Below are 57,671 nucleotides of genomic sequence, written 5' to 3' on the forward strand. Positions count from 1 at the left end.
ACGCTGGCGATCCTGCGGGCGAGCGGTCACCGGGTGGGTGCCTCGCTCGCCGCGGACCACCGCGAGGTGGCCGGCATCAACAACCGGGTCCAGTTGGCGCAGGCGCGCCGGATGCTCAACGACCGCCTGCTGCGGGACGCGATGCTGGCCGGTACGACGGTCGTGGATCCGGCGACGACGTGGGTGGACGTGACGGTGGAGTTCGAGCCGGACACGGTGGTGCACCCGGGGACGCAGCTGCGGGGTGCGACGCGGCTGGCGGCCGGTGCGCAGGTGGGCCCGAACTCGACGCTGACGGACACCGTGGTGGGCGAGGGCGCGAAGGTGAGTTTCACGGTGGCGGAGGGCGCGTTGATCGGCCCGGAGGCCAGCGTGGGCCCGTACGCGTACCTGCGGCCGGGGACGCGGATGGCGCGCGGCTCGAAGGCGGGCACGTACGTGGAGATGAAGAACGCGTCGATCGGTGAGGGCACGAAGGTGCCGCACCTGTCGTACGTGGGTGACGCGACGATCGGTGAGCACACCAACATCGGTGCGGCGAGCGTGTTCGTGAACTACGACGGTGAGCACAAGCACCACACGACGGTGGGCAGCTACTGCAAGACGGGTGCGGACAACATGTTCGTGGCGCCTGTCACAGTCGGGGACGGTGTCTACACGGCGGCCGGTTCTGTGATCATCAAGGACGTGCCGTCGGGCGCGCTGGCGGTCGCCCGTGGCCAGCAGCGCAATATCGAAGGCTGGGTGGTCCGCAAGCGGCCGGGGAGCGGTGCCGCGAAGGCCGCGGAGCGGGCCGAAAGTGGCGAGTGACCTGGGCATGATCCGTTTCGCCCGGGTATCCGAGTGCGTCGCGCGGGGCGTACCGTGTGGGGTGCACACATTTCCGCCAGCTCGCCCATCCGCGGGTGAAGCTGCGTCGAACACCAGTCGAATCACCAAGGAGACTGTGCAGTGACCGGGATCAAGACGACCGGTGAGAAGAAGCTGATGCTCTTCTCCGGCCGCGCCCACCCCGAGCTGGCGGAGGAGGTGGCGCACAAGCTGGGTGTTCAGCTGGTGCCGACCAAGGCCTTCGACTTCGCGAACGGCGAGATCTACGTGCGGTTCGAGGAGTCGGCGCGAGGCTGTGACGCCTTCGTGATCCAGAGCCACACGGCCCCCATCAACAAGTGGATCATGGAGCAGTTGATCATGATCGACGCGTTGAAGCGTGCGTCGGCGAAGCGGATCACCGTGATCGTGCCGTTCTACGGTTACGCGCGGCAGGACAAGAAGCACCGTGGCCGTGAGCCGATCTCGGCGCGGCTGATGGCCGATCTGTTCAAGACGGCGGGTGCGGACCGGATCCTGACGGTGGACCTGCACACCGACCAGATCCAGGGTTTCTTCGACGGCCCGGTGGACCACCTGTTCGCGCTGCCGCTGCTGGCGGACTACGTGGGCACGAAGGTGGACCGCGAGAAGCTGACGATCGTGTCGCCGGACGCGGGCCGGGTGCGGGTCGCGGACCGCTGGTGCGACCGGCTGGGCGCGCCGCTGGCGATCGTGCACAAGAGGCGTGACCCGGATGTGGCGAACCAGGTCACCGTGCACGAGGTGGTCGGTGACGTGCGGGGCCGCATCTGCGTGCTGGTGGACGACATGATCGACACCGGTGGCACGATCTGCGCGGCGGCGGACGCGTTGTTCGCCAACGGTGCGGAGGACGTGATCGTGACGGCGACGCACGGTGTGCTGTCGGGTCCGGCGGCTGACCGGCTGAAGAACTCCAAGGTGAGCGAGTTCGTGTTCACCGACACCCTGCCGACGCCGGGTGAGCTGGAGCTGGACAAGATCACGGTGCTGTCGATCGCGCCGATGATCGCGAGTGCGATCCGCGAGGTGTTCGAGGACGGTTCGGTGACGAGCCTGTTCAACGACGCGCACTGACACACGTGGAACATGGTCTGCCCGAGGGGGCGGGGGCGCAGGTCGCCTCCGCCCCCTCGGCCGTGGTAACGGGCACCCTGTCGCGGCGGGTAGAATCGCGGGGTTGCTCGGCGAGGGAGACCGTGCGCGGTCTCCGTTATCGACGCGCTTTCGAGAGTGCGAGTTGCGGGTTCGGAGCAGGTCCGTCGTGGACCGAGCGGCAGATCGTTGTACATATCCGTCGTCATCCACGAGGAGTGCTGACATGGCTGAGGTCAAGATCACCGCTGGTGTGCGGTCCGAGTTCGGCAAGGGCGCCGCGCGTCGCGCCCGTCGCGAGGGCAAGGTCCCGGGCGTCGTCTACGGTCACGGCGCCGAGCCGGTCCACGTCAACCTGCCGGGTCACGAGCTGATGCTCGCGCTGAAGACCCCGAACGTCCTGATCAGCCTGGACGTGGACGGCAAGTCCGAGCTGGTCATCCCGAAGGCCGTGCAGAAGGACCCGATCAAGGGCTTCCTGGAGCACGTGGACCTGCTGCAGGTCAAGCGGGGCGAGAAGGTCTCCGTCGAGGTCCCGGTGCACGTCGAGGGCGAGCTGGCCCCGGGCGGCAACCTGATCGAGCACGTGCTGAACGCGCTGCCGGTCGAGGCCGAGGCCACCCACATCCCGGAGTCCGTCACCGTCTCGGTGGAGGGCCTGGAGGCCGGCGCGTCGATCGTGGCGAAGGACATCGAGCTGCCGAAGGGCACCTCGCTGGCCGTCGAGGACGACGCGGTCGTGCTGCAGATCGTGGCGGCGCAGGCCGAGGCTCCGGCCGAGGAGGCCGAGGCCGAGGAGGGTGCCGAGGCTCCCGCCGAGGGTGCCGAGGCCTGAGTGACGCGTGGCGTGGGGCCCTGAGGGTCGCCCCGCGCGGGGCGTGTCGCCTGTTTTCCGCGAACCGCCGTCCGGTGCTGTCCGGGCGGCGGTTCGTCGTGTCGTACGGTCCTGCGGGGCGCAAGGAGCGGGGAGGAGAAGGTGGGCGTGAGCATGAGTGGTTCTGCGGGGGCCGAGGGGCCGTGGCTGGTGGCGGGTCTCGGCAATCCCGGTCCTGAGTACGCGGGCAACCGGCACAACATCGGGTTCATGGTGGTGGATCTGCTGGCGGAGCGGATCGGTGGCCGGTTCAAGGCGCACAAGAGCCGGGCGCAGGTCGTGGAGGGCCGGATCGGCGGGCAGCGGGTGGTGCTGGCGAAGCCGATGTCGTTCATGAACGTCTCGGGTGGTCCGGTGACGGCGCTGCGGGACTTCTACAAGGTGGCGACGGAGCGGGTCGTCGCGGTCCACGACGAGTTGGACATCGACTACGCGACGCTGCGGCTGAAGAAGGGCGGCGGTGACAACGGTCACAACGGCCTGAAGTCGATCACGAAGTCGCTGGGTCCCGACTATCTGCGGGTGCGGTGCGGGATCGGGCGGCCGCCGGGGCGGATGGAGGTGGCGTCGTTCGTGCTGAAGGACTTCTCCTCGGTGGAGCGCAAGGAGCTGGAGTGGTTCGTGGACCGCGCGGCGGACGCGGTGGAGTCGCTGATCGAGGACGGCCTGGAGCGGGCGCAGAGCACGTACAACGGCTGAGGGGCCGAGGGCGGGGCGGTCGGCGGCCGGGCGTGGGCGGCTCGTCGTGCGGTGTATGAGGCTGTATGCGTCAACCGTTGTTGACCCCTGCGGTCTCGATCCCCAAGGATCGCGCGCATGCGGAAACGGAGCCTGATCCGGCGGCTGGGTGAGAGTGCCTGGGGTCTGCTGCTGCTGACGAGGGTGGTCGTGGTGGCGGCCCTCGCGGTGCTGGTGCTGGTGGCGGGGGCCTGGGTGTCGTGGAGTTCGGGCCGGGACGCGGTGGCGTCGGGCCTGGAGCGCGGCACGATGACGGTGACGTCGTGCGGGGCGTCGTCGTGTTCGGGGCCGTTCGCTCCGAGCGGGCCGCAGCCGCCGCTGGCGCGGGTGTCGGTGGACCGGTTGGTGACCCGGGGCACGGGCCAGCGGTTCCCGGTCGTGGTCGAGCCGGGCACGGTCAAGGTGGTGCGGACCGGTCCCGCCGGTGTGCTGTTCGCGTTGCGGCCGTTGGCGGGGGCGCTGCTGCTGGCGGCGCTGGTGGTGGGGGTGGGGTTGCGGATGCGGCGTACGGCGTGGTTGTCGGGTCTGGCGGGGGTGTTGCTGGTGGCGGTGCCGTTCGCGCTGGGGTGAGCCCTGGCGCGTACGGCACCGCCACCGGCGGTTGCGGCGTCAGCCGGTGTTGCGCAGGCCGGCGGCGACCCCGTTGACGGTGAGCAGCAGGGCGCGGGCCAGCGTCGGGTCGGGTTCGGCGCCTTCGGCGGCGGCCTTGCGCTGGCGGTCGAGCAGGGCGACCTGGAGGTAGGAGATCGGGTCGAGGTAGGCGTCGCGGACGTGGAAGGTCTGCTTGAGCACCGGGTTGGAGTCGAGCAGGTCGTCCTCGCCGGTGATGCGCAGCACCTCGCTGACGGTCAGGGCGTGTTCGGCCTCGATGTCGGCGAAGACGTGCTTGAGGTCGTCGGGGACGAGGGTGTCGACGTAGTGCCGGGCGATGCGCAGGTCGGTCTTGGCGAGCGTCATCTCCACGTTGGACAGGAAGTTGCGGAAGAAGTGCCAGCGTTCGTGCATCTCGTCGATGACCGCGTCGAGTCCCGCCTCGCGGGCGGCCTTCAGGCCGGAGCCGACGCCGTACCAGCCGGGCACGATCTGCCGGGACTGGGTCCAGCCGAACACCCACGGGATCGCCCGCAGCCCGTCGAGCCCGGCGCCGGAGTCGGGCCGGCGGGAGGGGCGGGAGCCGAGGTGGAGTTCGGCGAGCTGGTCGACGGGGGTGGAGGCGAAGAAGTAGGCGGGCAGGTCGGGGTCCTCCACCAGGCGCCGGTAGGCGGCGTGGGCGGCCTCGGAGACCTGTTCCATCGCGGCGTCCCAGCGGGCCAGTGCCTCGTCGGACTGGCGGGGCGCGGTGTGCAGGGCGGAGGCCTGGAGGGTGGCGGCGACGGTCAGTTCGAGGTTCTCGCGGGCGAGTGAGGGGATGAGGTACTTGTCGGAGATGACCTCGCCCTGCTCGGTGACCTTGATCTCGCCTTCGAGGGTGCCCCAGGGCTGGGAGAGGATCGCCTCGTGGGACGGGCCGCCGCCGCGGCCGACGGTGCCGCCGCGGCCGTGGAAGAGGCGCAGCCGCACCCCGTAGCGGTGGGCGACGTCGCGCAGGCGGCGCTGGGCGCGGTGGATCTCCCACTGGCTGGTGGTGATGCCGCCGAACTTGGAGGAGTCGGAGTAGCCGAGCATGACCTCCTGGACGTCGCCGCGCAGGGAGACGAGCTTGCGGTAGGAGGGGTCGGAGAGCATCTCCTCCAGCAGCTTGTCGGCGATCTTCAGCTCGTCGGTGGTCTCCAGCAGCGGCACGATGCCGATCTTGGCGATGCCGGCGTGCAGGTCGATCAGTCCGGCCTCGCGGGCGAGGACGGCAGCGGCGAAGACGTCGTCGGAGCCGAGGCACATCGAGATGATGTACGACTCGATGACCTCGGGCCCGAAGCGGTCGAATGCCTCGCGGACGGTGTGGAAGACGCCGAGGGTCTTGGCGCCGTCGGCGTCGAGCGGGGCCGGGGTGCCGGACAGCGGGCGGCGGGAGCGCAGTTCCTTGGCGAGCAGGCGGCGCCGGTAGTCGCGGGGCATGTCGGCGTAGCGCCAGGACTCCTCGCCGAGGCGGTCGAAGAGCTGGCCGAGGGCGTGGTGGTGGGCGTCGGCGTGTTCGCGTACGTCGAGGGTGGCGAGTTGTAGGCCGAAGGCGGACAGGGTGCGGATGGTCCGCTCCAGGCGGCCGTCGGCGATCAGTCCGCCGCGGTGGGCGCGCAGGGAGTCCTGGATGAGGGTGAGGTCGCGCAGCAGTCCGGCGGTGCCCAGGTAGTCGCGGCCCTCGATGTGCGGGGTGCCGTTCGCGAGCCGGTCGCGGGTGTTGACCAGCTTCTGGCGTACGCAGGTGGCCTTGAGGCGGTAGGGCTCCTCGGCGTTGAGGCGCTTGTAGCGGGGGCTGATCTCGGGGAGGTTGGACAGGTCGCTCTCCAGGGAGGCGAGGAGTTCCTCGGTGGCGCCGCAGTTGCGGATGGAGTTCGACAGGGCGCCGCGCAGGAAGTCGACGAGTTCGAGGGCGTCGGTGATGCCGTGCTCGTGCTGGAGGATCAGTACGTCCCAGGTGACCTGCGGGGTGACGTTGGGGTTGCCGTCGCGGTCGCCGCCGATCCAGGTGCCGAAGGTCAGCGGGCGGCTGCCGGGCGGCAGGGGCGCGCCGATGCGTTCCAGTTCGGCGCCGAGGTCCTCCAGGACGTCGCCGGCCGCGCCCTGGTGGAGTTCGTCGAGGTAGTAGATGGCGTTGCGGGCCTCGTCGGCGGGCTCGGGGCGGGCGACGCGCAGTTCGTCGGTCTGCCACAGCAGGTCGATGTTCTCGGCGAGCCGCAGGTCGTGGCGGCGGCGGTCGCCTTCGGCGCCGGGTTCGGTGTCGAGGAGTTCGGCGATGCGGCGCAGCTTGTTCAGCACGCTGCGGCGGGCGGCCTCGGTGGGGTGGGCGGTGAAGACGGGGCGGACGCCGAGGTGCCTGACGGTCTCGCGCAGGTGCTCGGGGTCGGCGTCCTTGAGCCGGTCGGCGGTGCGGGCCAGCAGGCCGCCCTCGACGGCGCGGCGGGCGCGCAGCTCACGGCCGCGGTGCACCTGTTCGGTGACGTTGGCGAGGTGGAAGTAGGTGGAGAACGCCCGCACCAGCTTGGTGGCGGTCGGCAGGTCGGTCTCGCGCAGCAGCGCGGCCGCGGCCTCCCCGTCGCTGCGGGTGAGCGCCCTGACCTCTTCGACCAGTTCCAGCAGTCCCCGGCCCTCCTGGCGCACCAGGGTCTCGCCGAGCAGTTCGCCCAGCCGCCGGATGTCGGCGCGCAGGGCGGCGTTGTCGGCGGTCTCGGGGGCGGCGGCTCCGGCGGGGGAACCGGTCCGGTCGTGGGTGTTGTCGGCTGTGCTCACAGGTGCGGCTCCTTGCGAGTCCTTGTGATGGACGGCTGACGTTGCGGACCGCGCTGTCCGACGGGGACAGGATATGTGCTGGACAGCACGGCGGCCGGAGCCCGGCCTGAGAGACCCGCCCACAGGGCCGCTTAGGCTGGCAGGTATGACGACGACGGGGGAAACGGTGTCGCGGGTGCCCGAGCGCACCGTCGGCACGGGGCCGTGGTGGTGGCCCAGGTGGCGCAGCCTGGTGCTGGACGCCGCCTTGGCAACGGTGTCGGCGCTGGAGTGCGCGGCCGAGGGCGCCACGTTCGCGCACGGCAACGGGCTTGCGGTGCCGCTGGGTGTGGTGCTCGGGCTGCTGGTCGGGGCGACGCTGCTGCTGCGGCGGCGCTGGCCGATAGCGGTGGTGCTGATCGCGCTGGCGGTCACGCCCGCGCAGATGGGCGTGGTGCTGGGGCTGGTGTCGCTGTACACGCTGGCGGCGTCCGACGTGCCGCGGCGGATCATCGTGTCACTGGTGGCGATGACGGTGGGCGGCACGCTGATCGTCTCGTTCGTCGAGATGAACCGCAACCTGGTGCACCGGGGCTACACCTCGCCGCTGTGGGCGTTCGCGATCGCCGTGCTGGTGGCGGTGGGCCTCACCGCGCCCCCCGTGCTGCTGGGGCTGTACGTGGGGGCGCGCCGCCGCCTGGTGGAGACGCTGCGGGAGCGGGCGGACGACCTGGAGCGGGAGCTTTCGCTGCTGGCGGAGAAGGCGGGGGAGCGGGCGGAGCGGGCCCGTATCGAGGAGCGCACCCGCATCGCCCGGGAGATGCACGACGTGGTGGCGCACCGGGTGAGCCTGATGGTGGTGCACGCCTCGGCTCTGCGCACCGTCGTACGGGAGGACCCGGACCGGGCGATCGGCAGCGCGGAGCTGCTGGGTGACATGGGACGGCAGGCGCTGAACGAGCTGCGGCAGATGCTGGGCGTGCTGCGCACCGGCACGCCGGCCCCGGCGGCGGCGCCCGCTCCCGACGTGGCCCCGGCGGCCGCGCTGGTCCCGCGGGGCGAGGCCGGTCCGCAGGCGGTGCGGGAGGAGGGCGACGGGCCGTGCCTGGCGCAGCTCGGGGTGCTGGTGGAGCAGTCGCGGGCGGCCGGGATGGTGGTGTCGCTGTCCGAGGAGGGCGACCGGCGCCCGCTGGCGGCGCCCGTCGAGCGGACGGCGTACCGGGTGGTGCAGGAGGCGCTGACCAACGTCCACAAGCACGCCGTCGGCGCGAAGACGCTGGTGCGGGTGGCCTACCGGTCGCAGGAGGTCGCGGTGCTGGTGGAGAACGGTCCGCCGGACGGGCAGCCGTCGGCGGGCCTGCCCAGCGGCGGCAACGGGCTGGTCGGCATGAAGGAACGCGTCGCGGCGCTGGGCGGCGGCTTCGTCGCGGGCCCGAACCGGGCGGGCGGCTTCCGTGTCTCGGCGGTCATCCCGGCGGGCGGCGTGCGCTGACCCCGGCGGGGCGGACGCGCGGCGAGCCGCCGGGCTCCGGGCGGACGCGCGGCGGGCCACCGCGCTCCGAGCGGACGCGTTCCGGGGCTCGTGCTCCGGGGCGTCGTGCTCCGGGGCGGTCCGCTCGCCGGCCCGGCGTCCTCATCCCGTCGTCAGCCGCACCGGCCGCGTGCCGGTCAGCAGCGTCGTGAGGGCCTGGTCGATCGTGTCGCCCAGGTACCAGTCGCCGGTGTGGTCGATGGCGTAGACGCGGCCCTCGACGTCCACGGCGACGTGCGCGCCGTCGTCGGGTTCGGCGCCCAGCGGGCAGACCTCCGTGCCCAGGGCGCGGCCGAGGTCGCCGAAGGTGCGGGCCAGGTGCAGGCCGCGCAGCGGGTCGACGAGCAGACCGCCGGGCGCGATCTCCACGCCCTTGGCGCCTCCCGCGCCGATGGACAGCGCGCCGAACTCCGCCCACGCCTCGACGGCGGCGGGGAAGACGGCGTGCCGGTGGCCGCCGGGGGAGACGTGGGCGCGCAGGTGGTCGGCCCAGATCTCGGCCTGTTTGATGTCCCAGCGCCCGGGCCGCCACCCGGCCGCGCGCAACACGGTGTCCACCTGGGCGGGGAAGCGGGTGGCGGTCCGGCTCGCGGCCGGCAGGACGGGGCTCACCTACCGCTCCCTTCCGCCGCCGGGTCCACGGCCCGCACCCCGAAGTGGGCGAGCAGCGGACCGCACGAGCGGCACGGCGGGGCGTAGGCGCCGTGCTCGGGGTCGCCGTCCTCGCGGATGCGGCGGGCGGTGAGCTTGCCGTGCTTGAGGGCGCGCCGCGCGTCGCCCTGGCTGAGCGGCTTGCGGGCGGCGCGTCCGGTGCGCGCGGCGTCGGTGGCGGTCAGGAAGCGGGACAGCAGGACCTGTTCGGGACAGCGTCCGGTGGAGCGGGTGCGGTCGGCGACCGGCAGCCCGCGCAGGAACTCCTCGACCAGCGGATGCAGCCGCGGCGCGGTGTCGGCCTTGCTGCCGGTGCAGGTCAGCGTCTCGCCGCGGACCGAAAGGGCGGCGGCGACGGCGGGAAGGATGCCGTCGCGGCGGTGGCGCAGGACGGGCGGGACGCCGAGCGGGCGGGCCGCCGGGGCGCTGCCGCCGCTCCAGCCGATCCGCGGGTCGGCTGACGTGGCGTCACCGTCCGCCGCCGGCCCGTGACCTGACCGCGAGCCCGTTCCGGAACCAGCCGGATCGCCGGATATCCCCGCGTTGTGTGCTTTTTGTGTGGTGCGCAAGGCTGTGCTTCCCTCCCGTGCAACCCCCGTTGCGTAGCCAGACTGCCAAACGTGCTTGGTGGTACGGAAGCTGGCGCGTTTTACGGGAGATTCGTGACGGGACGGTGAGGTGTTCACCCGTTCGGGCCAACGGTGGGTCCGGGGCACGGCCGTCGTCCCACCCCATAGGCTGTGCCGAAACGCCAGATCCAGCAGGGGGCATCCGCCATGACGACAGGTCGGCCAGGGGCAACGGCCGCCGCCCCGCCGAACGCGGCCTACGCCGGGCAGGTCGTGCACTTCCCGGACCCGGTCCGGGCCGCGCGGTATCCGAACGGTGTGTGGGTGGACGAGGACGGCTACCCCGACTTCTCGCCCTACGCCCGTGCCGCCGCCGAGATCGCCGAGCCGCCCGAGGGCTTCGGCGTGGACGAACTGCGGCTGACCGACTACGTGTCGGCGAACGCGGCGCACTTCCACGCGGGCCACGAGCTGTTCGCCGGCCCGTCCCCGGTGGCCACGCCGCACGGCTGGACCTGGCACCACGTCGTCGGCGGCCGCCGCATGGAGCTGGTCCCGGTCGAGGTCAAGGCGTTGCTGCGGCACCACGGCGGTCTGGCGACGGCCGCCGCCGACCACGACAAGCGCGGCACCCGCCCGTTGCAGGAGACGCGTCCCGCGCACTTCGACGCGGGCACGGTGGGCGAGGATCCGGCCCCGGTGGTGGGCGAGCGGCGGGTGCGCGACCTGGAGGAGGACCTCGGCTACCGGCTGCCGGGCGCCTACCGCGCCTTCCTGAAGGCCTCGGGCGGCCGGGCCCCGGTCGGCCCCGCGCTCGACCCGCGGCTGGGCCTCCTGGTCGACCAGCCGTTCTTCGGCGTGCGCGACGAGGCCGCGAGCGACGACCTGCGCTACGCCAACAAGTGCCTGCGCGACCACCTGACGAAGGACTACCTCGGGGTCGGCTACCTGCAGGGCGGGCTGCTGGCGGTGAAGGTCAAGGGCGAGGCGGTCGGCACCGTGTGGTTCTGCGCGTACGACGACGCGCGGGACACCGAGGACACCTGGGCCTCGCCCGCCGAGCGGGTGGAGTCGCTGCTGCTGCCGTGCGGCGAGGACTTCGACGACTTCCTCCTGCGGCTGGCGGGCAACCCGCCGGAGCTGGAGACCGTGGCGAACCTGATGGTGGACGGCGGCTTCGCGCACGTCGTCCCGGTGGAGGAGTGAGTGGGCCAGTGGTGACTTCGGAGCAGGCGCGCGAGCGCGCCGAGACCTGGGTCAACGGCGACGTGCCCGCGTACGAGCGCCGCAGCGTCCAGGTCCGCGAGTTCGGCCTGGGCTACGTGGCGTGGGCCGAGGACCGCGAGGACGGGCCGACCTCGGACGGCGGCCGGTCGGTGCTGGTCATCGACCGGGCGGACGGCCGCGCCACGCTGTGGCCCGCGCTGGGCGTCGACGAGGTGATCCGGCGGTACGAGGAGGAGTACGGCGAGCCCGCGGCGCCTGACGAGCCGGAACCGGAACCGGAGCGTCCCCGGCGGCTCGACCTGGAGGCGACGTCGTTCCTGCTCAGTCCACCGCAGTGGCTTCAGGAGGCCGCGGACAAGATCGGCATCCCGGACCGCAGGCGGCCCCAGGGCGACGCGGGCGGGCAGCCCGCCCCGCAGGCCCCCGCCGCTCCGCTCCCGGCTCCGGGGGCCGCTGGCACGGACGGTGACGGAGCCGGGGTCACGTGGTCCGACGCCGGTGAGGGCGGCGGTTCCGGTGCCGGATCCGTTACGGCGCCCGCGACCGTCTTCGCGCCCCCGCTCGCCGGGTCCGACGAGGCCGACGCACCGCGCACCAGCCCGGACGCGAAGACCGAACTGCTCCCGCAGAGCGGCGGACTGCCCCCGACGCGGGTCGCGCCCGCTCTCGACGGCGGGGGGCGGGAGGAGCCCTCCGGGCACGGCGACGAGGACGGCCCGCTGCCCGACTGGGCGACCGCCTCGGGCACGCCCGCCTCAGGAACGCCTGCTTCGGGCACGCCCGCTTCCGGCACGCCCGCCTCCGGGGCCGCTCCCTCCGCGTCGAGCGGTGCGCCGTTGCCGCCGCCCTCCGGGCTGCCGGTGGACGCAACCCCGCCGCCGGGCTGGCCCGGGCCGCGTCCCGGCGACGACGCCCCGACCGCCGAGGCGTCCGGCGGCCCGGCCGGTCCCGTGGGCTACGTGCCGACCCAGCTCGTACGGTCACTGGACGGCCCCGGCACGCCCGCGCCCCCCGCCCCGCCCGCGCCGGGTCAGCCCACCCCGCCGCCGCCCGCGCCGCCGGCCCCGCCCGCGCCGCCCTCCGGCAACGACCCGCACGCCGCGGCCACGATGCTGGCGTCCCCCTCCGGCCAGCCGCCGTCCGGCCCCGGGATGCCCCCGCCACCCCCGCCCGCGCCGCCGGCCGCTCCCGGGCGCGCTCCCGTGCCGCCGCCTCCGCCCGCCGCGGGCGCGCCCGGCACGCCGCCCCCGCCGCCTCCCCCGGGCCGCGGCGACCCGCACGCCGCCGCCACGATGCTGGCGTCGCCGTCCGGTCCGCCGCCGGCCGGCCCCGGCATGCCTCCGCCGCCCCCGGCCGCGCCGGGCGGCGGTGGTTACGGCTACCCGCAGCCGCCGCAGGGCGTCCCGGTGGTCGGCCCCGGCTACATGGCCGTCCTGCGCTACCGCGCGAACGACGGCTCCGAGCAGCAGATCATCCGCCGCTCCGCGCCGGGCACCCCGCACCCGGAGTGGCAGATCCTGCGCGAGCTGGGCTCCCTGGGCGTCCCCGCCCAGCAGGTCCTGGAACTCCACACCGAGCTGGAGTCCTGCGACCTGCCCGGCGGCTACTGCGCCCGGATGGTCCGCGAGACCTGGCCGCAGGTCCGCGTCAGCCACACCGCGCCGTACGGCCGCGACCACGCCTCGCGCCAGCAGGGCGTGCAGCACCTGCTGACCCACCAGGGCGAGCTGGCACAGGTCGCCGACGGCCCGGCCCGCCCGCGCCCGCAGCGCGTACCGCTGCCGCACCCGCAGCAGGTGCAGCCCGCGGCGCCGATCCCGCTGGACGCCATCGGCCACGAACTCGCCCAGTCCTTCGGCCCGCAACACGTCTTCCGCTTCGACCAGCGCGCCGTGGCCCGCCAGGGCGTGCCCGACATCGTGGCGCAGACGCTGGTGTGGTCGGGGCTGCCGACCGACTTCGGGCCGTTCTTCTGGGCGCAGGCGCAGCCCGGCCGCCCGGTGCCGACGCTCGCCGAGATCGCCGCCGAGCGCGGGGTGCAGGCCGCGCCGGACGCCGCGTCGTACCTGGTCATGGGCAACGACTTCGGGCGCCAGCTGTGCGTGCAGTACGGCACGGCCTACATCATGGCGGTGCCGCTTGAGGCGGTGCCGGGCGCGCAGGCGAGCCCGACGCAGTTCGTCAACACCTCGCTGCCGCAGTTCGCCCGCTGCCTGGCGCTCCTGGGCCGGATGTGGCGGCTGCGGCTGGGGCTGACACCGGATCAGGCGGGCCGCTGGACGGTGGACTTCCAGACCCAGCTGGCCGCCCTCGACCCGGAGGCGCTGGCCTCACCGGACCACTGGTGGGCGGTGCTGCTGGAGCAGATGTGGGACGGCCTGCTGTAGGACGCCGCACGCGCGCCGCGTGAGAGCGCCACGAGGACGCCGGGTGCCGGGCGGTCGGACATCGACCGCGGGCACCCGGCGTCACGTATGTCCGCCGAATACCGGGTAGGCACTCCAGGCGGAGTGTGGCGTCGTGAACATGTGCACCAAATCGGCTAAAAAGGGGCAGCGGTCGCATCCGAGACGGCGAAGGGGCAGAGCATGGCGCAGTCGGTGACCCCCGAGGAGTTCAGCGCGGCGCGCGGTCGTGGCTACCACCCCGAGCAGGTCGAGGAGTACCTCGCCGGACTGTCCGCGGAACGCGACGCCGCCTGGGAGCGCGCCGCCCGCCTCACCGTCCTCGCCAACGACATGGACGCCGAGGCCGCCGCCCTGCGCACCGCACTCGAAGCGCTGGGCACCGCCGACTACGCGGCGCTCGGCGAGGGCGCGCAGCGGCTGCTGGCGACGGTCGAGGAGGAGGCCGCCGACGTGCGCGCCCGCGCCGAGGCCGCGGCGCGTGCCGAGTACGAGGCCGCGGACCGCGCCGCCAGGGCGCTGCGCGACCAGGCCAGGGCCGAGATGGACGAACGCCTCGCCGCGCTAGACGAGGCCGCCCGGCGCGACCGCGAGGCCGCGGAACAGCAGGCCGCCGAGATCCGCGGCGCCGCCCAGGCCGAGGCCGACCAGGTCCGCGGCGAGGCCGAACGCGCCCTGGACGGCGTGCGCCAGGACGTCGCCCGCACCCTCGCGGAGCAGGAGAAGGAGCAGCGCGAACGGCTCGACGCCCTCGAACACGAGCTGGCGGAACGCGAGGCGGGCGTCGACAGCCGCCTCGCCGACCTGACGGCCCACGCGGAACGCCTGCTCGCCGACGCCGAGCGCGAGTACGAAGCCGCCCGTGAGGACGGCCGCCGGATGCAGGGCGAGGCGGAGTCCACCGCGTCCGGACTGCTGCTGATGGCCCGGGCCACGGAGGAGCGCCTCGACCGCGACACCGAGCGTGAGCTGCGCGCCCACGAGGCCCGCCGCGACGAGATCCGCGCCCACCTGGCCAACGTCCGCACCAGCCTGGCCGCGCTGACCGGCCGCCCCGGCGTGCCGGACCCGGCGGAACCGCCGGCCGAGGAGGCCTGAGGCGGTCCCGCCGGACCCGTTCGGCAGTCGCGGGTCACAGACGGCGCAGGAACCATTCCTGGTCGCGGTCGCCGCACGGCAGCAGCAGCGCGCCGTCGCGCGGTCCGGTCAGGCAGTAGTCGGTCCGGTCGAGCCGCAGCCGCATCACGCCGTCGTCACGCTGCTCCAGCTGCCAGGCGCTCTGGTGGAAGTCGCACGGCTCGGTGGCGACGCGCGGCGGGAAGATCCGCAGGATCGACTGGTCCAGGCACGCGCCGGTCTCGGCGTGCCTGACCTCGTAGCCATAAGGGGTGTCGCGCAGGAACCACCGGGCGCCGCGCTCGTCGCACGCGCCGGTCCTGACGAGCTGGTGGGCGCCCCCTTCCCCGGTCAGGCACTGGCCGGTGCTTGCGTTGACGAGCTGGTAGGCGCCGGGCTCGACGGCGGAGGCGGGCGAGGACATCGACAGGACTGCGGACGCGGCGAGCGCGAGGGCGGGCAGAACGGCACGCAGACGCATGGAAGTGATCCCCTTCCGGATCAACGGCTCTAGGACACGCTCAGCATGGCCTGACACGACCCGGCAAATGGTGCTGAAGACGCTCAAACCATCAGTACGCGTGATCGCGCGGCACAGGGCGCGCGGGGAGTGAACCCTGAGCGGGTACGAGCCGGGGGCCGCCAACCCCTAAGGGGCCGCCGGGGTTTCCTCATACCCCCGGTTCGTCCCGCAGCAGGAGGAGTGCGCCACCCCCCGCTGCCTAGCCTGATGGCACGTGATGAAGCCGGCCGACGACGGCGGACGCGCCGGGGGTGGGGACAACCCCCGCCCCGATACGCCACTCCACCCCATCGCCCCGGCGACCCCCCGTCCAGCACGCTGAAGACCCATCCACTTCCCACCACATACCAGGAGAATCCACGTGACCACGGCTGTAACAGTTCCCCGGGCGGGCGGCAGTGGAGGGCGTACGGCCGTCGCCGCGAGGGCACGCCAGGTGACCAAGTCCTACGGCACCGGGGAGACCCGGGTCGTGGCGCTGGACGCCGTCGACGTCGACATCGCACGCGGCCAGTTCACCGCGATCATGGGTCCCTCGGGCTCCGGCAAGTCCACCCTGATGCACTGCCTGGCCGGGCTCGACTCGCTGACGTCGGGCCGCATCTGGATAGGCGAGACCGAGATCACCAAGCTCAGGGACAAGCAGCTCACCCGGCTGCGCAGGGACCAGATCGGCTTCATCTTCCAGGCGTTCAACCTGCTGCCCACGCTCAACGCGATGGAGAACATCACGTTGCCGATGGACATCGCCGGCCGCAGGGCCGACAAGGAGTGGCTGGCCCGGGTCGTCGAGACCGTCGGCCTCGCCGGACGCCTCAAGCACCGGCCGACCCAGCTGTCCGGCGGCCAGCAGCAGCGGGTCGCGGTCGCCCGCGCGCTCGCCGCCCGGCCGGAGATCATCTTCGGCGACGAGCCCACCGGCAACCTCGACAGCCGTGCGGGCGCCGAGATCCTGGGCTTCCTGCGGGCCTCGGTGGACGAACTCGGCCAGACCATCGTCATGGTCACCCACGACCCGGTCGCCGCCTCCTACGCGGACCGCGTCCTGTACCTGGCGGACGGCCGCATCGTCGACGACATGGCCTCCCCGACCGCGGAACAGGTCCTCGAGCGGATGAAGACCTTCGACGCGCGCGGGAGGACGTCGTGACCGTCCTGAAGACCTCGCTGCGCAACTTCTTCGCGCACAAGGGCCGGATGGCGCTGTCCGCCGTGGCGGTCCTGCTCTCGGTGGGCTTCGTCTGCGGCACGCTGGTGTTCACCGACACCGTCGACACCACCTTCGACAAGCTCTTCGCCGTCACCGCCGCCGACGTCACCGTGCAGCCGCACGGCGCCAACAAGGACGGCAGCTCCCCGCAGGACGGCGCCGCGCCGCTGACCCTGCCGGACTCCGCGGTGCGCACTCTGGCCGCCCAGCCGGGCGTCAAGTCGGCCTACGGGGAAGCCTCTTCGACCTCCGTCACTCTCGTCGACCCCAGGACCGACAAGAACATCGGCCCGACCTCCGGCGCCCCGACCATCGCGGGCAACTGGACCGTCGAGCCCACCGCCGCGGTGAAGATCACCTCGGGTCACGCGCCCGACACCGCGGACCAGGCCGTCGTCGACTCCGACACCGCGGCCAACGCCCACCTGCGCGTCGGCGACCAGCTGAAGGTGATGACCGGCTTCGGCACCTTCACCCACACCATCACCGGCATCGCCACCTTCCAGACCACCAACCCCGGCGCCGCCCTGGTCTTCTTCGACACCGCCACCGCCCAGCACGAACTGCTCGGCAAGACGGGCGCGTTCACCTCGATCAACGCCTACGGCGACGGCACCCGCACCGACGACCGGCTCAAGGCGGAGGCGCTGACCGCGCTCGGCCACGGCTACCAGGCGCAGACCAAGGCCCAGACGGCCGCCGCCAACAAGTCCGACGTGGCGAGCTTCCTGAACGTGATGAAGGACGCCATGCTCGGCTTCGCCGGGATCGCCCTGCTGGTCGGCGTCTTCCTGATCGTCAACACCTTCTCCATGCTGGTCGCCCAGCGCACCCGCGAGATCGGCCTGATGCGGGCGCTGGGCGCGAGCCGCAGGCAGGTCAACCGCTCGGTGATGACCGAGGCCCTGCTGCTGGGCGTCATCGGCTCCGCGCTCGGCATCGCCGGCGGCGTGGGCATCGCGGTCGGCCTGATGCGGCTGATGAACGGCATGGGCATGCACCTCAACACCGGCGACCTGACGGTGAAGTGGACCACCCCGGTCACCGGTGCGGCGGTCGGCGTGCTCGTCACCCTCTTCGCCGCCTACCTGCCCGCCCGCCGTGCCGCCAAGGTCTCGCCGATGGCGGCGCTGCGCGAGTCCACCGGCGGCTCCTCCACCGCCCGCTCCACCGTGCTGCGCTCGGTGGCCGGCCTCGTCGTCACCGCCGCGGGCGCTGCGGGCCTGGTGGCGGCCGCCGTGGCCAAGCAGGCCGGACAGGGCAGCGCCCTGCTGGGCCTGGGCGTGGTCGTCACGCTGATCGGCTTCATCATCATCGGCCCGCTGCTGGCGGCGGGCGTGGTCCGGGTGCTGGGCACCGTCACGCTGCGCCCGTTCGGCCCGGTCGGCCGCATGGCCCAGCGCAACGCCCTGCGCAACCCGCGCCGCACCGGCGCCACCGCCGCCGCCCTGATGATCGGCCTCGCGCTGGTGGCCTGCCTGTCGGTCGTCAGCTCCTCGATGGTGGCCTCCGCCAGCGACCAGATCGACAAGTCGGTCGGCGCGGACTTCATCATCCAGAACCCCGACGGCGCGCTCACCCCCGACATCGTCAAGGCGATCAAGGGCACCCCCGGGCTCGGGCACGTCACCGAGTACAAGTCCGTGCCCGCGACCCTGGCCCTGCCCGACGGCACCCGCTCCGACCAGACCCTGTCCGCGACCGACCCGACCTACGTCACCGACCTGCGGGTCGCCACGGTCTCCGGCAAGGTCCAGGACGCCTACGCGGACGGCGGCATCACCGTCGGCCAGTCCTTCGCCGACAGCCACCACCTCACCACCGGCGAGACGATCCAGGTCACCTTCCCCGGCGGCCGCGCGGCCCCCCTCCGGGTGGACGCGGTCACCTCCAGCAAGACCAGCCTCGACAACGGGGCGATGTACGTCTCGCTGGACACCGCCCGCCGCTACACCCCGGCGGACCGGATGCCGCAGGACGTGATGCTCTTCGCCACCGCCGCCGACAAGGCCGGCGTGAACAGCGCGTACAGCGCGCTGAAGTCGGCGGTCCACGCCTACCCGCAGGTGCAGGTGCGCGACCAGGCCGACTACAAGAAGGAGCTGCGCGACCAGATGGGGCAGCTGCTCAACCTGGTCTACGGACTGCTGGCGCTCGCCATCGTGGTGGCCGTCCTCGGTGTGGTGAACACCCTGGCCCTGTCGGTGGTGGAACGGACCCGGGAGATCGGCCTGATGCGGGCGATCGGCCTGTCACGGCGGCAGCTGCGACGCATGATCCGGCTCGAATCGGTGGTCATCGCCCTGTTCGGCGCGGTGATCGGCCTGGGCCTGGGCATGGCCTGGGGCGTCGCGGCGGAGAAGCTGCTCGCCCTCAAGGGCCTGGGCGACCTGTCGATCCCGTGGGCGACGGTCGGCGCGGTCTTCGTGGGCTCGGCGGTCGTGGGCCTGCTCGCGGCCCTGGCTCCCGCCCTGCGGGCCTCCCGGATGAACGTCCTGGGAGCGATCGCCACGGACTGACGGGCGCGCCCGATACGGAACGGGCCCGCCTCCGCACGCCACAGGGGAGCGTGCGGGGGCGGGCCTTCTTCGTGCGGAGGCTTGTCTGCGGAGTGTTACGACGGCGGGAGGGCGGGGGGCTGGGCGCTGCGCGCCACGCTGGATGCCGTGCGCTGCGCGCCCGGCTCGGTCTGGGCGGGGTCGCGGGTTCCTGGTCTGCGGATTAGTTGTCACCCCGTTGTCGACAGCAAGGGTTTTCGTCAATCAGACGTGCCGAAAAAGCTTGTCTCCGGCAACGGGATGCCAAGCGTTTTCCAGGACTACCTGCCGGGCGCGCAGCGCACGGCCGTCAGCGCAGCGCGCAGCGCGGAAGCCCCCGCCCTCCCGCTCCTCAAAGCCGCGCAGCGGCGCAGACGCGGCACTCCGCAAAAACAGGCCGCCGCGCGGCGGCGCAGCCCTCACGCTCCGCCGTCAAGGCCTGCGACCACACGAAGCCGACACCGTCCGTGGCGGGTCGTACCCTGGAACCTCCCCACCCGGTCCGCCCCCGCGTCCCGGGTCGTTCGCGTTGCCCACCCCGGGACGGAATGCACTGATGAGCCTGTTCGGACTGCTTGACGCCGTTGTCGAGGACCCGGCCCTCGCCGAGGCCGTCAAGGCCGCCGGTGACGGCAACCGGCCCCGGCTGGACCTGGTGGGGCCGGTCGGCGCGCAGCCGTTCGCGCTGGCCGCGCTGGCCGCCAAGGCCGGGCGCCCGGTGCTGGCCGTGACCGCCACCGGCCGGGAGGCCGAGGACCTCACCGAGGCGCTGCGCACCCTGCTGCCGCGGGACTCCGTGGTGGACTACCCCGCGTGGGAGACGCTCCCGCACGAGCGGCTCTCCCCGCGCTCCGACACCGTCGGCCGCCGCCTCGCCGTGCTGCGCAGGCTGGCCCACCCGAGCCCCGACGACCCCGCGAGCGGTCCGCTGAAGGTCGTCGTCGCGCCGGTGCGTTCCGTACTGCAACCGCAGGTCAAGGGCCTGGGCGACCTCAAGCCCGTGGCGCTGCGCACCGGCGGGCAGGCCGACCTCGGCGAGGTCGTCGACGCGCTGGCCGCCGCCGCGTACGCCCGCGTCGAGCTGGTGGAGAAGCGCGGCGAGTTCGCGGTGCGCGGCGGCATCCTGGACGTCTTCCCGCCCACCGAGGAGCACCCGCTGCGGGTGGAGTTCTGGGGCGACGACGTCGAGGAGATCCGCTACTTCAAGGTCGCCGACCAGCGCAGCCTGGAGGTCGCCGAGCACGGCCTGTGGGCGCCGCCGTGCCGCGAGCTGCTGCTCACCGACGAGGTGCGTGAGCGCGCCGCGGCCCTCGCCGAGCTCCATCCGGAGCTGGGCGAGCTGCTGGGGAAGATCGCCGAGGGGATCGCGGTGGAGGGCATGGAGTCCCTCGCCCCGGTCCTCGTCGACGACATGGAGCTGCTGCTCGACGTGATGCCGGCCGGCGGCCTGGTCGTCTCCTGCGACCCCGAGCGGGTGCGCACCCGCGCCGCGGACCTGGTGGCGACCAGCAGGGAGTTCCTGGAGGCGTCCTGGGCGGCCACCGCCGGAGGAGGAGAGGCCCCGATCGACCTGGGGGCGGCCAGCCTGCGGTCGCTGGCCGACGTGCGTGATCACGCCCGGGACATCGGCATGCCGTGGTGGTCGGTGAGCCAGTTCTCCGCCGACGAGGAGACCACCGACGACACCCTCACCCTGGGCATGAACGCCCCCGAGACCTACCGCGGCGACAGCGCCCGCGCGCTCGCCGACACCAAGGGCTGGCTCAGCGACGGCTGGCGCGTGGTCTACGTGACCGAGGGCCACGGCCCGGCCTCCCGCACCGTCGAGGTCCTGGGCAACGAGGGCATCGCCGCCCGTCTCGACACCGACCTGGCGGGCGTGCCCGAACCCTCCGTCGTGCACGTCTCCTGCGGCTGCGTCGAGCACGGCTTCGTCGCCCCCGCGCTGCGCCTGGCGGTGCTCACCGAGACCGACCTGTCCGGCCAGAAGTCCGCCAGCAAGGACCTGGGGCGGATGCCGTCGCGCCGCCGCAAGACCATCGACCCGCTCACCCTCCAGCCCGGCGACTACATCGTGCACGAGCAGCACGGCGTGGGCCGGTACGTGGAGATGGTGCAGCGCACCGTGCAGGGCGCCACGCGTGAGTACCTGCTGGTGGAGTACGCCCCCGCCAAGCGCGGCCAGCCCGGTGACCGGCTGTTCGTGCCCACCGACCAGCTGGAGCAGATCACCAAGTACGTCGGCGGTGAGGCGCCCACCCTGCACCGGCTGGGCGGCGCCGACTGGACGAAGACCAAGGCGCGGGCCAAGAAGGCCGTCAAGGAGATCGCCGCCGACCTGATCAAGCTGTACTCGGCGCGCATGGCCGCCCCCGGCCACGCCTTCGGGCCCGACACCCCGTGGCAGCGGGAGCTGGAGGACGCGTTCCCGTACGCCGAGACGCCCGACCAGCTCAGCACGATCGCCGAGGTCAAGGAGGACATGGAGAAGTCGGTCCCGATGGACCGGCTGATCTGCGGCGACGTGGGCTACGGCAAGACCGAGATCGCGGTGCGCGCGGCCTTCAAGGCGGTGCAGGACGGCAAACAGGTGGCCGTGCTGGTGCCGACCACGCTGCTGGTGCAGCAGCACTTCTCCACCTTCTCCGAGCGCTACGGGCAGTTCCCGGTCGTGGTGCGCGCGCTGTCGCGGTTTCAGAGCGACGCCGAGGCGAAGGCGGTCCTGGAGGGCCTGGCGGACGGTTCGGTGGACCTGGTGATCGGCACCCACCGGCTGTTCTCCTCCGAGACCAGGTTCAAGGACCTGGGCCTGGTCATCGTCGACGAGGAGCAGCGCTTCGGCGTCGAACACAAGGAGCAGCTGAAGAAGCTGCGGGCCAACGTGGACGTGCTGACGATGTCCGCCACCCCCATCCCGCGCACCCTGGAGATGGCCGTCACCGGCATTCGCGAGATGTCGACCATCACGACCCCGCCGGAGGAGCGGCACCCGGTGCTGACCTTCGTCGGCCCGTACGAGAACAAGCAGATCGCCGCCGCGATCCGCCGCGAGCTGCTGCGCGAGGGCCAGGTCTTCTACATCCACAACCGGGTGGAGTCGATCGACCGGGCGGCGGCGCGGCTGCGCGAGCTGGTCCCGGAGGCGCGGATCGCCACCGCGCACGGGCAGATGGGCGAGTCGCAGCTGGAACAGGTCGTCGTGGACTTCTGGGAGAAGAAGTTCGACGTGCTGGTCTCCACCACCATCGTGGAGTCCGGCATCGACATCTCCAACGCCAACACCCTCATCGTCGAGCGCGGCGACAACTTCGGCCTGTCCCAGCTGCACCAGCTGCGCGGCCGGGTCGGCCGGGGCCGCGAACGCGGCTACGCCTACTTCCTGTACCCGCCGGAGAAGCCGCTGACCGAGACCGCGCACGAGCGGCTCGCCACCATCGCCCAGCACACCGAGATGGGCGCGGGCATGTACGTGGCGATGAAGGACCTGGAGATCCGCGGCGCGGGCAACCTGCTCGGCGGCGAGCAGTCCGGCCACATCGCGGGCGTCGGCTTCGACCTGTACGTGCGGATGGTGGGCGAGGCGGTCGCCGACTACCGGGCGGCGCTGGAGTCCGGCGAGGCCCAGGAGGAGGCCCCGCTTGAGGTGAAGATCGAGCTTCCGGTCGACGCCCACGTGCCGCACGACTACGCGCCCGGCGAGCGCCTGCGCCTGCAGGCGTACCGCGCGATCGCCTCGGCCAACTCCGAGGAGGACATCACCGCGGTGCGCGAGGAGCTGACCGACCGCTACGGCAAGCTGCCGGAGCCGGTGGAGAACCTGCTGCTGGTGGCGGGCCTGCGGCTGCTGGCCCGCAAGGCCGGGGTCGCCGACATCACTCTTCAGGGCTCCAACGTGCGTTTCGGGCCGGTGGAGTTGCGCGAGTCGCAGGAGCTGCGCCTCAAGCGGCTGCACCCGCGCAGCGTCATCAAGCCCGCCGCCCGGCAGGTGCTCGTGCCGCGGCCGACCACCGGCACGATCGGCGGCAAGCCGGTGGTGGGCCGTGAACTGCTGGCGTGGACCGCGGAGTTCCTGACGTCGGTGGTGCTGTGAGCGGTGGCCCGCGCGCGGCGGTGCGCGGGCGGGCGACACCTCGGGGCGGGGGATCTCGTTGCGCGCGGTAGTGGATATCACTCGCCGACAGTCCCTATTCTCGATCAGCGCCAGGTCGTGCACCGCCGCTCGATCAACCCGCCGGGAGGCACCATGGTCCGCCGCCGTACCGCCACGCTCTCCTTGACCGCCGCCGCGCTGCTGGCCGCCACACCACTGATCACCTCCTGCGGCGCGCAGCACCCCGGCGCCGCGGCCGTGGTCGGCGGCCGCACGATCTCCGTCGCCGCGCTCCAGACGCAGGTCAAGCAGGTCCGGGCGGCGCAGAACGCCACCGGTCAGGCCGACCAGATGATCGACGCCACCAGCGACCTGAGCCGTTCCCAGCTCAACAGCATGGTCTTCGACCAGGTGCTGGACCGCGCGGCGCGCGACGCCGGGGTCAGCGTCACCACGACCGACGTGCAGCGGCTGGAGGCGTCCGCCGCGCAGCAGGTCGGCGGCGTCCGGGCGCTGCGCTCGGCCCTGCTCCAGCAGTACGCGGTCGCGCCCGGCCAGATCGACGAGTTCTACCGGGTGCAGGCCGAGGCGCAGGGGCTCGCCCGGCACCTGGGCGTCGACCTGACCACGCAGTCCGGCCAGGCCGCCGTGACGAAGGTGCTCTCTGCCGCCTCGAAGGAACTGCACGTCGACGTCAACCCGCGGTACGGCAGGTGGAACACGCAGACCCTGACGCTGGGTTCGGCGAGCCAGCCGTGGCTGCGGCAGTCCGCCGCCACGAGCGCGCCGCCCCAGCAGATCACCGGCTGATCAGGGGCTCCGCGGAGCGGCGGGGTACGTTCGAGGGGTGAGCACTCGTACCGATGACGCCGCCGCGCCGGACGCCGCACCCGGGCGCCTGATCCTCCTCACCACCAGCCACCGGGTCGCCCCCGGACTGCTGTCCTGGCCGGCCTGGCAGGCGCTGCGCTCGGCCGACCTGGTCGTCTGCCCGGACCCCGCGCACCCCCAGCTGCCGTACCTGAGGGAGGCGGGCGTCACCGTCGAGCACGCGGCGCCCTCGGGCCGCGACCTGGTCGGCCTGACCGGCGGCGGACGTACCGTCGTCGTCATCCCGCCGGGCGACGGCGATCCGGCGCTCACCGACGAACTCGCCCGGCTCGCCGGTTCCGGCCGGGTGCGGATGCCCGAACTGGAACTGCTCCCCGCCTCCTACGACCTGCCGGGCGGGCGGCTGCTCGACCTCGTCCAGGTGATGGACCGCATCCGCCGCGAGTGCCCGTGGACCAGCACCCGGGACGCCGACGGGCTGGTGAAGTACCTCATCGAGGAGGCGTACGAACTCGTCGAGGCGATCGAGGAGGGCGACCGGGGGGCCTACCGCGAGGAGCTGGGGGACGTCCTGCTCCAGGTCGTGCTGCACGCCCGGATCGCGCAGGACGACGCGGACGAGCCGTTCTCGATCGACGACGTGGCCGGCGGCCTGGTCGACAAGCTCATCCGCCGTCACCCGCACGTCTTCGGTACGGAGACCGCCGCCACACCGGAAGAGGTCCACGAGCATTGGCTGCGGACGAAGGCGCAGGAGAAGCGGCGCGAGTCGGTGACGGAGGGCGTCCCACTGAACCAGCCCGCGCTGGCGCTCGCGGCGAAGCTCGCCTCCCGTGCCCGGGGCGCGGGCCTGCCCCTGCCGAGGGAGGACGGCGACGCCGTCGGTGACCAGTTGCTGGCGCTGGCGGCGCGGGCGCAGGGCGAGGGCGTCGACCCGGAGGCGGCGCTGCGAGCGGCGGCGCGCGCGTACCGGGGTGTCCTGCGGGAGGCGGAGGGGCGGGCCTAGGCCCGAGGGCCGTTCCCCCGCCCGACGGCGACCGGCCGCTTGTGGCCGGTCGCTCGATAGGCTCGCCCCATGCAGATCACGATCCCGCACGCCTGGCCGGCGGACGCCGAGCAGGCGGTCGCGATACAGGACCTGCTGGCCGGTCGCGTCGACCGGACCGGACCCGGGCCGCGCACGCCCCGGCTGGTCGCCGGGCTTGACGTGGCCTACGCGGGCGACGGCACCGGCACCGACGGCCGGGTCGCGGGGGCGGTCGTGGTGCTGGAGGCGGCCACCGGGCGCGTGGTGGACAGCGCGACCGCCGTCGAGGCGGTGGCGTTCCCCTACGTCCCCGGGCTCTTCGCCTTCCGTGAACTGCCCGCCCTGGTCGCGGCGTTGGAGCGGCTCACCGTCACACCGGACCTGCTGCTGTGCGACGGGCACGGAATCGCGCATCCGCGGCGGTTCGGGCTCGCCTGCCATCTCGGGGTGCTCACCGGGCTGCCGACCGCGGGCGTGGCCAAGACGCCGTTCGTCGGCACCCACGGCGACCTCGGGCACGGGCGCGGCGATCGCGCCGACCTGATCGACGGCGGCGAGGTCGTCGGCCGGGCGCTGCGCACCCAGGACGGCGTCAAGCCGGTCTACGTCTCCACCGGCCACGCCATCGACCTCGACACCGCGTGCCGCCACGTCCTCGCGCTCGCCCCCGACTACCGGCTGCCGCAGACCACCCGTCTCGCCGACCGCCTGAGCCGGGACGCGCTGGCGGACGCGGCGGGCTAACGTCGAGGCGTGACCGACGCAACCGCCCCCACCCTGTTCACCTGGGAGTTCGCCTCCGACCCCTACCCGGCGTACGCCTGGCTGCGCGAGCACGCGCCGGTGCGCAGGACCACGTTGCCCAGCGGCGTGGACGCCTGGCTGGTCACCCGGTACGCGGACGCCCGCCAGGCGCTGGCCGACGCGCGGCTGAGCAAGAACCCGGTGCACCACAGCGAGGGGGCCGCGCACGCCAAGGGCAAGGTCGGCATCCCGGGCGAGCGCGGCGCGGAGCTGATGACGCATCTGCTCAACATCGACCCGCCCGACCACACCCGGCTGCGCCGGCTGGTCTCCAAGGCGTTCACCCCGCGCAGGACCGCCGCGTTCGAGCCGCGCGTCCAGGAGCTGACGCGCGGGCTGATCGACGCCTTCGCCGCGCGCGGCAGCGCCGACCTCATCCACGAGTTCGCCTTCCCGCTGCCCATCTACGCCATCTGCGACCTGCTGGGCGTGCCCGCCGAGGACCAGGACGACTTCCGCGACTGGGCGGGTGCCATGATCCGACACGGCGGCGGCCCGCGCGGTGGCGTCGCGCGGGCCGTCAAGCGGATGCGGTCGTACCTCCTCGAACTGATCCACCGCAAGCGCGCCGACCTCGGTGACGACCTCATCTCCGGTCTGATCCGCGCGAGCGACCACGGGGAGCACCTGACCGAGAACGAGGCCGCCGCGATGGCGTTCATCCTCCTGTTCGCCGGTTTCGAGACCACCGTCAACCTCATCGGCAACGGGACGTACGCACTGCTGCGCCATCCCGTTCAACGCGCCCTGCTCCAGGACGCGTTGGCGGCGGGGGACAGCGCGCTGCTGGACACCGCGATCGAGGAACTGCTGCGCTGGGACGGGCCGGTGGAGATCGCCACCTGGCGGTTCGCCACCGAGCCGCTGACCCTCGGCGGGCAGCGGGTCGGCGAGGGCGAAGCGGTGCTCGTGGTGCTGGCGGCGGCCGACCGCGACCCGGAGCGCTTCGCGGGGCCGGACACCCTCGACCTCGCCCGGCGTGACAATCCGCACCTGGGCTTCGGCCACGGCATCCACTACTGCCTGGGCGCACCGCTGGCCCGGCTGGAGGGACGCACCGCGCTCGCCCAGTTGCTCACCCGCCTTCCCGACCTGCAACTCGCCCAGGATCCGGACGACTTGCGGTGGCGCGGCGGGCTCATCATGCGGGGGCTGCGCACGCTGCCGGTGACGTTCAGTGCTGACACGCCGTCAAGTGCGTGATCTCCACGTGATCTCCGCTACATCCGGCTGTGATCCCTCACGGAACACGCGCTACGCTCTGCGCTCATCCCAGCCGTCGGAGAAAGGCAACGCGTGCCGAAGCACAGGAAGCCACGTCAGGCCCCCAAGTTCGTCGTGACGGTGGGCGCCACCGGTGCCGGGCTCGCCCTGCCGCTGTTCGCCTCGGGCTCCGCCCACGCGGCCTCGGACTCGACCTGGGACTCCGTGGCCCAGTGCGAGACCGGCGGGATGTGGAGCGCGGACAACGGTGACGGCTTCTACGGCGGTCTCCAGCTCGACCAGTCCACCTGGGACCGGTTCGGCGGCACGGCGTACGCCTCGAGACCCGATCTGGCCAGCCGCCAGGAGCAGATAGCCGTGGCGCAGACCGCGCTGGACCGCCAGGGCCCGGACTACTGGGCCGAGTGCGGTGCCGGCGCGGGGCTGACCCAGGGCGGCCCCGCGCCGCAGCCGGTCACCGGCGACCCGGGCGACTCCGCGCCGTCCTTCGGTCTCGACACCGGCCCGTCGACCTCGACGACCACCACGACGCCCACGACCGGCTCGGGGGAGACGGGCGGCACGACGACGCCCACCGGATCGCCCGCGCCGTCCACGAGCGCCACGCCCGACCCGTCCGGTTCCTCCCCCTCCTCGTCTTCGTCACCTTCACCCTCTTCGTCGTCCTCGGCCTCGGCTCCGACGGCCTCCGCGTCACCCGCGCCCTCGACGTCCGGCAAGCACCCCGCGCCGTCTTCGTCTGGTTCGTCCGGTTCCTCCGGTACGCCCAACCCCTCCGGTGCGGCGAGTGGTTCGGCGTCCGGTACGCCCGACCCGTCCGGTTCGTCCACTGCGGCACCGGCCCCGGGGGGCACCGGGACCCCGGGGTCGTCGGCTACGGACGGTGATCGAGGGGACGGTGACACCTCGCGCGACAGCGGCGACGGGCGGTCCCAACTCCCGGGCGACGGCGGCCGGGCCACGGGGCAGGGTGGCGCCTCGTACACCGTCCAGCCGGGCGACAATCTCTCTGAAATCGCCTCAGACCACTCCGTCCCCGGAGGCTGGTCCTCGCTCTACGACGCCAACAAGTCGGTCGTGGGCGGCGATCCGGACCTCATCCTGCCCGGGCAGCAGCTCACACTGGGTTGACCACCGGCGCTCCGGCCGGCCGGCGGGAGGAGCCGCCGGAGCGCCTGACGACCCGTCGGCCTGTGACAAAGCTCTCGCGCCCGGACGCGGCCGGAAGGTCAGGTTCGGCCCCTTCATCCCCCCGCGACCTGCGCGTTAGCCCGTCAACTCGACGGTGAACGGCCTGCGGTCCCCGGACGGTTGCCGGTTGTCCCGCGGCCGGGGGCTGTGCTTATGGTCGTGACCGCTCACCACCGTGAGCCCTGCCGGTCGGGAACGCCGAGTCCTGCCGCCGACCGACGGGAACAGTCGACGCGAAAGCGCCGTAGGCAGGAGCGGGGGACCCAAGGTTCTCCGCCGGGCCCGGGAGCGCGGCCGGATTCGTCAGATGGATCCGGACGCCGCGAACGGACCGGCTTGGGGTTAAGGCACCCGAGGTGCGACCCGTACGAACGCGTACGGGAACGCCACCGCGGGCGGCCCGGGCACTCACCCGCCCGAACCCGACAGCTGACCTCGCAGGCGTCGGTGAGGATGACTTCTCCATGGGTAAGCACCGTCGTGTCTCCAAGGCTGTCCGCATCACCACCCTCGCCGGTGTGGCGGGTGCCGCGATCGCCGTCCCGCTCCTGAGCGCCACCAGCGCCAGCGCCGCCACCGTCTCCCAGTGGGACGCCGTCGCCCAGTGCGAGTCCGGCGGCGACTGGTCCATCAACACCGGCAACGGCTACTACGGCGGCCTGCAGTTCTCGCAGTCCAGCTGGGACGCGGCCGGCGGCCAGCAGTACGCCCCCCGCGCCGACCTGGCCACCAAGGACCAGCAGATAGCCGTCGCCCAGAAGCTCCTCGCCCTCCAGGGCCCGGGCGCCTGGTCCTGCGCCTCGGCCGGCAACCTCACCGCCGGCGGCCCGGCCCCGCAGCTGAACACCTCCGGCTCCGCCGGCAGCGGCGCCTCCGCGCAGACCGAGTCCACCAAGGCCGACACCCAGGCCCCGGTCGAGCACCACGCCCCGGTCCAGCGCCACGAGCAGGCCGCCCCGGTCCAGCAGGGCGACGGCAACTACACCGTCAAGCAGGGCGACACGCTCTCGAAGATCGCCCGTGCCCAGCACGTCCAGGGCGGCTGGCACAAGCTGTACGACCTGAACAAGGACATCGTGAAGGACGCGAACCTGATCTTCCCGGGCCAGAAGCTGCACACCAGCTGAACCCGGTGACGTGACTCCCCGGCCGGACACGCCTTCCCCCGAGCGTGCCCGGCCGGGGCCGTCTCACCGCGCCCCCCGTCCCCGCTCCACGACCGCCCCCGCCGCCCGCGCGTCCGGGGGCGTCGCCGTTCCCGGGGCCCGCCGCGCCGCCTGCGCACCGGTCCTTTCGCGTCAGGGCGCACACCCCATTTCGTGTCCGGGCGCGCACCGCCGACCGGCTGGCGGCCGTAGGCCGGTTAGGCTCATCCCGCAAAGACGCAAAGACATCTCAGACCGCCGCCAGTCAGACTGAGCAGCTGAGCCAAGCAACACATCCTGAAGGAGATGCTCGTGCCGTCCATCGACGTCGTCGTAGCCCGGGAAATCCTCGACTCGCGAGGCAACCCCACCGTCGAGGTCGAGGTCGGCCTCGACGACGGCAGCACCGGTCGTGCCGCCGTCCCCTCCGGTGCCTCCACCGGTGCGTTCGAGGCCCTCGAACTCCGCGACGGCGACAAGTCCCGCTACGGCGGTAAGGGCGTGGAGAAGGCCGTGCTCGCCGTCATCGAGCAGATCGGCCCGGAGCTGGTCGGCTACGACGCCACCGAGCAGCGGTTGATCGACCAGGCGATGCTGGACCTGGACGCCACCCCGGACAAGTCCTCGCTGGGTGCCAACGCCATCCTCGGCGTCTCGCTGGCCGTCGCGCACGCCGCCTCCGAGGCCTCCGACCTGCCGCTGTTCCGCTACGTCGGCGGCCCCAACGCGCACGTGCTGCCGGTGCCGATGATGAACATCCTCAACGGCGGCAGCCACGCCGACTCCAACGTGGACATCCAGGAGTTCATGATCGCACCGATCGGCGCCGAGTCGTTCTCCGAGGCGCTGCGCTGGGGTGCCGAGGTCTACCACACCCTCAAGGGCGTACTGAAGGAGCGCGGCCTGTCCACCGGCCTCGGCGACGAGGGCGGCTTCGCGCCGAACCTGGACTCCAACCGCGAGGCGCTCGACCTGATCGTCGAGGCGATCAAGAAGGCCGGCTTCCAGCCCGGCCAGGACATCGCGCTCGCCCTGGACGTCGCCGCCTCCGAGTTCTACGAGGACGGCGCCTACGTCTTCGAGGGCAAGAACCGCACCGCCTCCGAGATGAGCGCCTACTACGGCGAGCTGGTGGCCGCCTACCCGCTGGTCTCCATCGAGGACCCGCTGCACGAGGAGGACTGGGACGGCTGGAAGACCATCACCGCCGAGCTCGGTGACAAGATCCAGATCGTCGGCGACGACCTGTTCGTCACCAACCCCGAGCGCCTCCAGCGCGGCATCGACAACGACACCGCCAACGCGCTGCTGGTCAAGGTGAACCAGATCGGTTCGCTCACCGAGACGCTGGACGCGGTGGAGCTGGCCCAGCGCAGCGGCTACAAGTGCATGATGTCGCACCGCTCGGGCGAGACCGAGGACGTCACCATCGCCGACCTGGCCGTCGCCACCAACTGCGGCCAGATCAAGACCGGCGCCCCGGCCCGCTCGGACCGCGTCGCCAAGTACAACCAGCTGCTGCGCATCGAGGAGATCCTCGACGACGCGGCCGTCTACGCGGGCCGCTCCGCGTTCCCGCGCTTCAAGGCGTGAGGCCCGGCTCTCCCGCGCTTGACGGCGTGAACCTCACGCCGTGATGCCGACGCGGCTGTCCCCGCACCCGGTCCCGGTACCGTGTGCGGGGACAGCCGTATGCGATGACGTGACCGACGAGGGGTGACAGACGTGGGCGCGGACCGCTTCCCGACCGCGGTGAGGCTGAAGGCCCTCGGCCAGCAGGCACAGGCCCGCGTCTACCGCGCCACCGGCCGGGCCCCCAGACGCGGCAGGCTCACCGGCCGCGCCGCCCTGCTCGCCCTCACCGTCTGCGCGCTGGTCGTGGCGCTGGCCTACCCGACCCGGCAGTACATCGCGCAGCGCTCGCAGATCGCCCAGCAGCGCAAGCAGGCCCAGCAGGCGAAGCTGCGGGTGGAACAGCTCAAGGAGCAGCAGGCCCGCTGGTCCGACCCGGACTACGTCAAGGCGCAGGCCAGGCAGCAGCTGCACTACGTCATGCCCGGCGAGACCGGGTACGTCATGCCGGGCGGCCAGGGCTCCGGCGCCTCGGGGGCCGCGTCCGGCTCCGCCGCGGGCAATCGCCCCTGGTACGAGAACCTCTGGGACGGCGTGGACTCCGCGGACTCCGGCCACTGAGCGCCACCCGCCCGCCGCCGTCGCGGGCCCGCCCCACCACCCACCGCAGAAACGAAGAGAAAGCCCACCGTGGACAACCCCCCGCCCCGCACCGAACCGACCCCACCCACCGAGGCCGACGTAGCCGCCATCGGCGAGCAGCTCGGCCGCGTGCCGCGGGGCCTGCGGGCCGTCGCGCACCGCTGCCCGTGCGGGCTGCCGGACGTCGTGGAGACCGCGCCGCGCCTGGAGGACGGCTCGCCGTTCCCGACGCTGTACTACCTGACCTGTCCGCGCGCCGCGTCCGCCATCGGCACGCTGGAGGCGGACGGTGTGATGAAGGAGATGACGGCGCGCCTCGCCGAGGACGCCGAGCTGGCCGACGCCTACCGCGGCGCCCACGAGGACTACCTCGCCCGCCGCGACGAAATCGAGGTGCTGGAGGGCTTTCCCAGCGCGGGCGGCATGCCCGACCGGGTCAAGTGCCTGCACGTCCTGGTCGGCCACTCGCTGGCGGCCGGCCCGGGGGTCAACCCGCTGGGCGACGAGGCGATCGCGATGCTGCCCGAGTGGTGGCGCAAGGGCCCGTGCGCCTGCACGGGAGCGGCGGGCACCGCCGAGGGCCCCAGGAGCACCGCTGACGCCGATGACACCGATGACGCGGAGGACACACGATGACCAGGGTCGCCGCGATCGACTGCGGCACGAACTCCATCCGCCTGCTGATCGCCGACGCCGACCCGGCGACCGGATCGCTGAAGGACATCGACCGCCGCATGCGCATCGTCCGCCTCGGGCAGGACGTCGACCGCACCGGCCGGTTCCACCCGCAGGCGCTGGAGCGCACGCTGCGCGCCTGCCGGGAGTACGGCGAGGTGATCCGGGAGCAGGGCGTGGAGCGCCTGCGGTTCGTGGCCACCTCGGCGACCCGGGACGCGGAGAACCGCGAGGAGTTCGTCAACGGCGTGGTCGACGCCCTCGGCGTGCGGCCCGAGGTGATCTCCGGCGCGCAGGAGGCCCGTTTCTCCTTCGACGGCGCCACCAAGGAACTGGCCGCCATGCCCAGCCTGGAACGCCCGTTCCTGGTGGTCGACATCGGCGGCGGCTCCACGGAGTTCGTGCTGGGCGACGACGCGGTGCGCGCCGCGGTCTCGGTGGACGTCGGGTGCGTGCGGATGACCGAACGCCACCTGACCGACGCCGACGGCCGGATCACCGACCCGCCCACCCGGCGGCAGATCGACGCCATACGGGCCGACGTGGAGGCCGCCCTCGACCTGGCCGCCGAGACCGTGCCGCTGCGCGAGGCCCGCACGATGGTGGGCCTGGCCGGTTCCGTGACCACGGTCGCCGGGCTCGCGATGGGCCTGGACGTCTACGAGTCGGCGGCCATCCACCACTCCCGCGTCACCCGCGGCCACGTCCAGCTGATCAGCGAACGGCTGCTGGCCTCCACCCACGAGGAACGCGCGAAGATGCGGGTCATCCACCCCGGCCGGGTCGACGTGATCGCCGCGGGCGCGCTCATCCTGCACACGATCATGGAGCGCACCGGAGCGCTGGAGGTCCTCGTCAGCGAGCACGACATCCTCGACGGCATCGCCTGGTCCGTGGCCTGACCGTTCCCTTCGGCGAACGCCTCCCCCTTCGGCGGACGCCTCCGGAGGGACGCCTCCGGAGCCGGGCCCTGCGGAGGCGTCGGGGAAGACCCGCCGGAAGGCGTTCGTACCGGCCGGAGCGGCACGTTCGTACGACGTCTGAGCAGGAGTTCGTTCGGCTGAGCGCCTTCGGGGCACCCGGCCCGCCCGGTCCCGGAAGAGTCTTCGTGAATTTCTTCACATGAAGTTCCCGCCCATCGGCGCACTTTCCGAGGCCACAAGGGGTCGTTCGGGCCCCAAAGCAGGGTTACGCGGCCTCAACACCCGTGTTTCAACAGGGTTGCACGGTCCCAGCGCGTCCGTCCTCTGCCCGGATCGTGGCTGCTCACGAGGGTCGTTCAACGCCCGCGCGGCCCCTGGGGTTCCTGCGCCGGGCTGTGGCCTCGATCACGAAATCGCGCAGTGTAGCAGAGCCCCTGCCGAACCTTGTGAAGGGGCTCACGAGGGTGGCCCTAGGGCGTGCTGGATACTCGAAGCCATGAGCACCACGGAGCGTCCACGGATCCTCGTAGTAGGCGGCGGTTACGTCGGCCTGTACGCGGCGCGCCGCATCCTGAAGAAGATGCGGTTCGGCGAGGCGACCGTCACGGTCGTCGACCCGCGCTCGTACATGACGTACCAGCCCTTCCTCCCCGAAGCTGCGGCCGGCAGCATCTCCCCGCGCCACGTCGTGGTCCCGCTGCGACGCGTGCTGCCCAAGGCGGAGGTCCTCACCGGCCGCGTCACCTCGGTCGACCAGGACCGCAAGGTGGCCGTGATCGAGCCGATCGTCGGCGAGGCGTACGAGCTGCCCTTCGACTACCTGGTCGTCGCCCTCGGCGCCGTCTCCCGCACCTTCCCGATCCCGGGTCTCGCCGAGAACGGCATCGGCATGAAGGGCGTCGAGGAGGCCGTCGACCTGCGCAACCACGTGCTGGAGCAGCTCGACCTGGCCGACTCCACGACCGATGAGGAGGTCCGCCGCAAGGCGCTGACCTTCGTCTTCGTCGGCGGCGGCTTCGCCGGCGCGGAGACCATCGGCGAGGTCGAGGACATGGCCCGCGACGCGTGCAAGTACTACACGAACGTCAAGCGCGAGGACATGCGGTTCATCCTCGTCGAGGCCGCCAACCGCATCCTCCCCGAGGTCGGTCCCGAGCTCGGCAAGTGGGGACTCGAGCACCTGCGCGAGCGCGGTATCGAGATCTACCTCGAGACCTCCATGACGTCGGCCGTCGACAAGCACGTGGTGCTCGCCAACGGACTCGAGGTCGACGCGTCCACCATCGTGTGGACCGCGGGCGTCAAGCCCAACCCGGCGCTGGCCAACTTCGGCCTGCCGCTCGGCCCGCGCGGCCACGTGGACACCGCGCCGACCCTCCAGGTCCAGGGCATGGACCACGTCTGGGCGGCCGGCGACAACGCCCAGGTGCCGGACCTGGCCTCGGGCGAGGGTGCCTGGTGCCCGCCGAACGCCCAGCACGCGCTGCGCCAGGCGAAGGTCCTCGGCGACAACGTGGTGTCCGGCATGCGCGGCTTCCCGCAGCACGAGTACCGCCACAAGAACATGGGCGCGGTCGCGGGCCTCGGCCTGCACAAGGGCGTCGCCCTGCTCTTCGGCAAGATCAAGCTGCGCGGCCGGCTGGCCTGGTACTGCCACCGTGGCTACCACGGCATGGCGGTCCCGACCTTCAACCGCAAGTTCCGGGTGCTCGCCGACTGGACGCTGGCGATGTTCCTCAAGCGCGACGTGGTCGCGCTGGGCGCGCTGGAGAACCCCCGCGAGGAGTTCTACGGCGCCGCCGCCCCGGTGACCGCCGCCGCGGCCGCCAAGGCGAAGGCCAAGGCCGCCGAGCAGGCCGTCGAGGTCAAGTCCGGCGAGGCGGAGAAGGCCAAGGCCTCCTGACCGCCGCAAGGGCCCGCTGAACGCGGCGGACCCGCACTACCGACGCCGAGGGCGTCCGCCATCCGTGGGGCGGGCGCCCTCGGCGTTTTCGCGGTTCTGCCATGGTGGTATGCGCTTGCCGATCCGGGACTATTGACACGCCCGAATCAGTTCACGGTACAAGGAGTTGTTCAGCTTCAGGAGTCGCACAGGACCAGCCCCATCCGCTCGGATGACGTGCCCCTCAGGAGGTTCGCACCATGGCCGACGCCGCCGGACGGCTTGCCGCCCTCGCCGAAGGAGCCCTGGGGGCTCCGCCACCCGTCCGCGTCCGGGCCTGGGACGGCAGCGAGGCGGGCCCGCCGGACGGCCCGGTCCTGGTGGTGCGCAACCGCCGCGCGCTGCGCCGAGTGCTGTGGAAGCCGGGCGAGTTGGGGCTCGCGCGGGCCTGGGTGGCCGGCGACCTGGACGTCGAGGGCGACCTGTACGAGGCGCTGTCCCGGATGGCGGGCCTGGTGTGGGAACGAGGCGAGGGCGCCGGGGAGGGCCGGGCCGTCGCCGCGCTGTTCGCGGTACGGGTCCTGCGCGATCCGGAGATCCGCAGGCTCGCCCGTGAGGCGCTGACGCTCGCCGGGCCCGGGCTGCCGCCCGCGCCGCCGCCCGAGGAGGCACCGCGCCGTGGCGGCGCCCGGCACAGCCTCAGCCGCGACCGGGACGCGATCCACCACCACTACGACGTCGGCAACGCCTTCTACGAGCACGTGCTCGGGCCCTCGATGGTCTACTCGTGCGCGTACTGGAAACCCGCCGCGGGCACGCTGGAGCAGGCGCAGGAGGCCAAACTCGACCTGGTCTGCCGCAAGTTGGCGCTCCGCGAGGGGCAGCGGCTGCTGGACGTGGGCTGCGGCTGGGGCTCGATGGTGCTGCACGCCGCGCGGCACTACGGGGTGCGGGCGGTCGGCATCACCCTGTCCTCCGAGCAGGCCGCGTACGCCCGCAAGCGGGTCGCGGAGGAAGGGCTGACCGACCGGATCGAGATCCGCGTCCAGGACTACCGCCGGGTCGCGGACGGCCCCTACGACGCGATCTCGTCCATCGGAATGGCCGAACACGTGGGCTCCGCGCGGTACCTGGAGTACGCGCGCACGCTGTACGGGCTGCTGGCGCCGGGGGGCAGGCTGCTCAACCACCAGATCGCACGGCGGCCGCTGGCACACGAGGAGGCGTACCGCGTCGACGAGTTCATCGACCGCTACGTCTTCCCCGACGGGGAACTGGCGCCGGTCGGCACGACGGTGTCGCTGCTGGAGCAGGCGGGGTTCGAGGTGCGCGACCTCGAATCGCTGCGGGAGCACTACGCGTTGACGCTGCGGCGGTGGGTGGCGAACCTGGAGGACCACTGGGACGAGGCGGTGCGCCTCACCTCCCCCGGCCGGGCCCGCGTCTGGCGCCTCTACATGGCCGCCTCCGCCCTCGCCTTCGAACGCAACCGCATCGGAGTCAACCAGGTCCTCGCCATCCGCCCGGGCCCGGACGGGGCGTCGGGGATGGGGCGAACGCGGGGGGAGTGGACGGAGTAGTCCCCGCTGCGGCGGCTCGTTCACGTGGGGACCGTTTTCCCGCCTGCCCGCGCATGGGGTGAGCGGGGCGGGCCGGCCTGGTTCGGGGTGCGCGGCTCGTTCGTGTGCGGGCCGTTTTCCCACCCACCCGCCCATGGGATGCGTGGGCGGGCGGGGCCGAGTGTGAGCGGGGCGGCTTGCCCGATTCGGGGTCTGCGGCTCGCTCGTCTGCGGACCGTTTTCCCATCCGCCCTCATTGGCCTCTGGACGAAGCGGAGTTGGGAGGCGCGGAGGCGGGTTGGTGCGGCGCGTCGGACTGGCGGGTCCTGCGCCGGGGGCTGGGGCCCGTACCCCCACCGGGGGAAAGGGCGGGTGGGTGGGGGAGAACAAGCTCAACCCCCACCCACCCCGCGTCCCCCTACTCCGTCTTGATCGACTCCAGGATGTCCATCCGCCCCGCCCGCCGTGCGGGCCAGGCCGCTGCCAGGAGGCCCACCATGGCCGCCAGGGCCAGGAAGACCGCGATCCGGGTCCAGGGGAGGACCATCGCGTAGCCGGGGACGCTGCCGGAGATGGACTCGCCGGTCGCCCAGGCCACGAACAGGCCCAGGACGATGCCCGTCGCCGCGCCGAACAGCGAGATCACGACCGCCTCCAGGCGGATCATGCCCTTCACCCGGCGCCGGTCGAGGCCGACCGCCCGCAGCATGCCGATCTCCCGCCTGCGTTCGAAGACCGACATCGCGAGGGTGTTGACGACCCCGAGGACCGCGATGACCAGCGACATGCCCAGTAGCCCGTACAGGATCGACAGCATGTCGTTGACCATGCCGCCGAACTTGTCGCGGATGCCCTGCTGGTCCATGACGGAGATCGCCGGGTTGTCGCCCAGCGCGTCGGTGATGGCCTGGCTGGTCGCCGCGCTCGCGCCGTTCGCCGTCCTGACCAGGACGACCTGGATCTCCGGCTTCGTGACGTGCGGCGCCAGCATCGACCGCGGCATGACCACGTCGGACAGCGCGAGGTTGTCGCCGTAGGTGCCGCCGACCGTGACCTCGGCGTGCGTGCCGTCCGGGTAGTCGGCCTGGACGGTGTCGCCGACCTTCCAGCCGTGCTCCTCGGCCACCTTGTCCTGGACCAGCACCTTCCCCTGCGCCAGCGCCGAGCGCGAGCCGGTCACCGTGTCGATGCGCACGGTGCGGGTGAGGCCGCCCGGGTCGGCGGCGGTCACGGCGGTGAAGTGGCCGTCGAGCGTGAAGTCCGCGTGCTGCACGGCCGTCGCGTCGGTCACGCCGGGCACCTTGGCGATCTCCCGGGCCACCGAGCCGTCCAGCGGCGTCCCGTTGGCCATCTGGACCATGTAGTCCGCGGAGAGGTTGTCCACCGTGGTCTTGTCGATCGCCCGGCCCAGCGACAGCCCGAGCACCGTCATCCCGGTGATCAGGGACAGGCCGATGGCCAGGGCGGACGCGGTGGCCGCGGTGCGGCGCGGGTTGCGGCGGGCGTTGCGCGCGGCGAGGTTGCCCGAGACCCCGAACACCCGCGCCAGCAGCGGCCGCACGGCGGCGATCACCGGCTGCGACAGCAGTGGCGTCAGCACGATCACGCCGGTCAGCAGCACGGCAGCGCCGCCGCCGACCGTCCAGCGGCCGCCCGAGCCGCCCCTGGCGCCGCCCGTCAGCACCATCGCCACGCCCACGGCGGTCAGCAGGCCGCCGAAGCTGTTGCGCAGCACCAGGGACTTGGTGGGCGCGGGCAGGTCCGCGCTGCTCATCGCGGCGACCGGCGGGATCTTCGCGGCCCGGCGGGCCGGCAGCCACGCGGCGAGGACGGTGATCAGCACGCCCACCGCGAACGCCACGACCACCGTGGACGGCGCGACGACCAGCGGTCCGCCCGGCACCTTGGCGCCGAACGAGGACATCGCGGAGCGCAGCGCCACCGCGATGCCGACGCCGGCCACGAAGCCGCCCGCCGACGCGGCGACACCGACGACCAGTGCCTCGGTCAGCACAGAGCGGGTGATCTGGCGGCGGCTCGCGCCGAGCGCCCGCATCAGGGCGAGTTCCCTGGTGCGCTGGGCGACCAGCATGGTGAAGGTGTTGGCGATCAGGAAGACGCCGACGAACAGCGCGATGCCCGCGAAGGCGAGCAGCATGGTGCTCAGCGAGCTGAACTGGTGCTCGATGTCCTTCGACTGCTGGTCGGCGAGCTGCTGACCGGTCTGCGCGACGGCGCTGGAGTCCTTCGGCAGCAGTGGGGTGATCTCGTTCAGCAGCGTGTTCTGGGAGGCGCCCGGCTTCGCGGTGACGGTGACGTCCTTGAAGTGGTCCGGTGCCAGGTAGAGGGACTGCGCGCTCGCGGTGTCGAAGAGCACCAGCGAGCCGCCCGCGCTCACCGAGCCGTCGTCGGTGGTGAACACGCCGGTGACGGTGTACGTGCGCACGGGCCCGTTGGTGGCGACGCGGGCGGTGGAGCCGACGTGGAAGCCGCCCTTGCGCGCGGTGTCCTGGTCGAGCGCGATCTGCCCGGCGCGGGTCGGCCCGGTGCCGGAGACGAAGGCGTAGCGCGGGTCCTTGCCGTCCTTGCCGGGGGCGAAGTTGGCGCCGGTGTTGGACCAGCCGTTGCCGATCAGCTTGCCCTTGGCGTCGGCGACGCCCGCGAAGCCGTCCACCCGGCCGGTGGCCGTCGCGACGCCGGGCAGCGCGGCGATGTGCTGGACGGTGGCCGCGCTGACGCCCAGGTCGCGGTGCCCGTCGCCGCCGGAGCCGTCCGGGTCGGGGTAACTGGTGATGCCGACGGCGGTGTCGGCGTAGCTGGTGGCGGCCTGGTTCTTGTAGGCGGTGCCGATGGTGTCGGTGAAGACCAGGGTGCCGGAGACGAAGGCCACGCCGAGCAGTACGGCGAGCAGGGTCATCAGCAGCCTGGCCTTGTGCGCGAAGACGTTGCGCACGGCGGTACGGAACATGTGGCGGGTCCTGGGGCTGGAAGGTGAAACGGTTCGGCGCGAGGTCGTCGCGGGGCGGGCGGCGCGTCGGGCGGCGCCGGGCGTCAGCTGGTGCGGCCCTTGGCGTCGAAGCGCTTCATCAGGTCCAGGACGGCGTCCGCGGTGGGGGAGCGCAGCTCGTCGACGAGGCGGCCGTCGGCGAGGAAGACGACGCGATCGGCGTACGAGGCGGCCACCGCGTCGTGGGTGACCATCACCACGGTCTGGCCCAGCTCGCGCACCGAGTTGCGCAGGAAGCCCAGGACTTCGGCGCCGGAGCGGGAGTCGAGGTTGCCGGTCGGTTCGTCGGCGAAGATGATCTCCGGCTGGGCGGCGAGCGCGCGGGCGACCGCGACGCGCTGCTGCTGGCCGCCGGACAACTGGGCCGGGCGGTGCTTGAGGCGCCCCGACAGGCCGACCGTCTCGATGACGTTGTCCAGCCAGGCCTTGTCGGGCCTGCGGCCCGCGATGTCCATCGGGAGGGTGATGTTCTCCAGGGCGGTCAGCGTCGGCAGCAGGTTGAACGCCTGGAAGACGAAGCCGACCTTGTCCCTGCGCAGCCGGGTGAGCTGCTTGTCCTTGAGCGACGACAGCTCGGTGTCGCCTATCCGGGCCGAGCCGGAGGAGACCGAGTCCAGTCCGGCCATGCAGTGCATCAGCGTGGACTTGCCGGAACCCGACGGACCCATGATCGCGGTGAACTCGCCCCGGCGGAACTCGGTGGAGACCCGGTCCAGGGCGACCACGCGGGTCTCGCCCTGCCCGTAGACCTTGCTGAGGTCCGTCGCGCTCGCCGCCACCGCGGCGGCACGCTGGCCGGTACGGGTGCCGGAGGGGGTGGAGGTGGTCACGGGTGGCTCTCCTGCCTGTCGGGCCGGTGGACGATGGGATCAATCCTCCCGGCCGGACGGCACCGCAGGATCAGCCCGTGTCCTGGTTCCGGCGACAGTCTCGGGAGGTACGCGTTCGCCTCGGGTCATCCTCAGGTATGACGCGGGTGCGAAGGCGTAGGACGGTGTGCGGGGGCGCGGGGAAGGTGGTGCTTCCCGGGTGTTTCGCGCGGTGCGCGCGGTCGGACCGGCGGGGGCCGCTCGGGGAGGGTCGGCGAATTCCCGTCATTCGCCCCGGGCGTGATCCCCGGTACCGACGGCGCGTGGAACACGAATGCGCGCCGGTCCGGATAAGTACCAGGGCAATCGCCCGGTTCTGACGGGGCGTCAGCTGGCCCTAAAATCAGACAACATGGGGTCGACTTTCACCTGTTCGGAGGCTGAATCCGGGCTAGGATTCCGCTGCCCCCTGTGGCCTCCCGCTGCCTTCGCGCGGGTCGCGTGGCCTGCCCGGATGGTGGAATGCAGACACGGTGAGCTTAAACCTCACTGGCCTTCGGGTCGTGCCGGTTCAAGTCCGGCTCCGGGCACTTCCCTTCGACTGCGGATGACCGCAGGAGAAGGTCGGCCGGTTTCTTGTCCATTATTCAATTAGTGGCCGCAGTGCTTTTACGCGCTTATGGCGATCGGTCCACGTCGCCTTCTCCGGCGGCCACCCCCCTCCTGCGATCGCCCGCGACACGGCGACGGGCCCCCGGGGCGGCGGCGGTTTGCCGCTCCCGAGGGCCCGTCGAAGCGGCCCGGGAGTGTGGATCACAGCAGTTTGCGGGCGGCCCGGCGCAGGTCGTACTCGTGGACGATCGCCTTGGCGTGACCGTAGGAGAGCCCTTCGTGCTCCCTGCGGAGCCAGTTCACCTTCTCGTCGAAGCGGAGGAGCGCGGGGCCCTCGTCGAGGGCGTGGAGCCAGTCGCCGACCTCGCGGCCGGTGCACTGGGGGATGCGGGAGAGCAGGTTCCGGTGGGTTTCCTCGGAGAAGGTCATTTGGGACATCGGCGCCTCCGGTGTGCGTTCCGTTACCCCACCGTGCCCTAGTGGTTGGGCGTTGGCAACCGTCCCAGGCGTGCGGCGGCCGGCATGCGCCCGTATAAGGTCGCCCCATGTCCGACCGCACGCCCCTGGACGCCGCCGTGGAGCGGCTGGCCGACCGCTTCCGTGCCCTGCCGGCCAGCCGCCTGACCCGGGTCGCGGCCGACGGCCTCACCCTGGTCCGGGAGCTGTCGACCGCCGCTCAACGGCTCGAACGCCCCGGTGCGCGGCCGTTGTTGCCGCCGGACGACGGGATGTACGTGATCGGCGACCAGCTCGCGGTCGTTGGCCACGACCTGGCCGCGGCGCTGGCCGAGGCGGGGGACGAGGGCGACGAGGTGCTCGACTGGGCGCTGCGGAAGGTGGCGGAGCTCGACCGCCGGTTGTGACCGCTCCCGGCTACCGGATCAGAGCGAGGTGACCACACGGTCGGCGAGGATGAAGACGCTCTCCTCGCCGTAGGTGAACGTCAGCGCGTAGCCGCCGGAGACGCCAGAGCCGCCCAGCAGGACCGGGGCCTGTCCGCGTTCCAGCGCGTCGACGAGTCGTTCCGCGGTCTCGCGGTGCCCGGGGGTGAGGCACAGCGTGGTGCCGTCGGCGAAGACGTACAGGTCCAGGGTGCCCAGCGGGCCGGGCCTGACGTCGGCGAGCGGCGTGGCGGCCTCCGCCAGCTCCGCCAGCCTGGCGACGGTCTGCTCCGGGTCGGCGACCGCGGGAACGGGCACGAAGTCGGGGTCGGAGGGGTGGCGGCGCGAGCGCGGCGCGGCGTCGGGGGTGTCCGTCAGGTCCGGCAGGCTCAGCGGGAAGTCCACCGGGCGCGGCAGGAACGGCATCGCCTCGTACTCGGCGAAGTCGGTGAACTCCGGGCCCACCCCGTCCAGCACCGGCGCGTCGGCGGCCTCCCTGGCCTCCTGGGCGGCCCAGAAGGCGCGGGCCTCGGCGAGTTCGCGCTCGCGCTCGTCGGCCAGCGCCTCGGCGACCGCCGTGCGTATCTCCTCGCCCTGCGGCGCGGGCCGGGCGCCCGGCACCAGCCCGGCCGACGCGGCGGTCACCAGGTCGGCGACGTCCGCGCGGTGCTCGGCCAGCTCGCCGCGCAGGGCGACGACCTGGCGGTGCAGACCGCGTACGGCGAGCAGGGCGATCGACCCCACGGCCACGGCCGCGGCCGCGACGAGCAGCGTGACGATGGTGACAGAGCTGATGGCGCTCACTGAGGCACTCCCGGGCGGTGTGGAGGGCGGCTGCTTTTCTCCCCACCACACACTCTGCCTTGAAACCCTTGGCCTTCGCAGTGCGGAATGTCACGAAAAGTACAGGTCCGGGCGGCTGGTCTGTTCCCGAGGTGGCCCGGCGCTATGGATGTGACCTGCGCAAACGCCGATCCCCCAGGCCGGGTCACAGCCTGGGGGATCTTAGGTTTCGATTCAGATCTCACTCTGTGTTCGATTTTCACGGCCGGGGGTGCGGGGGTTGACGAGCCCGCGCGGCGGCCGCCGCGGCACCCGGAAGGGCGCCAGGCCGGCTCGGCTCAGCTCAGGCGCTCGATGACCATCGCCATGCCCTGACCGCCGCCGACGCACATGGTCTCCAGGCCGAACTGCTTGTCGTGCCACTGGAGGGAGTTGATCAGCGTGGTGGTGACGCGGGCGCCGGTCATGCCGAAGGGGTGGCCGACGGCGATCGCGCCGCCGTTGACGTTGAGCTTGTCCAGGTCGATGCCGAGGTCCCGGTAGGACGGGATGACCTGGGCGGCGAACGCCTCGTTGATCTCGACCAGGTCGATGTCGCCGATGGTCAGGCCGGCCCTCTTGAGCGCCTGCTTGCTCGCCTCGACCGGGCCGTAGCCCATGATCTCGGGGGACAGGCCGGAGACGCCGGTGGAGACCACCCGGGCCAGCGGGGTCAGGCCCAGCTCGCGTGCCTTGGTGTCGGACATGACCACCAGGGCGGCGGCGCCGTCGTTGAGCGGGCAGCAGTTGCCCGCGGTCACCCGGCCGTCGGGGCGGAAGACCGGCTTGAGGCCCTGTACGCCCTCCAGCGTCACGCCCGCACGCGGTCCGTCGTCCTGCGAGACCACGGTGCCGTCGGGCAGCGTGACCGGGGTGATCTCGCGCTGCCAGAAGCCGTCCGCGATCGCCTTCTCCGCGAGGTTCTGCGACCGGACGCCGAACTCGTCCATCTCCTCGCGGGTGACGCCCTTGTAGCGGGCCAGGTTCTCCGCGGTCTGGCCCATCGCGATGTAGGCGTCCGGCACCAGGCCGTCCTCGCGCGGGTCGTGCCAGTCCTCGCCGCCCTGCTCGGCGCGGGCCGCGGTACGGGCCTCGGCGTCGGCGAACAGCGGGTTGTGGGTGTCGGGCATGCCGTCCGAGGTGCCCTTGACGCTGCGCGAGACGGTCTCGACACCGGCCGAGATGAACACGTCGCCCTCGCCCGCCTTGATCGCGTGCAGCGCCATGCGGGTGGTCTGGAGCGAGGAGGAGCAGTAACGGGTGACGGTGCAGCCCGGCAGGTGGTCCATGCCCATCTGCACGGCGACGATCCGGCCCAGGTTGTGCCCCTGCTCGCCGCCCGGCAGGCCGCAGCCCAGCATCAGGTCGTCGATCTCGCGCGGGTCGAGCTCGGGCACCTTGGCCAGCGCGGCCTGGATGATCGTGGCCGTCAGGTCGTCCGGACGCAGGTCCTTCAGCGATCCCTTGAAGGCGCGCCCGATCGGCGACCGGGCGGCAGAGACGATTACGGCTTCGGGCATCGCGTTCTCCGTTGTCCGTTGGAGCGGGTGGAATGGGTGCCGGTGGAGCGGGTGCCGGGCGGGCCCAGAGTGAAGCTACCTGCGCGTACCGCACGGGTCACGGCCTGGGCACTGTGACACCCGCCTCTTTCCTAAGCGTACGCTTAGCCCCGCGGCACCGGGAGTTCCTTCCCGCGGCGCGTGCCCCGGGATCCTCGATCCCCGTCGGCCCTCACGCGCTCCGGCCCGTAGGCACCGGTGTCGACTCCGTTTCGCCGGCACCGGCTTCGCCCCGTCCCTCAGTCCCGCCGGCCCCCCGTGCTCACCGCTCCCGTGCGGGTCGGCGTCGGAGTGGGCGGCTGGGTCGCCGCGCCCCGGCGGAGGACGGCCCACCTGGGCCTGCGGCCGGGCAGGGCCGTGGCGCCGCCCGCGGTGACCTCCGTGCCGCCCTGGGCCGCCGCCTCGGCCGCCGCCACCGCGACCGGCAGGGCCGTCGGGGTCTGGCCCTCCTCCGGCCACAGGCCGAGGGCCGAGCACAGGGTGGGCAGGACCGCCATCGCCGCCGTGGCGTAGCCCGCCGCCGACGGGTGGTAGTTGTCGGGGCCGAACATCTCGCGCGGGCTCGCCTCGAACTCCGGGCCCAGCAGCTGCCCCAGCGACACCGTGCGCCCGCCCAGCTCGACCACCGCTATCGTCTGCGCCGCCGCCAGCTGCCTGCTCAGCCGCCGCGCGACCCAGCGCAGCGGCTGGTAGACCGGCTCGATCGTGCCCAGATCGGGACAGGTGCCGACGACCACCCGGGCGCCCGCGTCGTGCAGCCGCCCCACCGCCGACGCCAGGTACCGCACCGACAGCGTCAGCGGCATCCGGCGCGTGACGTCGTTGGCGCCGATCATGATCACGCACACGTCCGGCGCCGGCGCCGGGCCGTCCAGCAGCAGGGAGACCTGCCGTTCCAGGTCGTCGGACTGCGCGCCCGGCAGCGCCACGTTCACCAGGTCCACCGGCCGCTCGGCGACCGCCGCGAGCCCCGCCGCCAGCAGCGCCCCCGGCGTCTCCCGGGCCCGCCGCACGCCCTGCCCGGCCGCCGTCGAGTCACCCAGGAAGGCCAGCCGGACCGGTGGCTCGTCCGCGCCGAACTCGGTCCCGTACCGCCCGTCGGCGACCGGGGGAAGATCCTCGCAGCCGCCGACGACCCGCCGGGCCAGCCGGACCTCCGTCAGCAGCAGCCCGACCGCCGCGCCGCCCAGCAGACCGATCCCGCCGCCCCCGTAGGCCGCCGCGGTCGCGATCCGCCGTGCCACCCTCGCCCTCGACATGGACATGGCTCCCCGTCCTTCCGGCCCTCGCGACGTCGCGCATCTACGCGCGTTCCCGCTCGGCACGAAGTCCTAACAAGCTGTTGCCCGCTATGGGCCACCGTGCAACGCGTCCCTCGAGGCCCGCTTGCGCATAGGCTTTCGACCACACACAGGGAAACATCCGGAGGACGTCGTGCAGTTCCACGACTCGATGATCAGTCTCGTCGGCAACACCCCGCTGGTGAGGCTCAACAGCGTCACGGCCGGCATCCGGGCCACGGTGCTGGTCAAGGTCGAGTACTTCAACCCCGGCGGGTCGGTCAAGGACCGCATCGCGCTGCGCATGATCGAGGCCGCCGAGCAGTCCGGCGAGCTCAAGCCCGGCGGCACCATCGTCGAGCCCACCTCGGGCAACACCGGCGTCGGCCTGGCGATCGTGGCCCAGCAGAAGGGCTACCGCTGCATCTTCGTCTGCCCGGACAAGGTCTCCACGGACAAGATCAACGTGCTGCGGGCCTACGGCGCCGAGGTCGTGGTCTGCCCCACGGCCGTCGACCCCGAGCATCCCGACTCGTACTACAACGTCTCCGACCGCCTGGTGCGCGAGACGCCGGGCGCCTGGAAGCCCGACCAGTACAGCAACCCCAACAACCCGCGCTCCCACTACGAGACCACCGGTCCCGAGCTGTGGCGGCAGACGGAGGGGAAGATCACCCACTTCGTGGCGGGCATCGGCACCGGCGGCACCATCTCCGGCACCGGCAACTACCTCAAGGAGGTCTCCGAGGGCCGGGTCAAGGTCGTCGGCGCGGACCCCGAGGGCTCGGTCTACTCCGGCGGCTCCGGCCGCCCCTACCTGGTCGAGGGCGTCGGCGAGGACTTCTGGCCGACCGCCTACGACCGCAACGTCACGGACGAGATCATCGCGGTCTCCGACAAGGACTCCTTCCAGATGACCCGCCGCCTCGCCAAGGAGGAGGGCCTGCTGGTGGGCGGCTCCTGCGGCATGGCGGTCGTGGCCGGCCTGCGGGTCGCCGAGCGGCTCGGCCCCGACGACGTGGTGGTCGTCCTGCTGCCGGACAGCGGCCGCGGCTACCTCAGCAAGATCTTCAACGACGAGTGGATGGCCGACTACGGCTTCCTCGCCGACGACAGCCAGCGCGAGACCGTCGCCGACGTGCTGCTGGAGCGCAGCGGGGGCATCCCCGAGCTGGTCCACATGCACCCGGAGGAGACCGTCGGCGAGGCGATCGAGGTGCTGCGGGAGTACGGCGTCTCGCAGATGCCGATCGTCAAGCCCGGCGCGGGCCACCCCGACGTGATGGCCGCCGAGGTCGTCGGCTCGGTGGTGGAACGCGAGCTGCTCGACGCGCTGTTCACCCAGCGCGCCCAGCTCACCGACCCGCTGGAGAAGCACATGAGCCCGTCCCTGCCGCTGGTCGGCTCGGGCGAGCCGGTCGCCGACCTGATGGCGGTCCTCAAGTCCGCCGACGCGGCGATCGTCCTGGTCGAGGGCAAGCCCAAGGGCGTCGTCAGCCGCCAGGACCTGCTGACGTTCCTGGCGAAGGACAAGTAGGGCGGCCGCCCGGCATGGGTGCTCGCGCGCGTGTCGCGGGAACGGTACGTTCGCGACACGCGCGCGCAGCACGGGCTTAACACGCCTCCGGCACAGTGGAACGCGTCGGCGAGGGCCGACTACTGGCAGCGGGGACGGACGGAGCGGCTCCCGGACCTCCCGCGACTGCCCCGGGCACGCGCCGGACCCCTGACGTCCGGCCGGTGTGCCCCGGTGGGGACCGCCGTCGTCCCGCCCCTGGCGCTGCCGGGGTGCGGCGGTCCCCGCCCACAAGCCTCAGAAGTCGGCGTGGCGCCGTTCGTCCGCCGCCTGCGCCCGGCGCTCCTGGAGCGAACTGCCCAGCGAGTGCGCCACGTTGACGCCCACGATGCCCGCCCACGTGACGAGCAGCCCGGGCAGGTGCGCGTTGACCGCGCCGATCGCGGACAGCGGGATGGCGAAGGCCATCGAGACCACCGCCAGGCCCAGCCTGCGGCGGCCCGGGTCGAGGATGCCGTCGGGGCGGGGGCGCTGGGCCGGGCCGCCGTGGGTGGCGACGCGGGCGCCCGCGGTCTGCTGCTGGGCCAGTTCACGACGGACCCGGCGCTCGACCTCGCTGTCGAGCCGCTGGGCCGCCTTGTCCAGGAACGAGTCGATCAGTTCGGACTCGTACTCCGGGCCGAGGTCCTTGCGGGCCTGGAGCGTGGCGTTGAGCTCCTTGGTGAGCTCCGGGTCTGACGCGGTCATGATGGTCACGGTAGGTCCGCGCCGGGCGTCCGCGCATTGGGGCTAACCCCCGGATCGCCCGGGGGCGGGCTCCTCCCCGAGGAGGATCGCGCCGGTTTCGCACCGACCGGGACGGAAGGGGTGTGTACGGTCGCGACCACGAGCACGAGCGCACCACGAGGGGGAGAGCGATGGAGCTGCTGACCGCCCTGTCCGCGCCGGAGCGGGACCGGAGGGACGCCGTGACGGTCGACGGGCGTTCGCTGTCGTACGAGGAACTGGTGGGCGCCGCGTCCGCCGTCGCCTCGCGCGTCGCCGGCGCCCCGGCGGTCGCCGTGCACGCCGCACCCGCGCTGGAGACGGTGATCGCGGTCGTGGGCGGGCTGATGGCGGGCGTGCGGATGGTGCCGGTGCCGCCGGACGCGGGCACGGCGGAACGCGCGCACATCCTGCGCGACTCGGGCGCCACGCTGGTCCTGCGGGCGGCGCGGGACGCCGGTACCGGGGCGTACGAGGGGATCGAGACCGTTCCCGTACGCCCGGACGACCGGGGGCGCTTCCACTCGTCGCCGGTTGACGCCGGTGCGATCGCGCTCACGCTCTACACCTCCGGCACCACCGGCGCCCCCAAGGGCGTGCAGGTCTCCCGCCGTGCCGTCGCCGCCGACCTGGACGCGCTGGCCGACGCCTGGGCGTGGAGCGCGCAGGACACGCTGGTGCACGGCCTGCCGCTGTTCCACGTGCATGGCCTCGTGCTGGGCGTGCTGGGCGCGTTGCGCACCGGCAGCCGCCTGGTGCACACCGGACGCCCGACCCCGCAGGCGTACGCGGCGGCGGGCGGGACGCTGTACTTCGGCGTGCCGACGGTCTGGTCCCGCGTGGTGCGCGAGCCGGAGGCGGCCAGGGCGCTGGCGTCGGCGCGGCTGCTGGTCTCGGGCAGCGCACCGCTGCCCGAGCCGGTCTTCCGTGATCTGACGGCCCTCACCGGCCGGTCCCCGGTGGAGCGTTACGGCATGACGGAGACCCTGATCACGGTGTCCGCCCGGGCCGACGGCGAGCGGCGTCCCGCGTGCGTGGGGCGACCGGTGGCGGGGGTGGCCACCCGGCTGGTCGCCGAGGACGGTTCGCCGGTGCCGTACGACGGGGCGACCGTGGGAGAGCTGCTGGTGGGCGGGCCCACGCTCTTCGACGGCTACCTCGGGCGGCCGGAGGCGACGCGGGCGGCGCTCACCGACGACGGCTTCTTCCGCACCGGGGACATGGCCGTCGTCGAGCCGGACGGCACCCATCGCATCGTGGGCCGCGCCTCGACCGACCTGATCAAGTCCGGCGGCTACCGCGTCGGCGCGGGCGAGGTGGAGAGCGCGCTGCTCGACCACCCGGCGGTCGCCGAGGCCGCGGTGGTCGGCGCCCCGCACCCGGACCTCGGCCAGCAGATCGTGGCGTACGTCGTCGCCGACGGGGTGACCGAGGGCGAGCTGGTCGACTTCGTGGCGGGCAGGCTGTCGGCGCACAAGCGGCCCCGGGTGGTCCGCTTCCTCGACGCCCTGCCGCGCAACGCGATGGGCAAGCCGGTCAAGAAACTGCTGCCGCCGCTCTAGTGGCGACTGCTGCCTTCGTGGTAGTCGCCGGGCCCGGATCTCGTCCCCGAGGTGGATGCCGTACGACGGCTCGATCCCGTAGAACATAAACGGCGAAATACGGCGAACGGCCGGTCTCGTCACGGGTCGCAAGCGGAGGAAACCGGACGAACGGGGGTTCGGGAAATCAACTTGCCGGTCGGCAATTAAGCTTTCTACGATGCACGCGCAAGCCCACCAGCCGGCCGGGAGCTGACCCGGCCGGCGTCGCCGATGCCCGGGTTCCCGCTCCGAGGGTGGCGGTGATTTGTCCTGCCTGGAGGCAGAACCGGAATGTTCCACCGCATAGGACGCGTCGTCGTCCGCCATCCCATATGGACCATCGTGGCGTGGGTGATAGCCGCCGTCGCGATCGTCGCCACCGCACCGAGCCTGCCGTCCAACAGCGACGAGTCGAGCTTCCTGCCCAAGAGCTACGAGTCGATCCAGGCGGCCGACCTACAGCAGAAGGCGTTCCCCAGCGCCTTCACCCCGTCCGCGATCGTCCTGTACCAGCGCACCGACGGCCAGAAGCTGACGCCCACCGACCTCAAGGACGCGGCGCGGGTCACCGAGCGCCTCGGCGGCGCGCACATCGAGCAGGTCCAGAAGGTCGTCCCCGGCCCGCCGTCCAAGGACGGCAAGTACGACCTGGGCCTGGTCCAGATGGACAGCAAGAACGCCGGGCAGCCGGTGCAGAACACCGCGGCCCAGAAACTGCGCGACGACGTCAAGAAGTTCACGGCCGGCACCCATCTGGACGCCAAGGTCGGCGGCAGCGCCGCGCAGGCGCTCGACCAGCAGGACTCCTCCAAGCGCGGCCAGGCACTGATCGGCGTCGGCACCTTCGTGATCATCCTGGTCACCCTGCTGATCATCTTCCGGGCGCCGATCCTCGCGATCCTGCCACTGATCCTCATCGGCGTGGTCGCGGGCGTCGCCAACGGGCTGATCGCCTACGCCACCAAGCTGTTCGGCCTCCAGGCCAACGAATCGGTCTCGTCGATCCTCATCGTGGTGCTCTTCGGCGTCGGAACGGACTACTTCCTGTTCCTGATGTTCCGGTACCGAGAACGGCTGCGCGCGGGTGACGAGCCCAAGGAGGCGATGGTCAACGCGGTCGGCCGGGTCGGCGAGGCGATCGCGTCGGCCGCCGGCGCCGTCATCATCGCGTTCCTCGCGCTGATCCTGTCCACCCTGGGCTTCCTCAAGCAGATGGGCCCGGCGCTCGCCATCGCGGTGGCCGCGACGCTCGTCGCGGGCCTGACGCTGATCCCCGCGGTCGTCTCGCTGATCGGCCCACGGATCTTCTGGCCGTCGAAGTCCTGGCAGAACGAGCCGGACAACGCGCGCTTCGCCGCGCTCGGCCGGACCGTCAAGCGCCGCCCGGCGCTGGCCGCCGCGGTCTCCGGCGTGGTCATGGTCGCGCTGGCGATGGGCACCCTCGGATTCAAGGCCACCTTCGACCTGGCCGCGGGCTCGATGCCCAAGACCAAGGAGTCGATGGTCGTCCAGACCGAGATGCAGAACGCCTACTCGGCGGGCGCCGCCGAGCCCACGTCCGTCTACCTCACCAGCACCGACGGCAAGCCGCTCGACAAGGCCCAACTGCCCTCGTACGCCACGAAGCTCAGCGGCGTCGACGGGGTGGCCGGCGCGAAGCTCGCGGCGCTCAACCCGGCCGGCACGACGGCCGACTTCACGGTCACGCTCAAGTACGACGCGGCCAGCGACAAGGCGCTCAGCACGGTGGGCGACGTGCGCACCGTCGCCCACGCCGACGCACCCACCGGGACCAAGGCGCTGGTCGGCGGCATGTCCGCGATCTACTCGGACATCAACAAGGCGGTCGACCACGACTACAAGACGGTCTTCCCGGTCGCCGCACTGCTGATCATGGTGATCCTGGGACTGCTGCTGCGCAGCGTGGTCGCGCCCTGGTACCTGATGGCGTCCGTGGGCCTCGGCTTCGGCGCCACCCTCGGTGCGACGGTGCTCATCTTCCAGAAGGCGCAGGGGCATTCGGGCCTGATGTTCATGCTGCCGGTGATCATGTATCTCTTCGTGGTCGCCATCGGCACGGACTACAACATCCTGATGATCGCCCGGTTGCGCGAGGAGGCCCGTGAGGGCCGCGAGCCGCGCGAGGCCGCCAGCATGGCGCTGCGGCACGCCGGTCCGACGGTGGCGGCGGCCGGGTTCATCCTGGCGGCGACCTTCGCCACCATGATGCTCGCGGGCAACTCGATGCTGACCGAGATGGGCTTCGCGGTCTCCTTCGGCATCATCGTGGCCGCGTTCGTGATGGCGATGTTCTTCACGCCGTCGCTGACCGCCCTGATCGGGCACGCCGCCTGGTGGCCGGGCCACGCCGACCGCGGCGAGCCCTCCCACGAGGTCTCCGGCGGCCGGTCGCCGCAGCGGGAGCTGAACCGGTCGGGCCGGTAGCGGCCGGGAAATAACCCTCCGCGTCCGGCAGTTGGCCGGATGGACAACGGAGGACGAGCGGTGGCCCAGGGCCGGCCGCGCGGTGCGAACCGTGCGGCCGGCCCTTCGCCGTACCGCCCGACAGGAGGATCACCATGACCGAACGCACCGGCCGGATCAACGTGGGCGTGGTGGGCGTGGGCAACTGCGTCTCGTCGCTCGTGCAGGGCGTGCGCTTCTACGCGGACGCTCCCGACGACGCCCCGGGGCTGACCCGTCCGGTGTGCGCCGGGTACGCGGTCCGGGACATCGTCTTCACCGCCGCGTTCGACGTGGACGCGGGCAAGATCGGCAAGGACCTGTCGCAGGCCCTGTGGGCGGAGCCGAACAACGCCTCACGCTTCGCCGACGTGCCGCACCTCGGCGTGCCGGTCGACGACGGTGTGCTGGCGGACGGCGTGGGGGCGGGTACCGCGCCGCACATCGCGGCGTCCGGCCGGGCCTCGGTGGACGACGTGGCGCGGCGGCTGTCCGAGACCGGCACCCGGGTGCTGGTCAACTTCCTTCCCACCGGCAGCCAGTCGGCGACCGAGGCGTACGCCGAGGCCGCGCTGCGCGCCGGGTGCGCCTTCGTCAACTGCATGCCCGCGCGCCTCGCCCGCGAGCCGCGGTGGGCGCGGGCCTTCGCGGACGCCCGGCTGCCGCTGGTCGGGGACGACCTCAAGAGCCAGTTCGGCTCGACACTCGTGCACCACGCGCTGCTGGACGCGCTCGCCGCGAACGGCGTACGGGTGCGCGACACCTATCAGTTGAACAACGGCGGCAACATGGACTTCCTCAACCTGCGCGACCCGGAGCGGATGCGGGGCAAGAAGGAGACCAAGGCGCGGGGGATGGGCGCGGGCGCCGGGGCGCCGCGGGTGCACGTCGGAGCCGAGTACGTGCCGTTCCTCGCGGACCGCAAGGTGGCCTACATCCGGGTCGAGGCCCAGGCGTTCGGCGGGACGCCGGTCGAGATCGACCTGCGGATGTGCGTCGAGGACTCGCCGAGCGCCGCGGGCAACGTCCTGGACGCCGTGCGGTACGCGCAGGCCGCGCTGGACGACGGGTACGGCGGGGTGCTGGCGGAAGCGTCGGCCGCGCTGATGAAGGCGCCGACGGACTGACGCGTCGCGGGGCGCCGCGGTCACCGGGTACGCGAGGCGCCCGGTGGCCGCCTGCCCTTTCTCCCCCGCGGACAGGGCAGGCGGCCCAGGGCTCCATCGTCGCCGTGGGGTGAAGCGTGATCAAGTGCGATCCTCTGTACGATCGGTAAGTGCCGCTTACCGAACTCGGAGAACTGGAGGCGTTCCTCGCCCTGTCCGAGGAACTCCACTTCGCCCGCGCCGCCGAGCGGCTCGGCCTCTCCCGGCCCCGGGTCAGCCAGCTCATCCAGTCGCTGGAACGCCGCGTCGGCGGGCGGCTGTTCGAGCGCACCAGCCGCCGGGTCGCGCTCACCCCCGCCGGACGGTTCCTGCTGGACCGGGTCAAACCGAGCTTCGAGGGCGTGCGCCGGGCCATCGAGGAGACCCGGGCGTACGCGCGGGAGCTGCGCATCGGGTTCCTCGGGCCGTTCCTGGGCGCGGTGGACGCGGCGGTCACCGCCTTCCGCGCGACCCATCACGGCTGGCCGGTCAGCATGACCGAGACGCGCTGGGGCGACTACTACGGTCCGCTGCGCCGCGCCGAGGTGGACCTCCTGGTGAGCATCTGGCCGGTGCGCGAGCCGGACCTGACGACCGGGCCGGTGATCGCCGAGTACCCCCGGGTGCTGGCCGTCGCCGCCGACCACCCGCTGGCGCGGCGCGAGTCGGTGGACATCGACGAGCTGCCCGCGTACACGATGGTCCAGCTGCCCCGGACGACGCCCTCCGAGGTGCGGGAGGGCTTCCTGCCGGAGACCACCCCGGACGGGCGGCCCATCGCGCGCGGAGGCGAGGTCAAGACGCAGCACGAGATGCTCAGCCGGGTCGCCACCAGCCGCGAGGTCTGCCCGACCTCCACCGCGCTGACGGAGGCCTACCGGCACCCGGGCGTACGGTTCCTGCCGCTCACCGGGCTGCCGCCCGCGCGGGCCGTGGTGAGCTGGCGCACGGCCGGGGAGAGCACGGGGATCCGGGAATTCGTCGCGTCGCTGCCGTCCCTGCCCTAGTCTCGTCAGCCCGCCGGCGGCGCCGCCCGCGCAGGCGCGTCGCGGAATCCGCGACCGGGCCGGAGTCCGCCATGCGGAAGGCCTCTGGCCTGTATGTATGGCGTCATGCACAATCGTGGGACGCTGAATGGGAACCCAGCATCAGGGCCAGGCCAGGAGGGCGCGATGGCGACGCAGGACGGTGGAGCCGCCCGCTTGATGCAGCTCTTCGACGGCCACCGGCTGACCCCGACCCAACGCCGCATCGCGCACTGCCTGGTGCGCCGGGCGGCCGACGCGCCGTTCCTGTCCAGCGTGGAGGTCGCGGAGCTGGCCGGGGTCAGCCAGCCCTCGGTGACCCGGTTCGCGGTGGCGCTGGGCTTCGACGGCTATCCGGCGCTCCGCCGCCACCTGCGTGAGGTCGCCCCGGCACCGCAGGCGCCGCGCGAGGAGACGTACAACGAGTACCAGCAGGCGGTGCACGCGGAGATCGACAACCTCCAGCAGCTCGCCGTGCTGCTCGCCGATCCCGAGCCGGTGGCGCGCGCCGGGCGGCTGCTGGCGGCCTCGCGTCCGCTGCCGGTGCTGGGGCTGCGGGCGGCCGGGCCGCAGGCGGGCGGCTTCGCGTACTTCGCCGCCAAGGTCCATCCCGACGTGCGGCTGCTGGACGAGAGCGGGTCGATGCTCGCCGACCGGCTGGACGCCGCCGCCCGGGCCGGGGCGAGCGCGCTGCTGTGCTTCGCGCTGCCCCGGCACCCGCGCGAGGTGGTCGAGGCGCTGGAGTACGCCAAAGACCTCGGCCTCACCGTCGTCACCGTCGCCGACAGCTCGTTCGCGCCGGTCGCGAAGTTCTCCGACCTGCTGATCCCGGCGGCGGTCGGCACCGGGCTGATGTTCGACACGGCGTGCGCGCCGATGATGCTGGGCCGGGTGCTGCTGGAGTCGATGTGCGACGACCTGCCCGACGCCCAGGCGCGTCTGGAGGAGTTCGACGCGCGGGCGACGGCGCGGGGGCTGTTCGTCGACTAGCCCCTCGATCCGCTAGCCCCTCGATCCGCCGAGCAGCGGGTCGACCCGCTGCTCGGCGCCCGGTTCGAGCCGCACGGTCGTGGCCGCCGGGGCGTGCCCGGCCGCGACCACGGTGTAGTCGCCCGGAGCCACGCCGGTGAACGCGTAGTGCCCGTCGCGGGCGGCCAACGCCGTGGCGACCACCTCGCCGGTGCTGTCCAGCAGCGTCAGCCGAGCCCCGGCGCACGGAGCCCCGGCCGGGGTGCGCACGGTGCCGGAGACCCGTACGCCGCGCGGGCCGTCCGCGTCCAGGCGCAGGTCGAGGTCGACCCCGGCGGCGCCCGCCCGCACGGTCCTGGCCAGCGGCGCGCGGCCGACGGCCGAACCGATCAGCAGGTACGTGCCGGGTCCCGGCACGTCCAGCGTGAAGCGGCCGTCGGAGCGGGCGATGGTACGGCCGAGCTGGTGGCCGCCCAGGTCGGTCACCGCCAGCGCGACACGCGCGAGCGGCGCGCCCGCCTCGTCCCCGACCCGCCCCCGGATCACGGCGTCCGGAGCGGCGGGCGCGGCCGCGGGAACGGCGGGGGCGAACGCGGTGGCGGACCTCGCGGTCGGCGCGGGGAGCGCGGTCACCGCGGCCGAGGGCACCGGCACCCGTGCCGCAGTGGCCGCGGGCCGGGCCGGGACGCCGGCCGGCTGCTGCGGCCGGGCGGTCAACGCGCCGGGCGCGCCCGCCAGTTCGTGGACCAGCCGGGTCAGCCGCAGCAGCGGCCGCGTCACCGGCGCGTGGCCCACCGCGTCGCAGTCCGGACCGCTGGACAGCAGCGCGGCCTCGACCGACGCCAGCAGGCGGTCGGCCTCCTCACTCGCGCGGCCGTGGCGCGGCAGCGGGCGTTCCGCGATCGCCCCGGCGGCCAGGGCCAGTTCACGGCAGACCTCGGCCCGGCCGTGCGCCGCCGCGGGGTCGGTCAGACGGCGCGGGCCCACCGTCAGGGCCCTGGTCTGCCGGGTGACGGCCGCGTAGAGGGTGAGACGGTGGCGCACGACGGCGGGGGAGTTGCCCCACAGCGGCATCGGGCGGGTCAACGGGCGGGCGACGAGGGCCAGTTGCTGGAGGCGGTGGTCCACCACCCGGGCCAGGGCGTCCAGTTCCTCGTCGCTGCGCGCGCCGTCCAGCCGTTCCGCCACCGCCCGCAACAGCTCGGCCAGCGCGGTGAAGTAGCGCCCGCGCGCGGTGGCCACGGTGTCACGGGTGCTGGTCGGCAGGACGAACAGCGCGACGGCGATGCCGATGGCGGCGCCCACCGAGGTCTCCTCCAACCGCAGCACCAGCAGCCCGGCGGAGAACTCGTGCAGGACGCTGTAGAGCTGCGACACCATGATGGTGACGAAGAAGATCATGCAGGCGTAGCTGACGTTCACCAGGTAGAAGCCGCAGGACATGCTGGCCACGATCACCACCAGCACCCACATGGTGTGCCCGGCGGTCAGATGGGCGAGCCCGATGCCCGCGCCGAGGCCGACCAGGGTGCCCACCACGCGGTTGACCGCCTTGAGGGAGGTCTCGGACCGGGTCGCGGTGCCCCCGAAGGCGATGAAGGCGGCGAGCACGGCCCAGTAGTAGCGGGTCTGCGACAGCTCGCGTCCGGCGAGGATCGCCAGCGTCCCGGCGACCACGACCTGGACCGCCTGGCGGGTCGTGAGCGACATGCGGCTCAGAGGGTTCCAGCGGCTGCCGCGCGCCGCGACGTCGCCCGCGACCGCGGCGGAGCCGGGCAGGTTGCCCATCGCGAGGGTGACGGTGGGCGCGTAGTCGTCCACCGGGTCGGTGGGCGGCGGCGTCGCGGCGCCACGGGCCAGTGCGATGAACTCCAGGGCGGAGGCGGCCAGATGACGCGCCGGCCACCGCCCGCCGTCCGCCGGGGAGTCCGCACCGCCCGCGTCGTCCGGGGCGGCCTCCAGCAGCGGGCCGGCCGCGTACTCCACCGCGCCGTACTCGCGGCGGGCCAGGTGTCCGGCCACGCGCGCGGCCGCCGGCAGCAGTTCGCCGCCCGCCCTGGTGAGCGCGTCCGCCGCGGTCGCCAGCGCGTCGACGGCCAGGTGGGCGTCGAGCAGCCGCCGCCGCAGCGCAGGACCCGACCAGCCCCCCGGCAGCGCGCCGGGCTCCGCGGACCAGCCTTCGATGATCAACGCCGCCTCGGCGAGCCGCAGTTGGCGGGCGTGCAGCCGCCGCCTGGCCCGCGCGAGGCGGCGGCGCCGCGCGGACGCGGAACCGCGCGCGTGCGCCCCGGTCTCCAGCAGGGCGGCGCAGGCGCGTGCCACCGAACGGGCCCGGGCGCCGAACGCCAGTTGGGTGCGGCGCAGCGTCCGGCGGGAGTTGACGCGCAGCACGGTCACCGACAGCAGCAGCACCCAGGCGGTCGCCACCAGGACCGCGTACAGCAGCGAGGGCAGGGCGGCCGGCGTCGCGCCGAGGAAGGCCGCGAAGAAATAGCCCATCCAGATCATGAAGCCGTAGAAGGAGAACGCCGCGCCGAACCGGCGCACGTAGACCGCGACGAACATGACCAGGACGAAGACGCCCAGCATGAGGTCGGTGTGGCCCGCGACGGCGACGCCGCAGAGCATGCCCGCGCCGATCGCCACGGGGAAGAAGGCCGCGGTGCGCACCTTCTCCAGCACTCCGGTGCCGGACAGCGCCATCGAGCCCATCATCGCCATGACGGTGCCGAGCAGCATCGCGACGATCGTGCCCTGCGGTCCGGCGTGCGTGGCCCGGGCGAACAGGTACTCGACGCCCAGGGTGGTGGCCATCGCGACCGCGGCCGACACCGCCATCCGGAACCTGTTGAGTCCGGGGTCGGAGCCGATCACCCGGTCCAGTGCCTCACGTATCCATCCCCGCGGGCTGTCGGCCACCCGGCGCTCCCCTCCGCTGGTCCTGCGTGTCGGCGGTGTCCCGAGGCGGCGGTGGCCGAT

43 protein-coding genes, 1 tRNA gene and 1 riboswitch (1 of these 45 only partly in view) are annotated in these 57,671 nt (G+C 72.9%); of the genes, 32 read left to right on the top strand and 12 right to left on the bottom strand.

Features of this window, described 5'->3' with window-relative positions:
- From glmU to CK485_RS02560, 5 genes are all read left to right on the top strand, one after another.
- A protein-coding gene (glmU, locus tag CK485_RS02540; RefSeq protein WP_109446332.1) for a bifunctional UDP-N-acetylglucosamine diphosphorylase/glucosamine-1-phosphate N-acetyltransferase GlmU crosses the window boundary here: on the top strand, positions 1–810 show its 3' portion. Its footprint begins 633 nt before the window's first position; the window shows 810 of its 1,443 coding nt (coding positions 634–1,443); the start codon falls outside the window, past its left edge; it ends in the stop codon at positions 808–810.
- 141 nt (positions 811–951) lie between these two features.
- The gene (locus tag CK485_RS02545; protein ID WP_109446334.1) at positions 952–1,929 is read left to right on the top strand and encodes a ribose-phosphate diphosphokinase; all 978 of its coding nucleotides are present in this window, start codon (positions 952–954) and stop codon (positions 1,927–1,929) included.
- 244 nt (positions 1,930–2,173) lie between these two features.
- On the top strand, positions 2,174–2,782 hold the full coding sequence (locus CK485_RS02550; protein WP_109446336.1) for a 50S ribosomal protein L25/general stress protein Ctc: 609 nt from the start codon (positions 2,174–2,176) through the stop codon (positions 2,780–2,782).
- Between the two features lie 153 nt (positions 2,783–2,935).
- A complete protein-coding gene (pth, locus tag CK485_RS02555) occupies positions 2,936–3,520 on the top strand; it encodes an aminoacyl-tRNA hydrolase (protein WP_109446596.1) in 585 nt (194 codons plus the stop codon).
- A gap of 117 nt (positions 3,521–3,637) precedes the next feature.
- A complete protein-coding gene (locus tag CK485_RS02560; RefSeq protein ID WP_241968076.1) occupies positions 3,638–4,129 on the top strand; it encodes a hypothetical protein in 492 nt (163 codons plus the stop codon).
- Between the two features lie 39 nt (positions 4,130–4,168).
- Here CK485_RS02560 and ppc read toward each other — a convergent pair whose 3' ends face one another.
- Positions 4,169–6,862, bottom strand: a complete 2,694-nt coding sequence (ppc, locus tag CK485_RS02565; protein ID WP_241968100.1) for a phosphoenolpyruvate carboxylase — start codon at positions 6,860–6,862, stop codon at positions 4,169–4,171.
- A 226-nt stretch (positions 6,863–7,088) separates the two neighbouring features.
- On the opposite strand from ppc, the gene CK485_RS02570 reads away from it, so the two are divergent.
- Positions 7,089–8,414: a histidine kinase gene (locus CK485_RS02570; RefSeq protein ID WP_109446340.1), complete on the top strand. Its 1,326-nt coding sequence runs from the start codon at positions 7,089–7,091 to the stop codon at positions 8,412–8,414.
- A gap of 141 nt (positions 8,415–8,555) precedes the next feature.
- Here the strand turns inward: CK485_RS02570 and CK485_RS02575 are convergent, their stop codons facing one another.
- Together CK485_RS02575 and CK485_RS02580 are read right to left on the bottom strand one after the other, a co-directional pair.
- Positions 8,556–9,053: an SUKH-3 domain-containing protein gene (locus CK485_RS02575; RefSeq protein WP_109446600.1), complete on the bottom strand. Its 498-nt coding sequence runs from the start codon at positions 9,051–9,053 to the stop codon at positions 8,556–8,558.
- A gap of 8 nt (positions 9,054–9,061) precedes the next feature.
- A complete protein-coding gene (locus CK485_RS02580) occupies positions 9,062–9,550 on the bottom strand; it encodes a YwqJ-related putative deaminase (RefSeq protein WP_241968101.1) in 489 nt (162 codons plus the stop codon).
- Positions 9,551–9,880: 330 nt separating this feature from the next.
- On the opposite strand from CK485_RS02580, the gene CK485_RS02585 reads away from it, so the two are divergent.
- From CK485_RS02585 to CK485_RS02595, 3 genes are all read left to right on the top strand, one after another.
- Positions 9,881–10,879 carry an SMI1/KNR4 family protein gene (locus CK485_RS02585; RefSeq protein ID WP_109446342.1) on the top strand — a complete coding sequence of 333 codons (999 nt, stop codon included), beginning with the start codon at positions 9,881–9,883 and terminating at the stop codon, positions 10,877–10,879.
- Positions 10,880–10,887: 8 nt separating this feature from the next.
- Positions 10,888–13,287 carry an SUKH-4 family immunity protein gene (locus CK485_RS02590; RefSeq protein WP_109446344.1) on the top strand — a complete coding sequence of 800 codons (2,400 nt, stop codon included), beginning with the start codon at positions 10,888–10,890 and terminating at the stop codon, positions 13,285–13,287.
- A 201-nt stretch (positions 13,288–13,488) separates the two neighbouring features.
- Positions 13,489–14,403 carry a cellulose-binding protein gene (locus CK485_RS02595; protein WP_109446346.1) on the top strand — a complete coding sequence of 305 codons (915 nt, stop codon included), beginning with the start codon at positions 13,489–13,491 and terminating at the stop codon, positions 14,401–14,403.
- A gap of 34 nt (positions 14,404–14,437) precedes the next feature.
- Here CK485_RS02595 and CK485_RS02600 read toward each other — a convergent pair whose 3' ends face one another.
- A complete protein-coding gene (locus CK485_RS02600) occupies positions 14,438–14,902 on the bottom strand; it encodes an RICIN domain-containing protein (RefSeq protein ID WP_109446348.1) in 465 nt (154 codons plus the stop codon).
- Positions 14,903–15,305: 403 nt separating this feature from the next.
- On the opposite strand from CK485_RS02600, the gene CK485_RS02605 reads away from it, so the two are divergent.
- The 15 genes from CK485_RS02605 to CK485_RS02675 all read left to right on the top strand — a co-directional run bounded on the left by CK485_RS02605 (position 15,306) and on the right by CK485_RS02675 (position 36,277).
- Complete coding sequence (locus CK485_RS02605) at positions 15,306–16,094, top strand: ABC transporter ATP-binding protein (protein WP_109446350.1); 789 nt, start codon at positions 15,306–15,308, stop codon at positions 16,092–16,094.
- Positions 16,091–18,673, top strand: a complete 2,583-nt coding sequence (locus CK485_RS02610; RefSeq protein WP_109446352.1) for an FtsX-like permease family protein — start codon at positions 16,091–16,093, stop codon at positions 18,671–18,673. The genes CK485_RS02605 and CK485_RS02610 overlap by 4 nt, the downstream gene beginning before the upstream one ends.
- A 574-nt stretch (positions 18,674–19,247) precedes the next feature.
- A complete protein-coding gene (gene mfd, locus CK485_RS02615) occupies positions 19,248–22,781 on the top strand; it encodes a transcription-repair coupling factor (protein WP_109446354.1) in 3,534 nt (1,177 codons plus the stop codon).
- Between the two features lie 153 nt (positions 22,782–22,934).
- A complete protein-coding gene (locus tag CK485_RS02620) occupies positions 22,935–23,591 on the top strand; it encodes a SurA N-terminal domain-containing protein (protein WP_109446604.1) in 657 nt (218 codons plus the stop codon).
- Between the two features lie 37 nt (positions 23,592–23,628).
- Positions 23,629–24,618, top strand: a complete 990-nt coding sequence (locus CK485_RS02625; protein ID WP_109446356.1) for a nucleoside triphosphate pyrophosphohydrolase — start codon at positions 23,629–23,631, stop codon at positions 24,616–24,618.
- Positions 24,619–24,687: 69 nt separating this feature from the next.
- On the top strand, positions 24,688–25,383 hold the full coding sequence (locus CK485_RS02630; RefSeq protein ID WP_109446358.1) for an endonuclease V: 696 nt from the start codon (positions 24,688–24,690) through the stop codon (positions 25,381–25,383).
- A gap of 9 nt (positions 25,384–25,392) precedes the next feature.
- Positions 25,393–26,646, top strand: a complete 1,254-nt coding sequence (locus tag CK485_RS02635; RefSeq protein WP_109446360.1) for a cytochrome P450 — start codon at positions 25,393–25,395, stop codon at positions 26,644–26,646.
- Positions 26,647–26,739: 93 nt separating this feature from the next.
- Positions 26,740–27,798, top strand: coding sequence for a transglycosylase family protein (locus CK485_RS30010; protein ID WP_109446362.1), 1,059 nt, complete (start codon positions 26,740–26,742; stop codon positions 27,796–27,798).
- 290 nt (positions 27,799–28,088) lie between these two features.
- A riboswitch (cyclic di-AMP (ydaO/yuaA leader) is annotated at positions 28,089–28,317 on the top strand.
- Between the two features lie 5 nt (positions 28,318–28,322).
- Positions 28,323–28,985, top strand: a complete 663-nt coding sequence (locus CK485_RS02645; RefSeq protein ID WP_109446364.1) for a transglycosylase family protein — start codon at positions 28,323–28,325, stop codon at positions 28,983–28,985.
- 330 nt (positions 28,986–29,315) lie between these two features.
- Positions 29,316–30,596 carry a phosphopyruvate hydratase gene (gene eno / locus CK485_RS02650; protein ID WP_109446606.1) on the top strand — a complete coding sequence of 427 codons (1,281 nt, stop codon included), beginning with the start codon at positions 29,316–29,318 and terminating at the stop codon, positions 30,594–30,596.
- Positions 30,597–30,728: 132 nt separating this feature from the next.
- Positions 30,729–31,196, top strand: coding sequence for a septum formation initiator family protein (locus CK485_RS02655; RefSeq protein ID WP_109446366.1), 468 nt, complete (start codon positions 30,729–30,731; stop codon positions 31,194–31,196).
- A gap of 69 nt (positions 31,197–31,265) precedes the next feature.
- Complete coding sequence (locus tag CK485_RS02660) at positions 31,266–31,853, top strand: DUF501 domain-containing protein (protein ID WP_109446368.1); 588 nt, start codon at positions 31,266–31,268, stop codon at positions 31,851–31,853.
- Complete coding sequence (locus CK485_RS02665; protein ID WP_109446370.1) at positions 31,850–32,794, top strand: Ppx/GppA phosphatase family protein; 945 nt, start codon at positions 31,850–31,852, stop codon at positions 32,792–32,794. The genes CK485_RS02660 and CK485_RS02665 overlap by 4 nt, the downstream gene beginning before the upstream one ends.
- Positions 32,795–33,311: 517 nt before the next feature.
- Entirely contained in the window at positions 33,312–34,718 is a 1,407-nt protein-coding gene (locus CK485_RS02670) for an NAD(P)/FAD-dependent oxidoreductase (RefSeq protein ID WP_109446372.1), read from the top strand.
- Between the two features lie 239 nt (positions 34,719–34,957).
- Positions 34,958–36,277 carry a cyclopropane-fatty-acyl-phospholipid synthase family protein gene (locus tag CK485_RS02675; RefSeq protein WP_109446374.1) on the top strand — a complete coding sequence of 440 codons (1,320 nt, stop codon included), beginning with the start codon at positions 34,958–34,960 and terminating at the stop codon, positions 36,275–36,277.
- A gap of 397 nt (positions 36,278–36,674) precedes the next feature.
- Here CK485_RS02675 and CK485_RS02680 read toward each other — a convergent pair whose 3' ends face one another.
- Together CK485_RS02680 and CK485_RS02685 are read right to left on the bottom strand one after the other, a co-directional pair.
- On the bottom strand, positions 36,675–39,224 hold the full coding sequence (locus tag CK485_RS02680; RefSeq protein WP_109446376.1) for an FtsX-like permease family protein: 2,550 nt from the start codon (positions 39,222–39,224) through the stop codon (positions 36,675–36,677).
- A gap of 83 nt (positions 39,225–39,307) precedes the next feature.
- Entirely contained in the window at positions 39,308–40,093 is a 786-nt protein-coding gene (locus tag CK485_RS02685; RefSeq protein WP_109446378.1) for an ABC transporter ATP-binding protein, read from the bottom strand.
- Between the two features lie 487 nt (positions 40,094–40,580).
- Between CK485_RS02685 and CK485_RS02690 the strand changes: the two genes are divergently transcribed.
- Positions 40,581–40,662, top strand: a tRNA-Leu gene (locus CK485_RS02690).
- Positions 40,663–40,885: 223 nt separating this feature from the next.
- Here CK485_RS02690 and CK485_RS02695 read toward each other — a convergent pair.
- Positions 40,886–41,122, bottom strand: coding sequence for a DUF4287 domain-containing protein (locus CK485_RS02695; protein WP_109446380.1), 237 nt, complete (start codon positions 41,120–41,122; stop codon positions 40,886–40,888).
- A 107-nt stretch (positions 41,123–41,229) separates the two neighbouring features.
- Between CK485_RS02695 and CK485_RS02700 the strand changes: the two genes are divergently transcribed.
- Positions 41,230–41,547 (top strand): hypothetical protein, encoded by a 318-nt coding sequence (locus tag CK485_RS02700; RefSeq protein ID WP_109446382.1) that lies wholly within the window; start codon positions 41,230–41,232, stop codon positions 41,545–41,547.
- A gap of 18 nt (positions 41,548–41,565) precedes the next feature.
- Here CK485_RS02700 and CK485_RS02705 read toward each other — a convergent pair whose 3' ends face one another.
- The 3 genes from CK485_RS02705 to CK485_RS02715 form a co-directional block, all read right to left on the bottom strand.
- The gene (locus CK485_RS02705) at positions 41,566–42,360 is read right to left on the bottom strand and encodes a hypothetical protein (protein WP_109446608.1); all 795 of its coding nucleotides are present in this window, start codon (positions 42,358–42,360) and stop codon (positions 41,566–41,568) included.
- A gap of 326 nt (positions 42,361–42,686) precedes the next feature.
- Positions 42,687–43,907, bottom strand: a complete 1,221-nt coding sequence (locus CK485_RS02710; protein WP_109446384.1) for an acetyl-CoA C-acetyltransferase — start codon at positions 43,905–43,907, stop codon at positions 42,687–42,689.
- A 278-nt stretch (positions 43,908–44,185) separates the two neighbouring features.
- Positions 44,186–45,211, bottom strand: a complete 1,026-nt coding sequence (locus tag CK485_RS02715) for an SGNH/GDSL hydrolase family protein (protein WP_109446386.1) — start codon at positions 45,209–45,211, stop codon at positions 44,186–44,188.
- Positions 45,212–45,380: 169 nt separating this feature from the next.
- On the opposite strand from CK485_RS02715, the gene CK485_RS02720 reads away from it, so the two are divergent.
- Positions 45,381–46,763 (top strand): cystathionine beta-synthase, encoded by a 1,383-nt coding sequence (locus CK485_RS02720; RefSeq protein ID WP_109446388.1) that lies wholly within the window; start codon positions 45,381–45,383, stop codon positions 46,761–46,763.
- A 276-nt stretch (positions 46,764–47,039) separates the two neighbouring features.
- Here the strand turns inward: CK485_RS02720 and CK485_RS02725 are convergent, their stop codons facing one another.
- Positions 47,040–47,489, bottom strand: a complete 450-nt coding sequence (locus tag CK485_RS02725) for a hypothetical protein (RefSeq protein WP_109446610.1) — start codon at positions 47,487–47,489, stop codon at positions 47,040–47,042.
- A gap of 170 nt (positions 47,490–47,659) precedes the next feature.
- Here CK485_RS02725 and CK485_RS02730 point away from each other — a divergent pair, with 170 nt between their 5' ends.
- From CK485_RS02730 to CK485_RS02750, 5 genes are all read left to right on the top strand, one after another.
- Positions 47,660–49,069: an AMP-binding protein gene (locus CK485_RS02730; protein ID WP_109446390.1), complete on the top strand. Its 1,410-nt coding sequence runs from the start codon at positions 47,660–47,662 to the stop codon at positions 49,067–49,069.
- Positions 49,070–49,381: 312 nt separating this feature from the next.
- Entirely contained in the window at positions 49,382–51,535 is a 2,154-nt protein-coding gene (locus tag CK485_RS02735; RefSeq protein WP_109446392.1) for an MMPL family transporter, read from the top strand.
- 134 nt (positions 51,536–51,669) lie between these two features.
- Positions 51,670–52,680, top strand: a complete 1,011-nt coding sequence (locus tag CK485_RS02740; RefSeq protein ID WP_109446394.1) for an inositol-3-phosphate synthase — start codon at positions 51,670–51,672, stop codon at positions 52,678–52,680.
- Between the two features lie 149 nt (positions 52,681–52,829).
- A complete protein-coding gene (locus CK485_RS02745) occupies positions 52,830–53,705 on the top strand; it encodes a LysR family transcriptional regulator (RefSeq protein ID WP_109446396.1) in 876 nt (291 codons plus the stop codon).
- 165 nt (positions 53,706–53,870) lie between these two features.
- A complete protein-coding gene (locus tag CK485_RS02750) occupies positions 53,871–54,713 on the top strand; it encodes a MurR/RpiR family transcriptional regulator (RefSeq protein WP_109446398.1) in 843 nt (280 codons plus the stop codon).
- 12 nt (positions 54,714–54,725) lie between these two features.
- Here CK485_RS02750 and CK485_RS02755 read toward each other — a convergent pair whose 3' ends face one another.
- Positions 54,726–57,611 (bottom strand): carboxypeptidase regulatory-like domain-containing protein, encoded by a 2,886-nt coding sequence (locus tag CK485_RS02755; RefSeq protein ID WP_109446400.1) that lies wholly within the window; start codon positions 57,609–57,611, stop codon positions 54,726–54,728.
- Between the last annotated feature and the right edge of the window lie 60 nt (positions 57,612–57,671).

Origin of the sequence: Streptomyces sp. ICBB 8177, assembly GCF_003144095.1 — a bacterium.
Lineage (GTDB): Bacteria > Actinomycetota > Actinomycetes > Streptomycetales > Streptomycetaceae > Streptantibioticus_D.

Coding starts and splice junctions, on each gene's coding strand:
- CK485_RS02715 (WP_109446386.1), bottom strand. CDS start 45,211: ATGTCCATGTCGAGGGCGAGGGTGGCACGGCGGATCGCGACCGCGGCG.
- CK485_RS02570 (WP_109446340.1), top strand. CDS start 7,089: ATGACGACGACGGGGGAAACGGTGTCGCGGGTGCCCGAGCGCACCGTC.
- CK485_RS02700 (WP_109446382.1), top strand. CDS start 41,230: ATGTCCGACCGCACGCCCCTGGACGCCGCCGTGGAGCGGCTGGCCGAC.
- CK485_RS02600 (WP_109446348.1), bottom strand. CDS start 14,902: ATGCGTCTGCGTGCCGTTCTGCCCGCCCTCGCGCTCGCCGCGTCCGCA.
- CK485_RS02730 (WP_109446390.1), top strand. CDS start 47,660: ATGGAGCTGCTGACCGCCCTGTCCGCGCCGGAGCGGGACCGGAGGGAC.
- CK485_RS02735 (WP_109446392.1), top strand. CDS start 49,382: ATGTTCCACCGCATAGGACGCGTCGTCGTCCGCCATCCCATATGGACC.
- CK485_RS02670 (WP_109446372.1), top strand. CDS start 33,312: ATGAGCACCACGGAGCGTCCACGGATCCTCGTAGTAGGCGGCGGTTAC.
- CK485_RS02645 (WP_109446364.1), top strand. CDS start 28,323: ATGGGTAAGCACCGTCGTGTCTCCAAGGCTGTCCGCATCACCACCCTC.
- CK485_RS02680 (WP_109446376.1), bottom strand. CDS start 39,224: ATGTTCCGTACCGCCGTGCGCAACGTCTTCGCGCACAAGGCCAGGCTG.
- CK485_RS02740 (WP_109446394.1), top strand. CDS start 51,670: ATGACCGAACGCACCGGCCGGATCAACGTGGGCGTGGTGGGCGTGGGC.
- CK485_RS02725 (WP_109446610.1), bottom strand. CDS start 47,489: ATGACCGCGTCAGACCCGGAGCTCACCAAGGAGCTCAACGCCACGCTC.
- CK485_RS02560 (WP_241968076.1), top strand. CDS start 3,638: ATGCGGAAACGGAGCCTGATCCGGCGGCTGGGTGAGAGTGCCTGGGGT.
- CK485_RS02675 (WP_109446374.1), top strand. CDS start 34,958: ATGGCCGACGCCGCCGGACGGCTTGCCGCCCTCGCCGAAGGAGCCCTG.
- mfd (WP_109446354.1), top strand. CDS start 19,248: ATGAGCCTGTTCGGACTGCTTGACGCCGTTGTCGAGGACCCGGCCCTC.
- CK485_RS02585 (WP_109446342.1), top strand. CDS start 9,881: ATGACGACAGGTCGGCCAGGGGCAACGGCCGCCGCCCCGCCGAACGCG.
- CK485_RS02695 (WP_109446380.1), bottom strand. CDS start 41,122: ATGTCCCAAATGACCTTCTCCGAGGAAACCCACCGGAACCTGCTCTCC.
- CK485_RS02750 (WP_109446398.1), top strand. CDS start 53,871: ATGGCGACGCAGGACGGTGGAGCCGCCCGCTTGATGCAGCTCTTCGAC.
- pth (WP_109446596.1), top strand. CDS start 2,936: ATGAGTGGTTCTGCGGGGGCCGAGGGGCCGTGGCTGGTGGCGGGTCTC.
- CK485_RS02620 (WP_109446604.1), top strand. CDS start 22,935: ATGGTCCGCCGCCGTACCGCCACGCTCTCCTTGACCGCCGCCGCGCTG.
- CK485_RS02710 (WP_109446384.1), bottom strand. CDS start 43,907: ATGCCCGAAGCCGTAATCGTCTCTGCCGCCCGGTCGCCGATCGGGCGC.
- CK485_RS02550 (WP_109446336.1), top strand. CDS start 2,174: ATGGCTGAGGTCAAGATCACCGCTGGTGTGCGGTCCGAGTTCGGCAAG.
- CK485_RS02665 (WP_109446370.1), top strand. CDS start 31,850: ATGACCAGGGTCGCCGCGATCGACTGCGGCACGAACTCCATCCGCCTG.
- CK485_RS02630 (WP_109446358.1), top strand. CDS start 24,688: ATGCAGATCACGATCCCGCACGCCTGGCCGGCGGACGCCGAGCAGGCG.
- CK485_RS02595 (WP_109446346.1), top strand. CDS start 13,489: ATGGCGCAGTCGGTGACCCCCGAGGAGTTCAGCGCGGCGCGCGGTCGT.